The sequence below is a fragment of the Bradyrhizobium sp. 14AA genome (assembly GCF_054185205.1).
In genome coordinates, this window is the sequence record NZ_JAVAYM010000010.1 from 1 (window position 1) to 55220 (window position 55220).

Genomic DNA, 55220 nt, shown 5'->3' on the forward strand with positions numbered 1-55220 from the left:
CCTTGAAATGGGCGTGAACCACATATGGAGCCGGGGCTTTTGCCGTCCGCGTATGTGGCAACAGTACGGTGACAATTATCGAGGCGTCTGCATGGTCTACGATCGCCAAGCGCTCGATGACGCGATACCCATGGCTGGAAATCCAATGCTCGCGCTGCAAGACGCGGCGCGATGTGGATCTGGCTGTACTGCCGCATGCTTCCACTACCTTTGTCCATGACCTGAGCGGCAGGCTCCGCTGCAACAAGTGTGCTAAGGCGGGACGTCGCCCTGCCCCGACGCTGCTAAAGCTCGCGCGCCATCCCCGCCCCGCTTCTCCCGAGACATGACGATGTGCAATCTCTACTCGATGACCAAGAACGTTGATGCGATCCGTCAATTATTTGGAGCGCTGAACAGCCATGTCGGAAATCTGCCGAGCATGCCTGGCATATTTCCTGACTACCCCGCCCCTATTGTCCGCAACTCTGCAGACGGGCGCGAGATCGTGATGGCGCGATGGGGAATGCCTTCGTCGTCAAAGGCCCAGATGGACTCAACGAAAAAACGGGCCGAGAAGCTCAAGGCCAAGGGCAAGACGGTCGAGTTCAAGGAATTGCTTCGGCTGGAGCCGGACAGCGGCACCACCAATATCCGCAACACAAGCAGCAGCCACTGGAAGCGTTGGCTCGGGCCTGACAATCGCTGCCTGGTGCCACTTACGTCGTTTTCCGAGTACGACACAATCGAGGGCAAGAAGGTCGTCCCTGTGTGGTTCGCTCTTGATGAATCTCGTCCTCTCGCCGCGTTTGCCGGCATCTGGACGAACTGGACGAGCGTTCGCAAGGCCAAGGAAGGTGAGGTCAGCATCGACGTCTTCGGGTTCCTGACCTGCGAACCCAACGCCGAGGTCAAGCGCGTGCACCCGAAGGCTATGCCGGTGATCCTGACGACGACCGAGGAGTACGATGTGTGGATGCGGGCGCCGTGGGACGAAGCCAAGGCACTGCAGCGACCGCTGTCCGATGGCGCCTTGAGGATCATCGCAACCGGCGAGAAGGAAGACGCCGCGCCAGGAACGTAATGTTCTGCACAGGCGCTGCGGAACAGGTGGACAAGCCCTAGCCCTGCCGGTTGCGAATCCGTGCCGCGTGCTAACTGCTCGGAACGAGCAGGCGGGCGGAAGGATTCGTCCCGACAGGAAAGCATCTCGATGCTGATGATGAAGGAACGCCCACCGACAATACGGACGCTGAGGGCTGGGCAATCAGCGTGTTGAAGGAGGCCGGCGCCATCCGCGAATGCGAGGAGCACGGCTGGGCGCAGGACCGGGCCGACCCGCATGCCCGAGAGCGCGCTTCGATATCGCCACACACGATCCAGCCCTTGGGATCTCTCCGGGCGATGCCGTTGCGGAAGTGCGCGAGGTCTTGGAATCGATCGGCGACACCTGCCCGGAGTGCCTACCCAAATCGGCAGGTGACCGGTGACAGCCGAAGCAAGCCTTCCCAATTGGCGCGGGCCAATCGACAGTCCGGGACTAACCAAGCCGCAGCGCTTCGCTGGCAGCTTTTTTCTTGGTCGTAAAGTTACGTCAGGAGGCGTTCGCCCTAGCCCGTTCGCGCGCCTCGCGACGACGTTCGTGGCGTTCGCGACGCCGCTTGGCACGATGGGCCGGCTGCGGCAGCGGAGGCACGGGCGCCGGCGCCACCGAGACCAAAGTCGCTTGGACCGGTTCGGGCGCGGCCGGGCGGGCTTCCATAAATTCGAGCACTTCCCGCCCCTTTGACGTCAGCCTCCACCCGCCGCTAATGCGTTCGACCAGCCCTTGTGAAAAGATGTCGAGATCAGGAACCCGTGCCGCAAGGCGCTTGGTCCGGTCAGCCCAATCGCGGCCACTGGTGGCCAGGATGGCCATGTCCCGCTTGAGATCCTCCATGATGGCGAAGCCATCTGGATAGCTCACCAGGATCTTCAAGACCGTCACCTGGAAATTCACGCGGCCCGCTCCGGATCAATCACCGCCACATCGTGGGCGCGTGCGAGAGGGCGTCACGGCCGATCTGCCTCAGCCCCTCGGGACAGACCTCGCCCCTTTTTGCAGCCTCCAGGATCTTCGAGGCCACGTGCGTACGTGCTCCGATCTCGCGCTGCGAGACGTCTTCGCAGACTTCATCAAGGACAGCGCGCAAAAGCGCGGTGGTGGCTGTGTCGAACATGAGATTGCCCCCATGCTGGAAAGCCCTAGTTTATCATGGTTCTTTCGGCTTTGGGATTCAGGAATGTTAAGCTTTTCAGAGAATGCGGCAATAATTGTTGAGGCCTAGGAGGCAGAGGCGCCGTGGGCGCACGCGCCACGCGGCTATTGCTGCGATGCAGCGGGCGTGCGCTGCACGGTTCGCAGCGATGGCTTCGAGGTCTGGATCCGACTTAAGCCTATAGCCGGTTGCCTGAAGGGCGTGCGCAGGGGTGATTGCGGCAAGCACGATGCGAGCTATTGGAAGATTCGCGACGACGTCTATTTAGTGACCTGGCGCGAGATCCTGATCAATCTCGCCGCCGCCTTTCGTCTACGACATGAAAGCGTGCCGGAGTACTGGCTGTCCATTCGCTGAAGGCCGAGAGGATCGGCTGCGACGCCGTCAGTGTCGATGGCCTCATATTGCGCGGTGGCGTCGATGAAATAGATCTTGCCGCCCGGGCAACGTCGAGATCGCCCGCGAGCCAAAGGCGCGAATCGTCCTTGAACCGATACCGAAGTACGGTTGGTCTTGTCGGTGACCTGAAGACGGTCCGATCCAGCCTCACGCCATAAACCCCATGCCGGCGACACAGACCAGGCAAGTTCTCCTCGCGATCGAGTGCCATGCCGAGCCTCCGATGCGAGCAAACTCCTGACGCTGGTCGTATTCCGGGAGCACGAAAGCGGATGATCGAGCCGTTGCGATCGACGGAATAGAGATGATCGTTGCGGTCGAGGATAATGTCCTCCGGACCCTCGATGCGATCGAGCGCCATCGCCCTGCGTTCTTCAATCGATCGCTCGGCGAAGAACGTGCCACTGCCGCGCTCAATCGAGGGTGGCTTGGCGAACTCGACAAGACCGGGCTCACATAGACCTTCTGCAGGAGATTTCCCTTGTTCTTGACGAAGTCGACGTTGAAGCCGACCGCAGCCAGCAGAATGGCGCCGATCGCGGTGGTCGTCAGGCTTCCCGCAAGACGTGGGCCAGGAGCAGCGATCTCTTGACGTCGATGCCAGCATGGCGCGGCGCCGTGCGGCTCGAACCGACCGCCATGAAATGCACTCCGGATCGGATCCGCGTCAGGTAGAATGGCGAGGAAAACTCCGGTACCGAGAATATCCGAGGCGGCACTTTCCGAGGAAGCGCTGGCCAGCTCGGTCGCCAACATTCCCGTGATCTTGTTGTACGCGCCCCGCGTAATGACCAGGACGAGGTTGTCAGGGACGGCTGGGTCTTCGCATAGGCGATTAGACGTTGATTGCTCCAATCAGCGCGCCCCAGGCAAGAACAGCAACAATGGTCAGCGGCAACGGCCACTCCTGCACCTGGAGCAGGTACAGGGTCACAAATCGGTCGTCGCGAACACGGCGCCACCGACAGATCGATTCCGCCGGACAGGGTCGAAATCGCCATGGCCAGGGCCAGGCTTGCTCGGGAAGCTGCGCATCAACTGCTGCAATTGCGGGAGCGGCGCGGAGCCGCCGGATTCCAACACCTCGACGTGATCGTCTGACCGTGCCGATTGGTAGTGCAGCAGCAGCCTTGTCAGGAGAGAAACTTACAACTAGAATACGAGCGCGGCGTTAAGACACCGAACTGATTTTAGCAGGGAGGGATTGCTCATGGCCTCGCACATCAAGCCACAACCCAATTTCAATCGGCGTTGGTTCCTTGCAGGAGCCGCCGGCGGCGCACTGCTTCCCGCGGCAGCCCAGGCGGCAGGGTCGAATAAAAAGCAAAAACGCGGAATTTTCGCGGACGAGATGGGCACTGCGAAGGACGATTTAGAAGATAAGGTGGCTGATTTCTCGTACCAAAGTGATGTCCTCGCACAATGGATCGTCGATATCTGGACAGGTCCCGCCAACAATCCCCTGATCACGCCTAGTACGGGTATGATATCCATGACGCAGTACCTGGCGCGCTCGACTGCAGCAAAAGCAGCCCTTGCGGCTCGGGGAATTTATTTGGAGAAACCCATCGTCATCACGGAAGACGAGTACGATGCTGGGTTCAATTTGGCAGACGCAGGGCTCGACAGAACTGTCGGAGTCGTTTTGGTGTTGCCGAGACCCACACGTCCGACTCTTGTCGGGCCTCCGCTGCTTGAGACGGCCAAGTTGCTGATGGCTATCACGCCGAACGGAATCTAGCGGTATTGCGATCCGTTTCGGATGCGACAGGGCGGCTCTGGCTGGGCCCGAGTTTGTCGCATCCCAGCGAAACCACACGGGCGTTCACTCGAAAGTGGAGGTTCGAATGACACGGCAGGTCACGGAGTGGGTCACCATCGCGGGTGATATTTCGATCATCGCTCGCGAGTCGGGAGAGGTCTGGTTTCATGCTCCCGGCGGTACTGAGGAAAACATGGATCCCTTCTCCGCGCCGATGACAGGTGTGGGCTCAGCGGGCAGTACGATCGGGCTGCTCGACGGCGCGATCAATCTTGGATTTGCGACAATCGAAAAGAAGCTGGCGCGCCCTGACCCGACGCTCGTCGGCTATGTCGTCGCATTGGTGGGCGCATATCACACCTCCGTCGATACGCCTCGAAATCTCAGGCGCGCCGCCCGGCGCTTCAGCGAGCTGGGGAGGCCCGAGGTTGCAGACTACTTGGAAGAGCGTGCACGCGAGGAGAGCGGTCACGACCGGCTCGCGCTGAAGGATCTGCGTGCGCTAGGGGTGCCCGGCGAGCGACTCGTCGCCAACTTCATTCCAGAGGGTATCGAGCCGCTCTGCAAGCGCTTCGATGATCTCTGCGTCCAGGACTATCCAATCGGCTGCATCGGCTATTCGTACTGCCTGGAGCGTATCGCGGCGCTGAAGCAGGCGAGCGATATAGAGAGAGTGCAGGCAATCTGTCCGGTTGACATTGATGCGACCCGCTTCCTCAGAAGCCACAGCTCGCTCGGAAGCGAGGCAAACCACGTCGAGGAAACCATCAAGTTCGTAGCGTCCCTTCCCGCGAATGATCGTATCAGTATCGTTCAGGAGACGTATGAATCGGCGCTGATCCTGGCGGAGGGATATAATCACGAGCTTCTCAAATCCGAAGCGGAGATGCTCGAAGAGCTCGAGCAGGCACTTGGAGAGGCGCTCCCCCATTGTCGCAGCTTACATCCTTTGAAGGGTGAAGGGCACGACGCTCGTCGGCCAGCAGTGTGAGCGGGACAGCGCGATAGTCCATCGCCCGAGAAGTACGAGGATGGCGCCCGGTCCTGGTGGAGGAATTGCGATTCAAGGCAATCGGGACGCGCGAACCGCGCCGTGGGTAGCCGGGTAGTGCACCGGCGTATGGCGTCCTCGCGCCGCGCTGCGGTTGCGCCTCGACACCGAACAAGGAAAATTCAGTGTTAACGCTCATATAACGGTCATATAACGCTCGCTCATATAATGTCGTGTGCGGAAACTAATATTGTCCGCCAGAGAAGGTTTCCTATGTTCACGCGACAAAGGCCGCGCATGGAGGTCTGAGGCACAGCTCCTTGATGGGCCCACGGCAGTAGGCAAGGACCTCTGCAATGACGAGGACAACAACCACCGACTTCGCCGAGTGGCTGGGTAGACACGGTTTAACCCAGTACGCCAAAACCTTCGCCGAAAACCATATCGACTTCTCGGTCCTACCGGATTTGACGGAGAATGATCTCGAGAAGCTGGGAGTATCGTCTCTAGGTCACCGCAAGAAGCTGCTAACGGCCATCAAGGCATTGAGGGATGCTCGCCAGCCCATCGGCACGCCGACAGCGGTTGCAAGCGCCGCTGCGGTATCGCCTGCTCCGGACAAACATCGCGAAGCTGAATTTCGCCAGATCACAGTGATGTTCTGTGACCTGGTCGGCTCCACGCAGCTAGCGGAGAAGTTGGATCCTGAAGATCTCCAAAAACTCATCGACGCGTATCGGGTAGCGTGCAGCGCCGCAATTGCGCGCTATGGAGGTGAGGTCGCCCGCTATTTCGGCGATGGAGTTATGGCGTTTTTCGGCTGGCCTCGCGCGCACGAAGATGACGCCGTTCGCGCTGTTCACGCCAGTCTGGAAATTGTGTTCGGGATTTCGAAGATTTCAGGGCCTGCCCCCCTGAATTGTCGAGTGGGCGTTTGCTCGGGCCCTGTCATTGTCGGTGAGATTGGAGATAGTGGTAGGTGGTCGATGGACGCGGTGGGGGAGACGCCCAATATCGCCGCACGTCTACAGACCTTTGCCGCTCCCGATACGGTACTCATCTCTGAATCGACGAGGCGTCTCGTATGGGCAGCGTTTGATTTTCAGGACGTCGGGCTCCATGAAATCAAGGGCCTGAGTGAACCGCTTCACGTGTATCGCGTGCTCTCGGCCAAACATTCCGCCAGCCGCTTCGAGGCTGCGCATACGGGCTCTCTTACCCCACTCATTGGACGTTCGACCGAACTGAGCCTGCTGCTAGATAGATGGCGGAAGGTCAACGAAGGTGAAGGCCAGGTCGTATTGCTCTCGGGTATTCCCGGGGTCGGCAAATCAAGGCTACTCCACGAGTTGATATCGCATGTTCAGCAAGAGCCGCACATTCTGTTGCACCATCAATCCTCGCCCTATCATAGTCAAAGCGCATTCTATCCAGTGATCGGTCAGATCGAACAAGCGGCCCAATTGACAGCTCGCGGCGCTGAGACCGAAAAGCTTGTCAAGCTTACGAATTACCTTCCGCGATCAATCAATCATTCCAAAGAGCAGGTCTTGCTCATTGCCAGACTGTTATCAATCTCTTTGGAGAATAGCCTGGAACTATCCGGTCTTACGTCGCAGCAAATAAAGAACAGAACGATAAGCACGCTTGTCGACATGATCTTGGCGTTTTCCGTCCAGCGCCCCACGCTCTGCATCTTCGAGGATGCGCACTGGCTGGATCCATCGACGCTTGAACTGCTTGAATCGATCACTAGCGGGATCGATCACGCTCGTGTGCTACTGATCGTGTCGTGCCGACCCGAGTTTCGTCCCAATTGGATGACGCGGGCAAACGCCACCATGCACTCGCTCACTCGATTGTCGCTAACCGAAGTCAAGGCGATGATCCGAGATATCTTGAAGGGAGAAAGCATGCCCGAACCGGTGCTCGACCGGATCATTGCAAAGGCTGATGGCGTGCCGCTTTTCGTGGAAGAACTGACCAGCAGTATGATGGGTGCGCCCTTGCGAACCCGAGGCATCGCGCGCGCACCACAGCTGGCATCGCTCAGGGTTCCGGACACGCTGAGTGATGCATTGATGGAGCGGCTGGACCGCGTTGCGCCGAGCCGCAGGCTTGTACAGATTGCGGCCGTGATCGGGCGCGAGTTCTCTTATGACCTGTTGTCGGCTGCATCGCGAATGAGCGATGACGACATGCTGTCGGCGCTCTCGTCGCTCGAACAAGCCGACATCATCTACCGAGTTGGAATTTCGCCTTCCCTTCGTTTCGCCTTCAAGCACGCGCTGCTGTGTGACGCAATCTATGACTCCTTGCTTCGGAGTAAGAGGCAGCAGATACACGCGGACATCGCGGCAGTCTTGCAGCATGATTTTTCGGAGCTCGCCGAAAATCAACCCCAGATTCTGGCCTATCACCATCAAGAGGCGGGCGATCACCAATCGGCCATTCGTTGCTGGTTCGAGTCCGGGCGGCGCGCGCTCGCGCATTCCGCCAACGCCGAGGCGATTGCCAGCTTTCGAAAGGCCCTTCAGCTTCTCGACGCTTTGCCGGAAACGCCCGAGCGTATCAAGCAGGAGATCGACCTTCAATTGGCGTTGGGAATACCGCTTATCGCCGTTCAAGGGTATGCTTCCGCGGAAACCCGCGAAGCGTTTTCGCGAGCACATGTTTTATGCCTGCAACTAGGGGATGTCCCTGAGTATTTCCAGGCCCTGTTTGGGTTGTGGGGGCACTCCTGGATGGGTGGAAAGAATGACGATGCGCTCCGCTTGGCTGGTGAGTTCCTGTCACGGTCTCGAGCATTGTCCCAACCCGTGCCGCTGATGATGGCTCATAGGGTGATGGGCAGCACGTTGTTGACGATGGGGCACTTCCGATCGTCAGCGGACCACTTCATGGATTCGATCGAACTCTCAGCTGGCAAAGGAAAACAGCCCCTATCCAATCTTTATATGGTGGAACCCCAAGCGGCTTCACTTCTGCTCCTGTCCTGGGACTTGTGGTTTCTCGGTTATCCGGATCAATCACTTTCCCGCGTTTCGGACGCGCTTGCTTTGGGTCAAGACCTTGGCCACTCCTACACCGTGGCGTTCGCGCATTACATGACGTCTGTTGTGCACCTCCTGCGCGGCGAGGCCGGCCGCGCCTTCGAAAGCGCCGAAAAAAGCTTTCAAATCTCGCAGGAGCAGCGGTTTTCGCTGTACGCAATCTTGTCGAGAATTTCACGAGGCCGGGCAGCGGGCGAACTAGGCCGACTCGAACAGGCCCTGGAAGACATTCCATTGGGACTCGACGAAGCGCGACGGAGTGGCGTCGGCTTCATGCGTCCAATGATGGTCAGCTGGCTGGCGGACCTGTACGCCAGGACGGGCGAAATCCAAAACGCGCTATCGATTGTCGAAGGCATCCTGCTCGATATAAGTGAGGTGACCGGCAGGTCCTGGGAATCAGAGTTGCATCGCCAAAACGCGCAACTTCTTCTCGTGGGTAATCCATCGAAGACAAGAGAGGCTGAACTTCATCTCAAGCGATCTATCGAAGTGGCGCGTGGTCAAAGCGCCAAATCTTTGGAACTGCGCGCCGTCACAAGCCTTGCAGAGCTCTGGCGGACGGAAGGGAGGCCTGATGAGGCGCGCGCTGTTCTAGAACCAATCCTCCGTTGGTTCGACGAAGGAGCCGAAACGGCTGATCTCAGACGAGCGCGCGACGTTCAAAGGACCTTGAGCTGATCTCGTGCGACGCGATCGCCGCCGCCAGAGCTATTGCATCGGCCGCCAAAACTTATGACGTTGGAAGTTCGCCGCACTCTCCTTGGGGCCGTGGCTGACTTCCGCTATTCGCCCCGCACTGTCCGCTGCCGAGTACTGAGCGGAATAAGGTCATGGAGCTGCCGAGGGCAGCCTTTGACCCAGAGCGGAAGCGCCGCGAGCATTTTGTTGCTTCGACGTCAACGTGGTGGTCAGCTAGGAAACGGCTTGCTTGTAGAGGATGGATGATATGAGGCGGCGGGAGTTCATCACGCTTGCGGCAGCGGCGGCCACTTCCGCAACGGCTGCGCGTGCGCAACAGACGATAAGAAAGAGGCGGATCGCAATTGCAGTGCCGGGCCGTTCCGTAGAGGAGATAGGACTAATCCGTACTTCCGATCCTTCCTCGATGAACTCGCCGGTCTTGGGTTTGTGGAAGGGCAAAATCTGGTAGTTGACCGCTTTTCGACCAGAGGACAGATGGACGCATATCATGATCTGGCTCAAGCCGTGGTGAGCAGTCAGCCAGAAGTAATCTTGACGGGCGCGCGCCACCAATGACGTTGGCCCTGAAAGCCGCAACGCGGACAATTCCGATTGTGACGATCATAGGTGACCCGGTGGCCTTGGGTCTCGTACCGAGTCTGGCGCGACCCGGAGGGAATATCACGGGCGTAACCGTTGATGCAGGTATCGAGCTTCATGGGAAGCGACTATCTTCTGCTTGAGACAAAGCCCGAAGCATCAAGGTTGGCGTATCTATCATCTTCTGCGGGGTGGAAGCAGCCCCCCAAGCAGCCATGGTCAGGGAAGCCGCGCAACAATTGAAGCTCTCCATGACGCAAGTGGACTTAGGCACCAACCTAAATGAGGCGGCCTATTCCGCAGCCGCTGATTTGGTCGAGAAAGAGAGGCCAGACGTGATGATGGTATCGGATGAGCCAGAGCACCTATCTAAGAGCAAAATCCTGCTTGAGATTGCGGAGCGTGCGCGAATCCCGGCCATGTATTGGCATTGGCCGGAGGCTTGATGGCGTACTATCGCGACCTCATTGGCGCGTTTCGACACGTTGCTGATCAGAGGGGCGCAATTTTGAAAGGCCAGAGCCCAGCCGAAATTCCTTTCTATCAAACGACGAATTTCCTGCTCTCCATTAACACGAACGCCGCGAAAAAAATGGCCTTGAGCTTCCGCCCACGTCTCTCGCTCGGGCCGACGAGGTGATCGACTAACTAAAAACCCCGCCGGTCCCTAAACGCAGGGCAGCTTCTGGCCCTTCAGCGACCTCAGGTTAGTGCTGCTTTTCCGCCATTGTTCGGGCTTGAGCGGACATAGAGCGGTGAGCCGCTTAGCCGGGACACGGTCTAGTTCATCAAAGTAACTCAGAACTGAGATGACCTTGTTCGGGGGGCGGCCTTTCGCTTGGGATAATGGACGACAAAGGAACGTCTAGAATTCTGCAAAGATCGAACGTGCGCGCGGCGGGGACTTCATTGATGCCGGCCTCATAGTGTCCAATCTGTTGCTGGGAAACACCTAGCATCCTTCCGAGATCAGCCTGAGTCATCCGGACGCCGAGCCGACACTTTCGTATTCTTGCTCCCATTTGAAGGGCGAAGGTCGAGGCTGTCCTCTTCATTGATGCACCCCTAGATTCCGTGGCATGCTAATATCAAGTTACTGCCTACTTCCGAAATGCTCTCCTAGCGATCATTTGGCTCGTATCGAGCGTCGTACTTCATTCACGAGCTGACGGCGCTGCCTCCATCGGCAGCGGGCTTCTTCGATTTCCCAGAATGCCCAAACGAAACAGGCGCCCAGGCTAAGTGTAATCGGTATCAGCAAGAATGCTCGATCGCTTAGGGGCTGCATCACACAATTTCCAATGCAAATGAAATTTTGGCTGTAAGTGACCCGATCAGGGAATGTTAACAGTGGGTAGCGGGCCAGAGGGCCGGATCGCCACTTTGTTGGGGGGCTCTTCTGCGAATGCCACGAGTGCAATCAAACCGGCACAAGATAGGATGATGAAAAGGCCCAGCCGCCATCGCCCTTCCGTCCGGTCGTCGTCGGACGTGTCAAGCCGGCGCGGGCCCGTTGCTGTGCGCATCGTTAATCTCCGAATACCGTGACAATCAGAAAACCAGTCTTCCCCAGCTCCAGCTGTGCATATCGCGCCACTCAAAAACGAAAACTACCTAGATAGGTGGCTCGCTATCGTTTATGCATGCTCTGGCCAATCGCCGACCTACACACGCTTCGGAAACCTATGAATCTCGTCACCGATCTCGCCGATCCGCAAGATCAAGAAGTTTACGCACTCTGGGATCAGCTGGCCGACTTCTCCGTCGGCGACGGTGACGCCGCACTGACGCACTTGCTGTCCGCACTTGGCACCATGTTGTCGGCACGCAATGTGCTATGGGGTGTGCTCGTGCGATTGCCCTCGCCGAAGAGGGGCGATCCCTTGCTGGGCTGGCGTCCGCGGCTAGTCCGCGTACTCGACCCGATTCCGGTGGTGGCAGCTTCGGTGCAGACGCAGTACGATACGCTCTGGTCCAACAACGTTGACCTGTCTCAGATCCTATCGATGTCGGGAGATGAGCCCTTCCGCGTCCGTCTGCTGTTCGAAGCACTGCCACCGGAATGGTTCGAGGGCGAGCACTATCGCCGGCACTATCTGGACGCCGGCTTCGCCGACAGCATTTCCGTGCGAATCGCACTCAATGCCGACGTCAGGATTCGCCTGTTCGTATTTCGCGATGGGCAGTCACCGCGCTTCACGCCTCAGGACGCTCAGCGTCTGGGTTTCGCGATGCGTGCCTTGCGGTGGTTTCACCGGGAGCAACTGCTTAGTCATGGTCTGCTCATCGCCAACGCCCCCCTGACACCTGCTGAACGCAGGGTGCTCCTTGCACTGCTCGACGGGCACACGGAAAAGCACATTGCGCAGAAGCTCGACCAAAGTCCGAACACCACGCATTTCCATGTTAAGGCGATCTACGCCAAGTTCGGTGTGCGCAATCGGTCGGCGCTCAGTGCGTTATGGCTCGGCAAGTTGCGATAATGGAGAGCTGGCGTACGTCAATTACGCACCCTGTTGTGTCGGTGATATTGACCGATTGCTGACCTCAGTGGAGGCTCGATTTTGTGCTGGCATAGTACGAGTGTTGCGATGCCCAGTCTGGACGAGACGGCCGTCTCATGAGCAAGCCCAAAGCCGGTGTATACTGTGCAGAGGCGGAGCTTGATTCGTCATGTTGGATGCCATTCTCCTGCTGCTGGGAACTGGAGCGGTAGTTCTCGTTCTAATCGCGTTTTGGGGCGCGTATAGCCGACCGCGAGAGCGCTAACGGCATTGCAGCGCGGTCTGCCGCGCGATCAGTGCCGCCGCTGATCCAGCTCTTTGAGCATCGCGTGAAGAAAATGGCTTGCGCGGACGTAACTCGCTCTCCCGTCCGGTAATCGCTCTTGCGCCCGAATTGAGCACGCCACCAACGGCATCAGGACCCATTAGATCAGCGGATCTGGGCCATGTTTCAAAGCGCCTTGCCAGCATTATGCATCCCGGGAAGCCAGACCCCGGCTCGCTTGTCGGGCGCGAAAGCTCCATGAGAATGCTAAACGGCAAGCAGACAAGTAACGGACGCAGGCAATGCGCTATAGTCCCAAGGCTAAGGCCGTCCGCCGCTCCAGCTCCGCCACAGCGCCTGTCCCTTGCGGTGCCACTCCGCACCGCCGCTCTCTGACGGATAGCTCTCTCGCGTTCGTCTGGACCAATGAGCGGGCGCTTGGTGAGACCAAAGCCTAACGCATCATACAACTCTCGTCGCTGATCGCAGGAACGGCGCCGCCGCCCGTATCACGGCATCACCAAAAACTAGGTCGGGTTTGCTGTCCCTAGGGCTCCTAATCATCAACCTACAAAACTCCCATAGAAACAAACGTCGATCCCCCCTTTGAAGCAGCAACTTTACGGAGGATGAACAATGCGCATTTCGGCTTTGGTTACTATCCCGCTGCTCTCGTCTGGCCTCGCTTCCGCTGCCGCTGTCGCACAACAATCGGAGAACTCTCCCGATAACCAGCCCCAGGCGACTCCTGTCCAACCAGAGCGCACGCCACAACAGGCGGACCAGGCTCGCGAGCGCGACCGTCAGAACGCCGAAGAAACTCGCGTGAAGCGGGACTGGACGACGCAGCAGCGCGAAGAGGATCGCATGGGCATGGAGCGCATGCGTCAGCAACACATGGACGCATGATGGAAGATATGGACCATCGCACCATGGGTCGAAATCAGCGGATCCAACGCGATGATGAAGATATGGATCGTCGGTCTCGCTACCACGATGAGGACAGGCCCCGTCGTCGCGTGAAGTCTGCTTCGAGTATGACGACGGCGACGAGTTTTGTCGTTACCGCGACTGAGTGGGGCCGCCAACTGTCCGCACAATAATAGTCAGCGGCCCCGTGCCAGCCACTTGCAATTGCCCTGCCTCAAGAGCAGCAGCCACGACCAGCATTCAAGAAAGTCGGTTGCTAAAGGACCCGCCGCCAAGCTCTACGCGCGGTTAACCTGATTCGCCATGACGCAGCTGCCCACGTCAGCCACATCGGCGTTCTACCTTGCCGAGAAGCGTCCGTTCGGCGGAGCCAACTGGAAGTCAACGCCGCAGTCTTAACGGACGCGATTGACCCTGGCTGTGTGAAAACAGTGGGGCCGCTGTTATGATTCTCCCGTGATTCTTTTCGGGGGAATCGATGAGGCGCTTCGTTGAAGTGGCGGATCGTGGGCAGCGGACGCTGTTGCCCGAATGCCTCGATGATTTCATTGACGAAAGTAACCCAGTTCGCGTGATCGACGTATTTGTGGATGCGCTCAGTTTGACTGAGATGGGCTTCAAGGGTGCGGAGCCGGCGGCCACCGGTCGGCCGTCGTACCATCCCTCGGTTCTCCTTAAGCTTTACATTTACGGCTATCTGAACCGAGTGCAGTCGAGCCGGCGGCTGGAACGAGAGGCGGGACGCAATGTCGAGGTGATGTGGCTGCTGGGCCGGCTTGCTCCGGATCACAAGACGATCGCGGACTTTCGCAAGGATAACGGCCTGGCGTTGCGCAAGGTATGTGCGCGCTTTGTCGAGCTCTGCCGCGGGATGGGTCTTCTCACGACGTCCAGCGTCGCCATCGACGGGAGCAAGTTCAAGGCCGTGAACGGCGGCGCGCTCAGTTGGAGGAGAGCGTCGCGCGCTATCTGAGCCAACTTGACACGGCCGACCGACAGGAGCCGAGCAAGGCGCTTGCGGCGAAGGTGACAAGGCTTACTGAGAAGCTGACGAAGCTGAAGGGGGAAATGGGCAAGCTTGCCGCCTACGAGAAGCAGATGCTTGCATCACCGGATCAGCAAATCTCCCTGACCGATCCGGATAGCCGTTCGATGGCAACCAGTGGCCGCGGATCCGGCGTTGTCGGCTACAATGTCCAAGTCGCCGTCGATACCGACCATCACCTGATCATCGCGCATGAGGTGACGAATAGTGGCTCAGATCGGGCACAACTTGCCAATATGGCCATGCAGGCGAAGGCTGTTCTGAAGTCCGAGACGCTCGAGGCCGTTGCCGATCGCGGCTACTTCAGCAGCCCGGAGATCCTCGCCTGCCACGAGGCCGGCGTCACGGTAACTCTGCCCAAGCCGATGACTTCGGGTGCCAAGTCGGACGGACGCTTCGGCAAGCAGGACTTCGTCTATTTGCCCGAGGAAGACGCCTATCGTTGTCCGGCCGGGGAGCTGTTGCCGTATCGCTATACAAACGAAGAAGCCGACAAGATGCTGCGGCGCTACTGGACCAACGCCTGTAAGAATTGTTCGATCAAACCTCAGTGCACGCCCGGGTCAGAGCGACGGATCACGCGATGGGAGCACGAGGATCTGCTCGACGCCGTGCAGCAGCGGCTCGATGCGAACCCGCTCGCAATGCGCCTTCGTCGCGAGACTGTCGAGCATCCGTTCGGCACGATGAAGGCGCGCATGGGAGCGACGCACTTCCTGACTAAGACCCTTCCAAGGGTAGCCGCCGAGATGGCCCTCTCGGTTTTGGCCTATAATCTGACCCGAGCAATGAATATCCTTGGGATCAGGCCGCTGATCGCCGCGATCCTGGCCTGACCTCGGCTCAGTTTTTGGCCTTCAGACCGACGGCCTTGTAAGGCCGTTTTTACACGACCAAGACCCCAAGCGGACGTCAGTCCAACGCAAGATTAGGCAAAAAACGGGTGCGGAGCGTCTCCGGTCCCTTTCGCCTTCATAACTGAGATGCACTCATCGATCTGCTGATCAGAGGCATTTAGTCCGAATTCGACACGCAGCACCTCCCGGAATTCGCTCTCGGTCGCAAGCCAGCGCTTCTCGGCGTGACCTTCAGCGTCGCGGACGGTGACACGCGCATTGTACATTGTGATCCGCGTTCTGTTTGGGCCCGGCTTCGCAGCGATGATATTCCATTGATATGGCGTCTCTGGGTGGGTCGCGGTGTACCAGTTTGTGATTTCGTATTCGCCATCGTAGCGCGGGTAAGGTATCACCCGATAAATGTGCTGCCAGCCGTGCTTGAGACGTGCCTGGAGCGTCAACTCGCCGCCGACGTCGATGAATCGCATGACTTCGTGCGGCGTCTTTTGCTCGATCTGCGGCGCGAGCAAAAGCGCTGAGGTTGGCGCGAGGTTTCCGAACCCGACGTCTGCTAGGTAACTGCCCTCTGGCAACTCCACCTTCAACAGCATGTGGATCGCCGGGCGAGGCGCATCGATCGCCAGCCCGCGTACGACACGCCCTTGCAGGCTGGTGATCCTGTAGCCGAGCGACCGAAGTCCAGCCCGGAACAGCATGTTCTGCTCGAAGCAATATCCGCCGCGTCCACCACGGATCATCTTGTTCTGAAGCGTCTGGACATCGAGCTTGGGAGGGCGCCCCAGCATAATATCCAGCGTTTCGTAAGCGATTGAATGCGCGTGAGCAAAAATAAGTTGGTTTAAGGTCTCGAGCGTTGGCGTGACCGGCCCGGAATAGCCGATGCGCGCAAGCCAGGCGTTCTGATCGAATTGTCCATCGGACATCTCACTCACCCCGTCGTTTCCCGGCGCCGATATTACCAGTTATCGACCCGACAGGGAACTTTGCAGAGGCCCTGACACATCTCGGGCAGGCGGCTTAGTCCTGAAGTAACAGCTTCTGCTTCTGGCCGATTTTGTTGCAAAAGTCGGTTGAGGAAGGTCGCGAAGCGTGATTCCGTTGTGTTGACGCGAATCTCGGCGGGGTCGATCCATGATGGGCCGTCTGAAGAGTGACCAAGGTCAACTGTTCTACGAGTTTTGTCTTGGCGACGCAGTCCCCGAAGATCATCTGGTGCGGAAGATTGATGCCGCTCTCGATCTGTCCTGGCTTCGTGGTGAGCTAACATCTCACTATTCGTCAATTGGACGCCCGTCGATCGATCCGGAACTGATGATCCGGATGCTGATCGTGGGGTATGTCTTTGCGATCCGCTCTGAACGACTTATCTGCCGTGAAGTGCAGGTAAACCTCGCCTATCGCTGGTTCTGCAAGCTCGGTATCGAGGACGCTGTCCCGGATCATTCGGCGTTCTCGCGCGCCCGCAACGAGCGCTTCCGCGATGGCGGTGTTCTCCGCCGCGTGTTCGAACGGATCGTCGAGACATGCATTGCCGCGGGTTTGGTTGGTGGCGAAGGATTTGCAGTCGATGCGAGCCTGATTGCCGCCGACGCGAACAAGCAGCGCTCGATCGCAGGTCAGGACTGGCGCAGGGATCGCGATCCAGCCAGGTCCAGCCGCGCGGTGAAGGAGTATCTGGCGACCCTCAACGATACGGCGTGGGGCACCGCCAGCGATGTCGTCCCTAAGTTTATCTCGCCATCCGATCCGGCAGCGCAGTGGACAGGGCTAACAAGGGGGCGGCATTCTTCGCGTACTCCGATAACTATCTCATCGACGTGAAGTTTGGCGTCATCGTTGATGTCGAGGCCTCCCGCGCAATTCGCCAGGCTGAGGTCGGCGCGGCAAAGACCATGATCGAACGGACCGAGGAGCGCTTCGGTCTCAAGCCAGAGCGACTTATCGGGGATACCGCTTACGGAGCCGCTCCGATGCTGAACTGGCTGGTCGAGGAGAAAGGCATCGCGCCACATATTCCTGTGTTCGACAAATCGAAACGGGATGATGGCACCTTCTCGGGGAGCGACTTTCAATATGACCCGGTCGGCGACGTCTATCGCTGCCCGGGTGGTAAGCAGCTTGGGACGAGCGGTACCGTGCACGAGGGCAAGACCCTTCTGTATCGTGCAAGCAAGCTCGATTGCGATGTATGCCCGCTCAAACCGCAGTGCTGTCCAAAGGAACCAGCACGCAAGATCCCTCGCGACATCCATGAGCAAGCCCGGGACGTCGCCCGGTCGTTAGCCGGTACCGAGGGCTTCGAGGCGTCGCGACGTCAGCGCAAAAAGATCGAGATGCGTTTTGCGCACCTGAAGCGCATCCTCAAGCTCGGTCGACTCCGATTGCGTGGACCACGAGGCGCCCAGGACGAATTTGTTCTTGCTGCCATCGCCCAGAACTTGCGGCGGTTCGCGTCGTTGGTCGCTCGTCCACCACCCGCCCGGGCTCCGTGTATCGCGCAGCGTTCGAGTTGCGTAGAGAGCGTCAGGGGCCGGCAGATCAAGGCGGTCGTCCTTAGCGAAAGGTCGGACGATCATCGCCAACAGCCGACTTTTGCAACAAAATCGGCCCTTAGCCGAACCACGATAATCCCGTGGTGATGTCGGTTATCGTCGGTAGAGCAGACGTGGGCCGCGCTCGCTGCGACGGCCGCTTGTGCCCCGAAAGCGAAGTGGCGAACCCGTCTCGTTGAGGTCCGCTTCGTGGGTGGCAACGGACTAGTGTTGCTCAGGCCGAGTTCTTCGCACTTTGACCCGGAATGGACATTGGGTCGCAGCGTCTAAGGTCGATTGGCTGCCCCGCCCCAATTAGGGGATAAGGGCCGCCGGCATTGGTCCCGTTGGCAGCAGGACAAACTGCTGCTGCCCCCGTACGATCGCCAGGAGTGCCAATATGATTGCAACGACCGTCAAGAGTCTGGCCATCAAATTCTGATCAATACATACACGCTGAGGAAATCAGCACTGTGAACATGTCGACGTCAAACTCATTCTCCAAGCTCATTCCGAACCGCCCAAGCCACTTGTCCTGAGCCAGATAGGCCGATTTCTCTCGCGCCCTCGGGCATTCAAACGTGAGTTTACCGAGATTCTGGAGGTGATGGACCATTTCGTGGACCAGGATCGATTGGTCGGCTGGTGAAGTCCCAGTCCAGACATGAGGGAGCAGGATCGTTTTTGACTTGTTGCTATAAAGGGCGACGACCTGACGCTGACCTAGTCGATCGAGCTCCTCGTGGTCCGTAAAACCCTGCGAAGCGGCACCATCTCCGGCCCGCATCGTCGCGAGTTTCATCTTCGACACAAATGCGATGGCCGGACGTTCTTTAATAACAGGCAGATCGAAATTCGTAGAGAGCCAAGTCACGATTTCATCGAGCAAGCCTTCTGCAGTTCGAGTTGCGTCGGCACGCAACGGAGCCGACGGCGACACGGTAACCGGGCTGGCCTCTAATTCATCACAACAATAGGCTTTGGATGAAACTGCTAACGTTAGAGAGGCTAAGACTGCGAGCAAAAGAAATTTCTTGACCATGAAAACCTCCCCAGAGGTCGTTCGAAATAGAAACTCCCAAAAAATCAGTCAGCAATTGAACTGGAAGCATAGCATTCCCTTCAGGACACCGCTGTAGGCGGCCTCTCGCTTAGCGCTTTCTCGAATAGATCACTGATTGGTCATCGAATTCATCAGCCAGGAGCTTGCCGGCGCCGGCTATGAGTTCTCCGATTGACATCGCGTTGGCGGACGCTGCGGGACGATCGGAAGAGGACGAGTATGACTTAATGGTCACTGCGGTGGTGGCGGCAGCAAGGACAGCGACAGCCACAAATCCGGTGATCGTTCGATGCTTCGTCATGGGGAAACCTCCGTTTCCCAACCCCACAGAAGTGGGTCCCGAAAATCCCGCAAAGGTTCATCGGATACGAACTCGATAAGGGTCAGAAGGGCTGCACTTCTGGCGCAAGGCTGGTGGATGGTCCGCAGTTGGCCCACACCGACAAAAATCAGCTTTCGCCCAAACGTCGGCTGTTAGGCCGAAGGTGCTCCAAAAGGTGCGGTGCGGCAAGGCGCGCGATCCATGAAATACAGGAAGTGTTGGTCTGATCGAGCAATGAATTTGTGAATGTAGTTGCGGTGTTCTTCTCGCCGCTTACTGAAGGTGACTCGAACAGAGCGATGCGAGCGGGCAAGAAAGCTTTTGACCCCAAGCGGTCCTGCAAACGGATAGCGCATCGTCGCGTGCGCTAACGAGCCTTAGGCCTTCAGGTCCGTGATCCGCATAATCGCGACCACATTGCCGTCGTTGTGCGCCTGCTCTTTTGTTTCCTTGTTGCAGGTCCAGACAAAGTTCTTCTTGCCCGTAAAGGTATTTCCGTCTTGCTCAAGCCGAAGCTCCCCTTCGGTGATGTGGCAGACCATGGCGTTCATCATCGGAGGCCCCATGGTCTTCGATCCCGGCTGCATAATGATATCGCGCATTGTGACGGTCTTGAAACCTGGGATCAGGGACGGTGTCTCGCCTTCATATTCACGCACCACGACACCTGGCCAAGGCGTCGTGTCCTTGTAGCCTGTGGCTTGAGCGGCGGCTGGCTTGATCATTGCAGCCGAAGCCGCTGCCAACCCGATTCCCAGTGCGGATCTTCGATCGATCTTGGTCATCGCTTTTCTCCCGCATATCGAACAAGCCGCGGCAGAAGCAGCGGGCAAAGTTCGTGGTGAACGGTAGTGCGAACCGAAAAAAGAAATGGGCCTCTAAGAGTGCGTGCCTGCCGATAGCACAATTGCTCGTTCGCCCAGACGGTGATCTCGGCGCGTCCCGATTGAAGGGCGGTGACATTCTACTTCACCTGACGCATTCAGAAAATAGGCGGGATCGCGAAGACACCGCGCCCCTAAAAATGGCCGGATTGGCCCGAATGAGACATCCCGGGAGGCAGCTCAAACGTCCGCGTCCTAGGGAAAGTCGGACATCGCACGCACGACAAATGCGCTGGCATTAGATAGGCGCCACGCGGACGCGCGATTCGCCGCGCATAGACGAGCCATCAGGAAGCAAAGGCGGAAAACGTCTGGGTGAAATCCCCGGAGGCGCCTTAAAGGCGATGTCGGAGACTCCCCCAAAGCGCGGGCACAAAATTCCAGAGGGGCCGGGCGACGTGTCATCCTGCTGATCCGGCGCGGCCGACGGTGCACCGCCGTCTAATTCGGTCAGCCGCTCTACCATGCCTTGCAGTTGCATGGTAACGGGGTGAGATCGTCCGTCAGGGTTGCCGCGAAGGTTGCAGATCACTGGACTACGGGCGCGGTCGAAGAGGTATCTGCCATCGCTGCACCGTTGTCCTTGACCGTGCACCGCCTCCTTGCCGTGCACGGATATTCTGCCGTCCTCCATAACATGCGAAATGCCGCCTTGATCCCGGTTTCGCCTGAGATCGCTGCTCCGAGCTTAGGAGTTTTCCAATCGCCAACCGGGTTCCCGTGCTATCCTGCTCTCCCGCGTGGGCTTGGGAGGCAAGAAATGTCTACCTACCTGCGATTACAAACCGCTAGTTTGAAGCCGGAAATTGTTAGCCGCATCACGGCGGCTTACGAGCAGGCGCTCCATACCCTTTGTGTTAAGGACCACGACGACCCGCTCACGGAAAAGGTGGCAAGTAGGATTCTCAAGATCGCGCAAACGGAGGGCCTTGCCCCGGCGGAAATTGCGGCTTTGGCGATCAAAGAAGTCGAAATGCGTTAGGCATCGGACCTAATGCGAGTGGAACTGAAACATTCCCGACTTCGGCAGGTTGGTTATTTGGCTTCGGGGCTTCGCAATTTGCGAGGCACGCTATGACCCCTCTACCGCCGGGCGAAGCAGTTCTCACTGTTGCCGTCATGGGCCTGACCTTCCTGATCGAGGTCGCGCTTTTCGCCTCGATCGGAATGTTCTGAGAGAGCCGCGTACGGCCTTTGGCCGCGCGAGAACGCCTCTCAAGTCCGGCCATCGTTTTTCGCCGTTTCCCGCAACTATGGGACCTGCCTGCCACGGAACTTATTTTCGGGGACACAATTGTCTTGTCGTCAGCGATGGAGGATCATCGCCATGAGGATCGAATATCTCTCCGCGATTGTGATAGCTGTTCTTGCCGCTGGGACCGGGTTGGCCGTCAACTCTCTCGGCTCGCTACCTACCGAACAGCAGCCCGCGCCGGCCGCCACGCAGGTTGCGGACCGATTAGCTATGTCCGTGGATCAGTTTTTGATGCGGTCTGGTGGCTAACAGATTGGCGCCCTCCCGTGAGCGACTGGCAGCGCTGGCAACGACAGCTTTGGCGCGACATTGCGGTCGGCGTTGCAGCCGACCATGCTTGCAGCTGGTGGTAAGTCATTTCGCGCTGTAGTTGGATTTTTATTCGCGCGGCAGCGATCTTGAGTTGTTTGATGAAGTGCTGCCGAAACAAAAGGCTGCTATACTAGATTTTAGGTAACTGGCCCTGTTCTTTTTGTGCCGACAACCAAGTCAGCCAATCGCACAATTCCGACGCTCAAACGCCAAGCTGTGAAGGGCTGTCGGGAGCGATCGACGGGTTAGTTTTATCCGAAACGTCGTGGTGGAAATTCTACAGTCACCTTCAAACGACGGGGGGCAACCATGCCCGCCATATTCGACCTGCTTTATCGCGAATACTGCCGCGCCCGCCTCGCTGAAATGCGGAAACAGCTTCTGATTGTTGGACAGATTCCTGAAGGTCTTGAAGCCGATTATGATCGTGCTGATCAAGATAGAGTTGGCAGGATAGACACGCAGCACGAAATCAGTTGCGCCGCGCCGAATTGAAGCGGCCGCTAGGGCTCAACTAATGACGAAGCACTTTTCAACGCGCATTGTGAACCATGTGCTTGTAGTCGTCATATCTGTGGTAACAATCACGATTGCAGCGGCGATATCGGTGAGAGAGCCTATTGTTGCGGGCATTGCTGCTTCTATCCTGGCCCAATCAATCTTGCGGCGGAAAAGACAGGTGCGCTGCTGAGCAAACCGAAGCTCGCCCGCGCGCCAACAGGTTGCGGCCTCGATCTGCTCCTCTCCGATGGAAGGTGGTCTGGCTTTTCGAGCCGCCTGCGGCTTCGTTACCATGAATCCGACCCAGGGCCGCCGACCGCTGCACATGAGGATTAACGCGAAGGGAAAGCCGAAGCTTTGCTCGCGTTCGCTCGCGCCCTGATCACCGGCGCCTATGTCGAAGATCTTGTCTGCCTGTGAAGTAGCTTGCATCTCTTCGCTCTTGGCGCGGGCTAACGTGATGAACGGTTCTTACTCGACGGAGGCTTTAATGCTCGCAGCAGTCAAATGGAACTCCCGATATAGTGCTCGCGAATGGGTAATGAAGGTTGTGGCGTTTGTCATCGGCACTCAGAAAAGCCGGCAGAACGGCAAAAGGAAGCAAAGGCAGCCACTCTGGAAGCATTTCGACGATACTCATCGTTGGGATGCAGCCGCGGAGGAATGGGTCCCCAATCTAGACCACTGATCGTGCAGCGCACGTGCCTTTCACAGGCTTGTCCGTCGCGTTCTGCGGTGGAACCTATGTCGGGACGTGAATTTCCGGCTTCTCACAGGCCGAAGGGCCCGCGCCATAGGTCGCAAGCGTTGTCAGGTTCATGTAAGGGTTGGAGATCTAAGGGCTATTGCAGATGATCGTCCACGTGGCCGCACAAGCGATGATTGCAAACCTTCGTATGTAGACGTCGGATCGTTTTCTTCGTGCGCTGCTAGCTCTGATCGGCGATATTGCAGAGCATACGAGAGGGGCGAGGATGATCACGGCAGCGCGGGAAGCAGTCGACCTGCTAATTCAAGCCGGGGGCAGTTGGCAGTTCGATGATGCTCTAAACGGATTGCGTGATCGAGAGTGGATGGCACTGCGGTTTCTTGCGCGTGCAAACAGATTCTCGCGAACCCCTTCCGCGTTAGCCCAGTTCGTCGGCACAGCTCGTGCCACCGCTTCTCAGACAGTCAAGCGTCTCGAAGACAAGGGCTACCTTCAGCGCCGAACTTCTGATCAAGACAAGCGCTCGGTGATACTTGATATAACCCAACGAGGAGAAAAGATCCTCTTAAGCGACCCTATCACACAGCTCGTCAATGCGATTGCTGCGCTTGAACTTGGCGCAAACACCTTTCGCGATTTGCTTCACCAACTATTGGAGCAACTCGACGCACGCCGGAGTCGTCACCATGCGGATAGTTGTAGAAAGTGCATTTTTCTGACTGAGACGGCCTCGAACCGTGCGAGCAGAAGGCAGCCAGAGTATACGTGCAGATTCTTTAGGGCGACTATCGGCGAAGCCGAAATCGATCTTCTGTGCTTCAACTTCGAACGTAGAGAGAGCGGCGCCTTCTCCGCCTAAAGCCCTCCCATTTAGAATGTCCGCTGTTTGCCCTTCTGCGAAGTTGCGCCTCGTCTGACGGAGATCCGCTCATCGCGCCAGAGCGGACCAGATTTGCTCAACCTGAGTTCCTCGCATTTTGACCCATAACGGACGCCGCCTGACAAGGATGGAGCGGAAGGTCGTCGTATGGTCGCGTAGTCCTTTGCTTCCTTCCTGACGAAATTAATAAACTGCTTCACGACCGCCATCACGGCGGGAGGCAAGTTTGAGCGTGGCCATGGGTCGGTTAGACCCCTTGATCGAGCGGTAGATCACGCCTTCCATGTTCATACGTTGAAGCGAGGACGGGACAAAGGTGATGCCAAGCCCAGCGCCGACCAGACTCAGCGTCGAAGTGATGCGGGGCGCCAATTGCGTGGACGCCCCCAGATTGCCGATGCGCGGGCTGAAGCCAGCTGCCTGGCATGCGGCAATGGTGGAATCGTACATTCCCGTCCCCGGCGGTCCGTAAAGGATGAAAGTCTCACGGGACAGTCGATCGAGCGAAACCGGCGCCTCGGCTTTGGTTTGCGCCAGTACGTGGGTGCTTGGCAGCGCCACGACCATTGGTTCGTCAAGTAGCGAAGTGACGGCCAGTCCTTGTCCATTGCCCGAGGCAGCGCGAACGAAAGCTACGTCCATTTGTTCGTTCCTGACGCGATCGACGGATTCGTTGCTCAGGCATTCCTCCAAGGTCAGAGCCACCATCGGGCATGCCTCGCGAAATGCGCGAATGGCGCGCGGCACGACCGGATGAAAGGGCGTCGTAGAAGTGACCCCGACGCACAGCGCCCCTGTTCGCCTCGCGAGGCGCGCCGGGTCGAGTCGAAAGCCCGACCGAGATGCATCAACGTAGCGCGCGCCTCTTCCAGAAAAGCACGACCTGCGTCAGTCAGCTCCACGCCCCGGGCTTTGCGCAGAAAAAGCTGCACGTCGAGTTCCTGCTCGAGGGCCTTAATCTGCTGGCTCAGCGGCGGCGGGGCCGGAGGCAACATCGGTGCAGGGCAAGCTGCCAGAGCCCAGCCCGACGGTCATACGATCTTTGTAGCTTCACCCAGCTATGTCGCGAATCCCACGCTCTTCGAAACCGTTCCCTACGATGTCCAAAAGAGCTTTGATGCCGTAACCTTGGCGGCGACCGCGCCTACTTTGCTCACGGTACACCCGTCCATTCAGGCAATGTCGGTGAAGGACCTCGTAGCGCTGATCAAAGCCAGCCCGGGCAAATTCAGTTACGCTTCGCCGGGAGCAGGCACGCCGCCCCATCTGTTGGGAGAACTCTTTCGGCTTTCACTTGACCTCGACATCGTGCACGTTCCTTTCAATAGCGGCGGTGCGGCCATTGGATCGACGCTCGCGGGCCATACGCCCGTGTCGTTCGGCGCGCTCCCACCCGCCATACAGCACGTCGAGGAAAACAAGTTGCGGGCGCTCGCGCTGACGAGCAAGACTCATTCCGAGGCACTGCCGGACGTTCCCAGCATCGCGGAGGCCGGGTATCCCGACATCGCGGCGGACATCTGGACAGCCGTTCTCGTCCCGGCGGGAACGCCAAAGGAATATATCGGCCTGCTCCAGCGCGAATTTGCGAAATTGATCGCTCGAGCTGAAGTAAAAAGGATCGGCTCGCCGGTCTGGGATACCAGCCGGTAGCCAACTCTTCCGACGAATGCGCCGCGTACCTGGCGTCCGAATACCGGAAATGGGGAAAAGTCATTCGCGATGCCGGTATCAAAGCCTCATGACGATCAAGTCGACGAGAACGGCCGTGGAAGACACAGTTGCGCATCATTACGCGCGCGACGGACTGATCCAAGCGATCGAAGGCGGTCTCTCTCAGATGGGCAAAACGAGAGATACTGTCACCATCGACGATCTTTCGGCGATAGACGAATTCCATATCGGCGGTCGTAAAGCGACCGAGGAGCTGATGGCGCAGCTCAGAATTACGGCCGCGGACCATGTGCTGGATGTCGGTTCCGGCCTGGGTGGCCCAGCGCGTTTTCTCGCCGACCGTTACAGGTGCCGGGTCAGCGGCGTCGATCTGACACTGGACTACGTCGAGACCGGACGCCGACTATGCCGATGGGTAAGGCTCGATGATCGCGTCACTCTTCACCAATCCACCGCCCTTGCGATGCCATTTAAGGAATCGACCTTCAGCAAGGCATACATGTTTCATGTCGGCATGAATGTCGAAGACAAGGAACATCTCTGCCTTGAAATCGCGCGTGTTTTGCAACCGGGAGCGCTTTTCGCAGTTTATGACGTCATGCGAACGGCCGAAGGCGAATTACTGTTTCCTGTACCGTGGGCCACAACAAGCGATGCCAGCACAGTAAGCGGACCAGAGCGCTACAAGCATGCATTGGGGCGAGCCGGCTTCGAAATCGTGTCGGAACGCAACCGAAAGGACTTCGCGCTCGCCTATTTTGCCGACTTGAAAGCCCGTTCGCTTGGCGTTGCTGGATCGCTGGGCTTGCACACATTGATGGGCGATAGACGGCAAGATCAAATAGGCAACATGATTGCGTGTATCTCGAAAGGCATCATTGCCCCTTGGGAGCTGATCGCACGCAGGACTTGAGCCGTGGTCCTTTGAGTGGGATTTGGCTCTAAACCGTCGTCGGCTTCTCGCCCAGCTGAAGCAATGTCGGGTGTTCGAGCTAAACTGGAAGTCCGCCCTCCGGTCGCCACGGGCGGGTTTTGCCCCCTATCGGAAGTCGATGAGCCCAATGTGACCGTCCACCGTTGGCCGGTATCGCAGCCATTCGTCGCATCGCATGCCGGAGGCGACGAAGTCGATCTCGCCGCGCGTGGTGCCGATATCCATCAGCTCCCTGTCACTCAAGTTGGACAAGGTGACGCGCAATTTTTGGCGTTCGCGGCGCTCCTGAAAGGCATCCAAACATTTCCAGATGAAGCTGGCGACATGCGAGATCGATACGGATGTCCGTTCCAGCCACGTTGTGCCGTGCGTGATGCTCATTGCGATGTCTCCTGGGAGGTGTATTTCCAGCGGCACGAGGGTGCCGCGCGATCGGCGGGCACGCTTGACCGGCAGCTTACATTTTCCTCACCGGCGGCTTATTCTTGGGATTTCAAGCCTGGCCAAAGCGCTACCCGGTTATCGGGGGCCCTCATCCAAGGGGATTTTGCAATTGCGCTATCTCTTCGAGGAATACGCATTCGATACTGACCGGCGCGAGCTGCATCGCGGGACGCACGTCGTCTCCTTGACGCCACAGGTCTTTGACCTGCTCGAATACCTGATCCGCAACCGGGAGCGCGTCGTCGGCAAAGACGAACTCATCACCGCCATCTGGAATGGGCGCAGCGTGTCGGATGCAGCCCTGACCACCCGACTGAATGCTGCGCGCAGCGCACTTGGTGACACGGGCGAGAAGCAGCGCCTGATCAAAACATTGGCGCGTAGAGGTTTTCGATTCGTTGGCGCGGTGCAAGAGCAGAAGCCCGCAATGGCAGTTGGCTCGCTGGCGCCGAATGACGACAATGCGCAAAGGGCGTTTTCACCGCCTCGTCTTTCCATCGTCGTGTTGCCGTTCGTCAACCTCAGCGGCGATACCGAGCAAGACTACTTCGTCGATGGTGTGACCGAGAGCCTGACCACGGACCTGTCGCGCATCAGTGGCGCATTAATAATTGCACGCAACACCGCATTCACGTTCAAGGGCAAGGCCGTAGATGTAGTGAAGCTGGGACGTGAGCTGAATGTCCGCTATGTGCTTGAAGGCTCGGTGCAACGTGGCAGCAACCGTCTCCGGGTGAATGTGCAGCTAGTCGACACCGAAACAGGCAATCAGCTGTGGGCCCAGCGCTTTGAGAAACCCATCGGCGATCTGTTTAATATGCAGGACGAAATCGTGTCGACGCTCGCCAACGCTCTTGATGCCGAACTCCTTGCTGCGGAAGCGCGCCGGGCGGAGCGCTCACCCAACCCCGACGCGACTGACTTGTGTTTCCAAGGTGCCGTTTGGCTCAACATGGGTCGAACACTTGAAAACATGACGCAGGCATGCGGCTTCTACGAACGGGCGTTGGCGCTTGAACCTGGAAATGTTGAGGCGCTGGTCGGGAAAGGGTGGGCCAATTTTGCGATTGGCGCCAACTTGGTGTCCGACGATCGGGTAGAGCGTCTCGCCACGGCCGAGGCGGCCCTCGCAAAGGCGCTGTCCTTGGCACCGAACCATCCCTTGGCTCATAACGTCATAGGCCTCGTGAAAATTTTCACGAACCGCGCGGCTCAAGGCATCGCAGAATGCGAGCGGGCGCTGGCGCTGGATAGGAATTTGGCGCGCTCGCACGCGGGCATCGGGGTCGCGAAGTTTTTTCTCGGTCGGGGCGGGGAAACCGAAGCCCATATGGAGCAAGCGCTCCGTCTATCTCCCCGCGATACACTCGCCTATGTCTGGAGTATGTTTGTCGGTCTCGCCAAACTTTGGCAGGGCGCCGATGCCGAAGCGATTGTTTGGCTGCGCCGAAGCCTTGAGTTTAATCGAAATTACCCCGCTGCGCATTTTAATCTCGCGGTCGCCTTGGCGCTCGTCGGCGAGCAGGAAGAGGCACGGACTACAGCCCAGGCGGGCCTTGCGCTCAATCCTAGTTTCACTATCCGCCGGTATCGCGCTGCCACTTCAAGCAACGATCCCGGCTATCTCGCGGGCCTCGAGCGCGTCTGTGAGGCGCTTCGGTTGGTCGGAGTGCCCGAGGGCTGAGTGGTCAGCTTCTGGCCGATTTTGTTGCAAAAGTCGGTTGAGGAAGGTCGCGAAGCGTGATTCCGTTGTGTTGACGCGAATCTCGGCGGGGTCGATCCATGATGGGCCGTCTGAAGAGTGACCAAGGTCAACTGTTCTACGAGTTTTGTCTTGGCGACGCAGTCCCCGAAGATCATCTGGTGCGGAAGATTGATGCCGCTCTCGATCTGTCCTGGCTTCGTGGTGAGCTAACATCTCACTATTCGTCAATTGGACGCCCGTCGATCGATCCGGAACTGATGATCCGGATGCTGATCGTGGGGTATGTCTTTGCGATCCGCTCTGAACGACTTATCTGCCGTGAAGTGCAGGTAAACCTCGCCTATCGCTGGTTCTGCAAGCTCGGTATCGAGGACGCTGTCCCGGATCATTCGGCGTTCTCGCGCGCCCGCAACGAGCGCTTCCGCGATGGCGGTGTTCTCCGCCGCGTGTTCGAACGGATCGTCGAGACATGCATTGCCGCGGGTTTGGTTGGTGGCGAAGGATTTGCAGTCGATGCGAGCCTGATTGCCGCCGACGCGAACAAGCAGCGCTCGATCGCAGGTCAGGACTGGCGCAGGGATCGCGATCCAGCCAGGTCCAGCCGCGCGGTGAAGGAGTATCTGGCGACCCTCAACGATACGGCGTGGGGCACCGCCAGCGATGTCGTCCCTAAGTTTATCTCGCCATCCGATCCGGCAGCGCAGTGGACAGGGCTAACAAGGGGGCGGCATTCTTCGCGTACTCCGATAACTATCTCATCGACGTGAAGTTTGGCGTCATCGTTGATGTCGAGGCCTCCCGCGCAATTCGCCAGGCTGAGGTCGGCGCGGCAAAGACCATGATCGAACGGACCGAGGAGCGCTTCGGTCTCAAGCCAGAGCGACTTATCGGGGATACCGCTTACGGAGCCGCTCCGATGCTGAACTGGCTGGTCGAGGAGAAAGGCATCGCGCCACATATTCCTGTGTTCGACAAATCGAAACGGGATGATGGCACCTTCTCGGGGAGCGACTTTCAATATGACCCGGTCGGCGACGTCTATCGCTGCCCGGGTGGTAAGCAGCTTGGGACGAGCGGTACCGTGCACGAGGGCAAGACCCTTCTGTATCGTGCAAGCAAGCTCGATTGCGATGTATGCCCGCTCAAACCGCAGTGCTGTCCAAAGGAACCAGCACGCAAGATCCCTCGCGACATCCATGAGCAAGCCCGGGACGTCGCCCGGTCGTTAGCCGGTACCGAGGGCTTCGAGGCGTCGCGACGTCAGCGCAAAAAGATCGAGATGCGTTTTGCGCACCTGAAGCGCATCCTCAAGCTCGGTCGACTCCGATTGCGTGGACCACGAGGCGCCCAGGACGAATTTGTTCTTGCTGCCATCGCCCAGAACTTGCGGCGGTTCGCGTCGTTGGTCGCTCGTCCACCACCCGCCCGGGCTCCGTGTATCGCGCAGCGTTCGAGTTGCGTAGAGAGCGTCAGGGGCCGGCAGATCAAGGCGGCCGTCCTTAGCGAAAGGTCGGACGATCCATCGCCAACAGCCGACTTTTGCAACAAAATCGGCCCTTAGCCGATCTTCGGCTTGGCTGACAACGCCAAATGCCCCCGGATGGGCACCTGTTGATCTGAATCAATGGCGCGGTTTTGCGTGGATGCTTCTTTTGGAATTTCTACTTTGGCGTGCCGACCTGACCCCATTCCTCAAAACGGTTGTCTAACACAACAAAGGGTGCCTCCATGATCGCGATCGATCGACGTGTTTTGCTTGTTCTTGGCGTTGCCGTATCGACGTGCTTGGCAGCCGCCGTACCATCGCGCGCACAATCCATATCACCCGCGGAAGCGCAGCAGATCGCCACCGATGCCTATGTCTATGGCTATTCGCTGATCACGACTGAAGTGACCCGCGCTCAGATGAGCAACGTGCCAAAGGTCGAGGGGTTCACAAGCCCGACTGGTCAGTTCGTCAACGTTCCGCGCTATCCGCCTGCGGACTATCGCGGCGTCTCCGCGCCCAACGCTGACACGCTTTACTCGGTTGCTTGGGTCGATCTTGCGGAGCCGCAGGTATTCAGTCACCCAGACATGGGCGACCGTTTCTATCTCTTTGAGCTTACCGATTTGTGGATGTCGGATTCAGAGTCATCGCCGAGCAAGCGGACTGCAAGCGGAAAGGCAGCCAACTACTTGTTCACCGCGCCGGGCTGGAAAGGTGAGGTGCCGGCGGATATGAAACATTTTCCAATGGCTACGCGCTACATGGTCATTCTCGGCCGCACATATGCCGATGGCAGCGAGGTCGACTACAAGGCCGTCAACGCTTTGCAGGCACAATATAAGATTACGCCTCTTTCCGCTTGGGGAAAGCCGTATACCCCTGTGACACCGCCGGTAAATCCGAGTCCGGGTTTCAGCATGACCGACAAACCGCAGTCGGTCATTCTTGCTATGGGAACGGAGGGATACTTCAATTTATTGGCTAAACTGATGGCATCCGCGGCTCCGGCGCCTGCGACGGATGCACCGATACTCGCGAGCATGGCGAAGATTGGTATCGAGCCTGGGAAGCCGTTCGAGATGAGCAAGTTTGACCCAGCTGTTCAGCAAGCATTGAAGGACATTCCACAGACAGCACTGAAGAAGATCGAGGCAAACAAGGAAAACCTTGGTGGGATAGTCAACGGCTGGTCGATTACCAAAGGGTTAGGTACCTACGGCCCTTCCGATTACATGAAGCGAGCGGTGGTGGCGGCATTTGGCTGGCCTGCCAATCAAGAGCGTGACGCTGTCTATCCGAACACCGAAAAAGACTCGGCTGGCCAGAAGCTGAGCGGTGCGAACAAGTACACGTTGACCTTTCCAAAAGATGCAACGCCGCCCGTCAACGGTTTCTGGTCATTCACCATGTATATGATCGACCAAGGCTGGTGGTTCGTCCCAAATCCACTCAACAGGTTTACCGTGAGCATGCGGGACAATCCGAAGTTCAATGCCGACGGGTCGCTGACGCTATACTTCCAAAACGAGTCGCCGGGCGCAGAGAAAGAAGCTAACTGGCTGCCCGCACCGAAAGGCGATTTTGTCCTAATGCTGCGGATGTACTGGCCAAAAGAGACTACCCCTTCCATCATTGATGGAAGCTGGAAAGTGCCGCACGTCGTCAAGGTCAACTGAGTTAAAATAATCTCCGCCGGCGCGCGAAGCACAGCGCCGGCGGAGTTCCCTGCGCGCGAAGTCGCTACGGACGGCCGCTTCCGGCCCTTCAGCGACATCGGAAGATTGCTGCTTCTCGGCCGCTGTTGCGGCCTAAGCGGACGTCAGTGAGCCAGCCCCTTAATGAGTACACGCCCTACCTCGACCTCCAACATCTTTGGGCTTGATACAGCTAACATAAGGATTGTGTGCGTATCTTGCCTTGGAAGCGGAAGTCCGGCGCATCTACGCTTCCTTCTTCGGCGTCTGCGCCGCAAAATGCCACACGCTTCCCTCCTTGTCGGCCTATGGGGATCGACCAAAGACTCAGAGGATGAAGAGAGTCTGGATGACGAGACGATCGACGCGGATTTCTATGCGAAGTCGCTCCGCAAGGCGGTAGAACTTTGCATCGAAGAGGCACATCGCTCGACCGCCACACCCGAAGGAGAAACAAAACGAACCGAATCGCACCGGTCTCGAGCACCGCGATCTGCTGGTAGGAGAAGGGGCCGCAATTGAGGACGCCTCCGCCTGCTAGCAGTGTGGGACGATTAGATTGGAAAATGCGCGTATGCATGCAGCGTTCTACCCGATTGGACCCGTCTCCCTTCTTGAGTTGTTCCTGTAGCGGCGGCAAGTTTCAAATGCCAGCCTCGGTGCGATGACAACCGGAACATTCTAGAAGCCGGCGTAGAGCGATTGGCGGCGAATTCAAACGAGGGGCTTCTTCTCGGCGACGATGTGTACGGCTTAGACTTTTCCGTGAAACTCGGCTCCTCCAGCGGCAGGCCGCGAAAGCATGTGGATCGGCCGCCTCGTTTGCGTTGGCAACCGGCCGCCGCGCTCCAACGTTGCGATCAGTCCTAATTGCCGGCGGTGCGCCCGGAAATCGCGTTCGGCGCATCGGCACGCGGCTTCAAATGCAGCGCGGACAGTCTCGAGATCGGCGGCGCCATTAGCGCAAAGCCGACGTTCGGGCTGACCGTATGTCCCAGAAGAGCCAAATCGAGCATTACGGAATGCGCATTGTCGAACACGATCTTGAAAAGCAACCGCTGCGCTAAAAAGGGTGACTCGCTATCGTTGTCAATTCTTCTCCCAAGCCAGGAACGCCCCCGTAACAACCGAGTTAAGCCGACAAAACCCACTTGTGAGGGAGACAGCCATGGCTCGCGCAACAGCCCATCCGGATCATCAATGCATCTCAAGCGAAGACATCCAAGGAACCGAGGTTTATGGAGCAGACGGGAAGAATATCGGTGAGATTGATCACCTCATTATCGACAAGGTGTCAGGTCGCGTAGCTTATGCCGTCATGAGCTTTGGCGGGTTTGTCGGGTTGGGTCACAGCCATTACCCCATTCCTTGGGCCGCGCTGACATTTGATACGTCGCGTGGTGGTTTTCGAACCAATATCACCGAACAACAGCTGAGGGACGCACCTGAGTTCAGTGATGACTCGTGGCAGGATCGAGACTGGGAAACGCGCACCCACCAGTATTACGGAACGCCTACGTACTGGGAGGCGCGACCGGGTGGCCTATAACAGTAGGCATCTTAAAATTCCCGATCGTGAGTGCCAGTCTAGGCGGGCTGCTCCCGTTGGCTCGTTGGCTTAGAATATATGCTGACGCGTCGCGCCTGATTGGTCGCGAAGCCACAAGCCAGCGTAGCACAGCAGCTGACGCCCTATGGTCTCGTCAGCTCGCAGCTGACATTCCGCTCGGCGTTGATTGACTGTAGACAGATAGTTGCTTCATCCGCGCTTGGCTGAATAGCCCGCGGTCACCTCGTCCTTGTGGGCGGCGAAGGCTTTCAGGACTTCGGCCTTCTCGCCCTTCGGGACCTTGAAGCGGTCCAGGCTCCGTCCGAGCTCCGCGGCGACCTCATCGAACTCTGCCGGGGAGATCCGGAGGTTGCGGTGGGCCTCCTCGAGGCCGTGCGGCGTTGCGCCGGGTCTCGTCGCTGTGAACTTGAAAGGCCCACCCGAAACGTCGCAGACCCATAGCGTGCGCATGAACTTGAGGCCGGGAAGCCTTTCCAGGCTCTTGGTGTGCCATTCTCGCAGCTGCGGATTCTTGGACCTTTGGCCGACGATGGGATTCTTCACGATGGCGTCGCTGAAGTGATCCACGACCGCTGCGATGGCGAAGACGCCGCCCAGCCGCTCGTACAGGCTTTTCTCAGGCGTGGTTTGCCTGTCCTGTGCGTAGGCCTTGTTCGCACTTGCCAACGACAGCGGGATAGCAGTCATCGCCAAACCTGCGACGATGCGTCGTCGGTTGATAGACGTTGGAAGAACCCTTGTCATTGATGTCTCCTTGGGGATTGCTCGAAAGCCTCACCTTGTCCTCCGGTACCAGCGGGTGCGTCCCGCATGGTTCGGGTGCCCGATGCGTCTGATCGGCGCTCCCGTACCTCCCTCGTTGGATGGCTTTGAAGGGAAAACGTTCCCGTCAAAATCAAATTGACATCCCGCTTGCCGGCTTGCCGCCCGATCGGACTGTCAGCGATGCACCACCAGCCAAGCGATGATGTTCGGCCAGATACGCGTAAGCCTCCCGTCCTCCAAGGATTCCGAGGTGTTGCAATGCAACCCCGAAAGGTCGCGGTGCCCGTGACCAGGCGCAACTTTCGGCTCTGGCGATCAAAAAGCTGGACGTCAGCTCGATCGCCGCAAGCGGTCTGTTTACTCCGCGAAATGTCGCCTGTCCGCCCACCGCGGACCTATGATGAGGTCCGCTATGCGCCGCTATCAGCGGGCACAGCGAACCTCATACCCGCCCTAATTCAATCGCGGCCCCACCCTCCTAGCAGTCCTCCCCCGCCGTCGCCTTCTGCTGGGACGGTGCGGGCTCGGCCGCTCCGGCCGTGGCCTTCTTTGATTGTTCAGTGGGCGCGGGACGGGTTTGCTCGACCGTGCCTGCCGTCCGATCCGGTTGCCGCGCGGAGGGTGCCGGCTTGGTCGCCGTTGATTGCTCGGCAGCGGTAGGCTGGCTCTGCATCTGGCGCTGCGCGTCATCCGACGAGGTGGCGGTATGCTCTGAGGCCTTGCCCATCGAAGATGTCGGCGGATGCTGCTTGGAATCAGCTACTGTGGAACCAGTGGTTTGTCCGGTATAACCCGGGACATTCCCCGATCCTGCATCGCGGCTCGCCATGTTGCAGGGACCGGCATAGACAGAGGTGGCGCCGAAGGCGAGCAACGCACCCACGATCATAAATCTGTTAGCGATCATAGCGTTTCTCCTCAGTTAGGACTCTGGAGGATTGAACAAAAGTATTGGGCTTTCCGTTCCGGGTGTGTGAACTCAGCGCCCAAATTGACGAATGGCTGAGTTCACCCGTGCCTGTTTGGCGATTTCGTCGGTCGAGTAGGAGAGCATCGCCTAAGAACGGCGAACAGATTAAGCCACTGGGCTCACCACATTTCGCTGCCAAGCGGCGCTACCCCTTACTCGGACCGGCCTTCAACCGCCGCCCGGGTCGCACCAGCTTGCTTGGCGCACTCCATTCGGTCGCGTCATCGGCATCGGCGATCTGCGCCACAGCGGATCGAACGGCTCTCCGTGCCTCAGCCAAGAAGCCGATTTCGCCGGAACATGAAACCGGTCGGAGTGAACCTTCTGGCCACCTCGAGCGCGCGGCTCTCGCAGCTTTCCAGCGCAATTTTCTGGGAAAGCATGACGTCTCCGATTGGCAGCTCGCCCATCGGCAGGAAACACAGCCCGATTGTCGGACGGTCCTTTTCATCGATCTCGCAGACATTCGTCATGGCGCCCGGGTAGATTCTGTACTGCTTGCCCGTGTCGCCGCCGACGACCTCGAAATAGCCCTTTGCCGCGAACTGCGTCCGTTGCGCCGGCGATAGCCACTCTCGCAAGAGCCGCAGCGAGCGGCCCTCCGGAGTACTCTCGGCACCGTGTCGTATGAGGAGAGCCCGGATGGCTCTCATGCGCGAGCGTTCACCCGAGCGAGACGGCCTGAAGCCAAACATGGTACGGACCGATCACCCGCCGACCAGCCTAGGGAAGAACACAGTTTCCTCCGCGTTCGGGTCGAACGACCGGATCTGCGAGACCTGACCCGGACTCGTCCGGGCCGCCGCGGTGAAGCCGGCATTGGTGAGCTCGTAGAACCGCCGCTCCGCCCTCGCTATCTCTCGTTCGTCGGCCGGATCGAAAAGGTGACGGCTGTCGCCGGTACGGTCCATCACGATCTGGATTGCCATGATCATCCTCCTCGGATTGCTGATGGCCAAGGACCTGATCCAGTATCCGGCCGAAGTCGCGGACTTTCAAGAGAAGATGCAGTCGCAAACGTCAGGCTTGCTTGCTACAGTCCGTCTAACAGTCGCACATTTATCCCGCGCGCCCCGTTTTGAATATTTGTTGTTATTTTCATCAGCTGTAAATTTCCGGCCCGGCCTCGCATTTGCCGGCAGATCGTGCCCGTCTGCTCGACGTCGAGTGTTGCTTTATCGCGCCAAGGAGCGCGGGGCGTTCGCCGCCCGCATGGCCGGTCACGGCATCGCCACCCATCACCTGAACGACACGAAGTCGCGATGCGCAGCGAGCCTGCGCACCAGGCTCACAAAGGACGCCTGATCCGATGCTCCCCACGACATCGCAATTGGACAACGAGCGCCCCGCTCGGAGCGCCAGACGTCGCACTACTCGCCACGCTCCGCCTGCTCGCATGATCAAGTTGACCGATACGGGGCGGATCACACCTTACAAGTGGGTGCATCCGACCGAAGAGCGCTAGAGCTTTGTCTGGGCATCAAAATACCGGGCGTCATGTGGAATCTATAGCGTTAGGCCGCAGCATGAAGCAGTTGATATCCGCCCTTACGCCGACCCGGCGGCGGCCGCGCGCAAGCTCCTCAAGCTCGACGCCGCCGTCGAGCCGGTCCAGGACGGCCGCATCCACATCGAGAAGATCAACGCGCCGTTCCTCTAGCAGAAACGGCTGCAAACGCGACAGGTGCCGAATTCGGCGCTGGCCTCAAGTTTGCGATCGAGAGAGGCTCGCTCAAGCTGCACGAGAGCGACACCTATGTGAGGCTGATGCCGCTGGGCCAAGATTTGCTCAAGCAGGAAACCAGGGAACCGGCTGGTCATTGTTGTCAGCTGGCTCGCCGCCCGAGCCGCGGAGCGGCCCCGGCCCATATCAGCGTTGAACCCCTGCGAGCCGGGGCCGTTTCTCTCACTCGCTGTCTAGGCCGGTCCTTGCAGCGGCCGGTGGCAAATATCGGTGCGGAGAGCGCCTATTTACGCTCCGCCCACCACACCAGGAGCAGCGCCATGACCCAGCGTCGTCGGCATCGATCTAACGCAACGTTCCAGCTTGTGCGGGGGCAATGATGGATCATGGCCGGGTCTGACAACCAGACCGAAGCTAGAGAATCCAAACCTGCCCGGCTGGAGGAGTTGCGGCGGGTCATTGAGGAGTACGCAGCCGAGCTGCGCGCCATCATCCAGAAGCTGCGCCGCAAAATGAACTAAGGTGGCCGCTGCGGGTGGAGTTGAGGCCAAGATCCTGGGCCAGCCAGGCGTCGCGGCGAGCCCAGGCCCAACAACTTGCATCGGCGCCGGGTAGCTTGCGATTGGGCAACCGACCTACCTCGGATTTGCAGACGCAAAAAGGAAACGCCCCAGCCCGCCGGAGGCGACCTGGAGCTTAGTCGCGGCAACAGGTCTTGCGAAAAGGATGGCACGCAAGACTGATCATTGAACTGACCGAAGGGGCTCTCGTTTCTAACAGGCGACGGCCCGCACGCTGCCGAAGGTCATGAGATCTCGGACGCTCTGAAGGATTTGTCGAGGGCCAGCTTGGCCGCTCGATCGGCGTGCAGCTGGCGCTTCCGCTCCGGTCCTAAAACACCAGGCTCACCAACGAGACCGCGAGCGAGCAGCAGACCGCAATTCCAAGGTATGGCAATGCAATTGTCATCGGTCCCTCGCTGACGAAATCCCGACGCTCAAATCAAGCTGAGATTCGCATATTCGCGGCCGCGTGACTATCTCATTGTCATGCCCAGCACATTCGAGTTCTGCCTGCCGACCACGACCGTCCTGACGGCCCCCAACTGGTTCCACAAGATCAAGTATGACGGCTATCGCCTGCGCGTCGAGCGCACCGGCCGCAGCGTGCGTCTCATCACCAGGAACGGCCACAACTTGGAACGACCGCTATCCCTGGATCGTCCAGGCGCCGCTGCGCAACCGCGAGCAGCACCTCGTCATCGACTGTTGGTCAGGGCGAATACAAGATCCACGATCTCGAGAATATCGGCGATACCGATCTCTGGTTTACGACCGTGGAATTTCTCGACAGTGCCAATAAATCGCTGAAACCCAGGGTGCCATAGCAGGAAAATAATGGCGGAGATCCCGGCCATCCACTACGTCAAAAGTGACGACGTCCATATCCCGGCTATTGGCGGAGTTCACTGCGTAGCAGCCATTCCATCATGGATTTGCCGCAGTATCGGTGAGGCGTTACATACCGCCCATGGAAGCTCTAACGCAAGTTCCCCAGGCGCACGCCAAAGTCGCGCATCAGTTGTTGGCGGTGTTGCAAGGTCCTCATCAGAATGACGTTGCCAGATGCTGGAAGAACTCGGGCACCGCGTGGTCGGCGAGCCCGTCGCTGCTCAGGCGACGCCCCCTCCTCCGCAAACCGGTCTCGCACGACGAGTTGAGGATCACGATCGACAAGATATTCGAGGCGGCCTAGTACGGTCCGCGAGGCAGCTGGCGAACTGCCCGCGATGGCATCGTCACTTTTGATCGGGCTTCTTAGCGGCAAGGGCGCCGGGCGTTTCGCGTGCTCAACGCGATGACGGTCATCGACCTCACGCGGTATTTCTCGCTTCAGTGCAACGTCGGCTTCAACCGTGACCAGCCAATCCGCCGCATCCCCTCGCGGATAGCGCGCAAGACCAGCGCGAGGGTTTCAGCCCCGGTCAGCACTTCCACTTCGCCGTTCGAATGAATACGAAAGCCGACGCGCGGCTCGCTCTCAAGCAACATCGGTGACGTCGTCTTCTTTGTCATCGACCTTCACTCCCTTACTCACAATGCCCGCAGCCGCGATGCGCCCAGCAGCCCAGGCCGGATCAGCAATCTCCTCGAGGGCCGCGCGAACAGCATCCTCGACAAGTTCAAAACATTCTTCCTGCCGACGCATGGCGAGCAGGTAGGCAGTCTCGCCAGGCAAGTTGAGGAGTCGGTTGCGCATGGCCAGCAAGATTTGCTCGAGGTAGCGCCGGACAGAGTCGAGCTCCGCAACTTCGCCGGCCTCGATAGCGTCCTGGCGCTCTTCGCGGCGACGTTTCGCGGCGACAAGGCGAGTGCGCTCTTCGGTAAGCTTGTTGCCGGCCGTACCCCCACGACCAGCAGCAACTGAGCGCAAGTGCGTCAGAACTTCCCGCCGCACTTGGTCGAGATCGTAATTGCCCGACGACTGTCGCGTAATCGTGCCCTCGGCAAGATACTGATCGAATTGGGATCGCGAGCAGCAGATGTGCGCCGCCGCCTGAGCGATTGTTGCCATTTTCCTACCGACCCCTCTTTTTGTACTATACAGTACAAATATCGTGCGCGCAAGTGCGACCCGCAGTGGCCCCGGGCTCGGGAAGGACCCCGGTCACTGTCCGAAAGCCCCGGCACGACAGCAGAAAATCAACAAAGCTCTGGACTTGGCAGATGAAATCATTGACGAAGCGCCGTTCGTCGGGGCTGTAGTCTGGAACGGGGTCGCCATCGTCTCCGGGATATTCCACCAAACACTTCATCGACTTACTGTTCAAAAGCTCAACGAAGAGCTGGCGCGCAGACTGATCGATGGTGCAGTCGTCAATCGACCGCTGCAATTCGGCGGCGAGTTCGCGAGCTTGATCTTCATCCAGCCCATCCTCATTGCTCGTGAACCAATGCCGGCACATCCGGCTATCGTCCGGCGCAACGCGGTTAGCGTAGTCAGTAAGCGCAAACCACCAAAGCGGCGCCACTCGCCACCATCCGTTAGCATTTCCAACGATATCTACACCCATCTCTCTCGTTTCGGAGTTGGGACTGATTTTGCCGAGCATAACGCGTCCCATCGCCCTGCAGAGCGCAGCGGGAATCCGCCGCACTTGTTCTGTAATCAGTTCTCGTTTGGGAAAGGGGGAATGTGGGGAATGCTAGAACCCGTAACTCCGAGAATTTCTCAAAAACCAGCAAGAACCCACGTCTAAAATTCGCTCACTTTCCTGCAACGAGGCTGTAAACTTTCCCCTCTTTCCCCTCTTTCCCCTCTTTCCCCTCTTTCCCCTCTCTCCCCCTTGAGGGCGGCATCTCCCATCAGTTCGACGACGAAAACGGATCCTCATCATTGTCTCCGGACGCCCCCTGCAACCGGCAGTCTTCAGCCGCCCCACGGATCTCGATCCGATATAGATTCTGCTGATGACCAGGGACGCGGCGCAGGAAAGCGACGCGGTCTTCGATCCACGTCGGGCGGCCGGTCAAATGCTTCTGGAAGAGCTTGCCGATACCCTGCGCGGTCGCCTTATCGACCGCTTTCTGCGCCAACTCCGCCAATCCGTCCGCAAGCTCAGCGGCATCCTCGTCGGTAGCGACATTGTAGTCCGAGAGCAGCGATGCCACTGACCGCGCGGTGAACTGGTCCTCACCAAACCGCGCCCAGAGGGCGGTCAGGACGCGCGACGTCGTGCTCGCTTCCTCGTCCTGGGCCTCGCCGGCCAGGAGGAGCTTGCCGCAATCGAAGTCAATGCCGGCGAGGCCTGCCGTGTATTCAACCGGCCAACCGGCCAGCTTCCACCAGCCCTTGAAGCGCGTCTTTGCCTGTTGATCACCCGGTCGGTTCTGAATGCCGGCAACCAGAATCAAATAGAGCGCCCGAAGAACACGCGCGCGGTTCGCCTGCGTCCAGTCCACAGGATCGCTGTGCTTGAAAACACGGTTCTCCGGATCGGGCCGATCGACATTCAACGACAGGATGAACGACCGGCTTGCCATATCGCCGCGAGGCGCAATCGAGTTGCCGGTGAAGACCTGGATGGTCGACGCCGGCACGGTCTCGAACATGGAAACGCCTAGCACGCGATCCGAGATCTCGGGCGCAGTGAGCGCGGCTTCGATATGGGGACAGCTGATCGTGGATCCACGACCGATGTTATCCCAGATCAACACACCGACACCTTGACGCAGATACGAGAACAACGCTTTTTTTCGCTCCTCCGCGTTATCGGACCAGGCGGCCGCAGCAGCAGGTCGGCCGAGAATTGCCGCGACGATCATCTGAATCAACGTCGTCTTGCCGCCACCGCGCTGGCCCGCAGTGACGAAGAACGCGGGACGCTCCGGGAGCAGCGCGCGCTGCAACAGGGTTATTGCGAGAACAATGACGACACATTTGCCGGCATCATCGAGAGCCACATCAACGAGCCATTCACGCATCAGAAATTCCAGCGCCACGCGAGCCTCGTCGTCCGTCGGCTTGCCGGCAGGCAAGCACGCACGCAGGGCGGGATCGATGCGATGCACAACACCGAGAGCCCGATCGAGGCCATTTCCGTCGATCACTCGTCCGGTTGCAGTCACGAGCGGCGCCTGATTGATTCCGCGAACAACGGGCATCTCGCTGTCTGCATAGTCAAAGAACGCTTTGATGAACGGCAATGGCGTTGCCGCGAAATAGTTAGGTCCATCTTCGCAGACCTTCTCCCAGCGGAGATACTTCTCGATCAGCATCTGCAGGCTGCTCGCCGTCAACTCGGTGATCACCGGCTGGGTCGGCGCCTTCATCAGCTCATCGGGGCGAGCGGTCGCGTTTGCCGAACCGGACGTCAAAAGATGGAGAGCCCATGGCTCCTTTTCGTCGATCCGAACAGGAACACCGTTTGCGTTGCGCATCGGAGGTTCGGGGCTGTCGTCTTTTGCGAGAACATCGTCGATGAAGGTGACCGTCGGCAGCAATTCCTCATTGGCGTACGGAAGCGGACGAACGATACGGGCATCGGTCGTCGCCTTCGCAAAAAAACTTTCTCGCGCTTGGCTCTTTCGTTCAGCGAGTTCGCTCTTCATTCGCGCCTTGATTGTACGCACGCTCGCGCCAGCGGCCTTTGCCACCGACGCAGCAAAGTCGTCGAGCTCGTCCAGCTCGAGACTGGCTTGAGCGAGGATCGCCATCGCATGATCTACCATGCCGGCGGCGGGTCCGGCGGTGACGATCGCCTTTGCTGATGCCAGATCGTAACGCAGGTAATAGAACGAACGACCATGAGCAAATGAGTGGATCACAAGATCGCCGTGGCCTCCTCCCAGGACCATGGCTTTGCACCTGCCGTACGACACGCCCTCCATCGGATCGGCAAGCGTTTCATTCACGTAACGCTCTGGCGTCGCCAGCACGGCGCCGACGGTGACGCCGCCAAGGCGATCGAACTCCAACTCAATGTCCGGATAGAGCACGCCCTGGTGTCGCGCTTTAATCAAACGCAATGCGGTAGAGATCGGCGTGCCTGACCGAGCTGAGACAGCCTTGGCGAGATCTTGGTCGTGCTTGTTCGCGATCTCGGCGGCGGCTTTGCTCAAAGCTCGCTTGCTGTCAGCCTTGGCCATGCTGATCCGGTGCCGATCGTACTCGGTCAGCGCCGGCACGACGCGGCTGGTGTCAATCGCCTGGCCGTCAAAGACGCGAGGCTCTCGCTTCGAAGAGTTCTGGACGAGCGGCGGGACGATCAAGGGAGCACCCTCGAAGCACAAGCGCTCGCCAAAGCCCACCATGCGATCCACGATGCTCCGCTCGAGCAAGGTGCCCGCACGGCTGATCATGTGCCAGCCGAATCCATTCAACCAGCACCAATCGTGCAGATCGTTCAGGAAGCGCTTGATGTCGCCACCGTCAGCGACGAGCAAGTAGTGATGTTCGCCATCCGAGCCGGGGATCCAATCACCAGTGTCCGCACGAGACAGCCCCGCGCTCGTGCTGGCGCGGCTCACGCGGGCGGCAAGCGCGAGATCGGGAGCGATCGTGAGCAGGCACTCCCACATGCCGCCGTTGGAAGCGATCTTGGCCTTGACTTCCGGCGGCATGCCCTTGGAATCAAAATCGATCAGGACCCAGGACGGCACGCTCGACCGATAGTCGATGAAGTCGCGGGTCCGGGAAATGCAACCAGGGCTCTCGTTGATGCGGTCCTTCGTGACGATGTGGACGGGGGCGGCGATGCTCTTCGCCAGCGAGCCGAGCGCAATCGCTTGATTGGGACGACAAGCCACGATGATGCGCGCGAGCATAGCTGCGGTGGCGGCGAATGCGCGCGCAGCCATGCCCTTGCTCATCCAGCATTTCGAACCGTCGCTGTTCAGAGAGCCGTCGTCGTTCAACGACAGCCGCTTCGACATCAGCGACGGCTCGTCCATCTTCGTGATCAAGGTCAGTTGTGCGCCGGTCAGATCGACCTGACCGCCGACGTCGTCATCGCTCTGCGCGATGTCTTCGTCAGCTGACTGCGAAACGATGTCAGTAGTGCTCATTGTCGCTGTGCGGCTACTTGTGCAAACGCGCGTCGGTTTCGCGTTCACGGATCGCGGCCAGCTTCTCCTGGTGAGCCGCGCGATCTTCGGCAACGCGCAGCTCGACGGCGCGCTCCAACTCATCCGCAGCGTTGCGCATCGCGCGGATGATGTTGGCGAAAAACGTTTGCGACCAGCTGTCAGTGGGCGCACAGGTCAGCGCCATACGCGTGATGCGCTCAATGTCGCGACAGGCACTGTGCACGAAGCGATGCAGCGGGATCGGCGGCTTCGGCTTGCGGCCGCCGGGGATGATGGTGAAACCCATGGGGTGGAGACCTCCGCTCTTGCGGGGTCGCGACAGCCATGGCATCATCATCGTGCAACCGAGACCGAGCCAAGACTGGGATGCAACCCCAGTTTTCGAAAAACCCCGCCGCACTATTGCGGTGGGGTTTTTTCATTCTGAGGCTGAGTCGGCCTAAAGCACACGAAAAGCGGCGGTTACATTTTAGCCCGCCGTGTTGCGTTTGAGCTCCGAGGTACCGGGTTCCATTTCCCTGGCAATCGCATCGAGGTTGGCGCTGGTAGGTCGATATTTTGGTTCGATCTCAAGCCAGTCAAACAACGCATCAAAGATCTTTTTGCGCGGACGTTGCTTGCGGCTAGTGATGATCTCGTGCTTCGCCATTAAGCGAAGGAAGGGTTCGACCACCAGTTTGCGCATGTCGCGCCTTTTGTACTCGGTGCTGTTGAGCTCGAGCCATTGGTCGATAGCCGACAGGTATGTCGTTAGCGTAGCTATCAGATTTTTTGGCGGGTAATCGGGATCGGTCATCCAGGTGTGCAGCATCTGTTCATCTGCGTCCGGATTGAGCTGGGATAAAATGATCTTCTCGATTTCGTTCGTCAGGAAATCGTTTCCGACCTCCTCTGAACGCGCCAACATTCTCTCGCCGGATGCTCGTAAACGGCTAACGGCATCCCGATCTGGCTGTTTGACCAGCGCGGTACGTAAGCGCGCACCTTGGTGCCTAATATACTCAAGATCCTGTGTCACTCCATATCGTTCATACGGATCACTCATGCCCAATGCGCTCAATAGTGCATCGAACAGCTGTTCACTGCGTTCCGCCTCACTTGGAACTGGACCTTCTTTGCTCATGCGGGCTTGCAATCTAAACGCTACTCGGCAGCACGAAAATGCACCGCCGGTTTTCGTTGGCAGCAATGGTGCATCAATTTATACGCAGAGCAAGCCGCCACTTCGCACTTTGTTTTTGAAACCTCCCGCTGACGCCTACATACTGGTACATATGGTTACCGGCCAGGAAGGGGGATGAAGTAAGCGCGGCACTGCCGGCAACACTTTGAGATTGTAATGATAGCCGCAAATCAACGCGAAGCCGAAATGGAGGACCTAGCACCGGCTAATTCTCGTCCTCGCCGCATGCTCAACGAAAGGCAGGTTTTGGAAATTATCCCGGTCGGCCGCACCACGCTGTACCGGATGGAGAAGTCGGGCCGCTTCCCCAAATCGACCTACATCAGTCCGAACCGGCGCGTCTGGTACGAGGACCAGATCGTGGCGTGGCAGAACGCGGTCGATGAATTCGACCCGCACCGGGCGCGGGGCAAGGGGCGGCGCCGGCGGGCCATTTAGGACGTGAACGCCAAGGTAGGCGACGATGCCAACCGTGCATCACATCATAGCCAGCTTAGAGGACATTAGCGAAATTGGCAGCTGCGAAGTGCCGCAGGCCGCGATGACCCAGCTGTTCGCAGATTTATCACAACGAATGAACGCGTGGGACAACAAGCTCCATCTCGCATAATGTGCAAAATGGCGGCGACCGTTCACACCGTCCCATATGACATGCTTGCCGAGCTCGGACACAGCTACAACCCACCCTACTCTGCCTACTAGCACTGCTGCATTGCTGGGGCGATGAATTGCTCGGTTACGCGGGACGCCAATGCTCATGGCGCCGAGCGCGGCGAAACCGCAAAAGAGTGAGATCGGGCGCGACCGGCTGCGCATCGAGCGGGAGGAAGCCGCGCTCGTCTGGCACGCACAGGCGCACGGCGATGCCGTTGAGCACCGGCCCGACGCAACTCCGCTCTCGGTGCTCGGCATCGAATTGCGGACCGTTGCAGGATGCAAGGGTCTCCGCACCGGAATGAGCTGGTGCGGCAAAACCGGAGGCTTCTGTCGCGGCGGCTTCCGGTGCTTGGGCGGTGCGTCAGCAAGCCGCCTAGGAGACGCGACCGGACCGATGTCCAGCAAGCTCAGGCCGCTACGGCTTACGCGCCCCAGCGAAACCACCAAAGCCTCGTTATCCGCTTCCAGAGCGGCAGAGATGCAGGGGCATCCTCGCCGTCGGCAGCGTCGTCCAATTCGGTAAGCCGCTCGACCAAGCCTTCCAGTCGTGTCGGTAGCGGCGCGGCATCGTCCGCGAGAACACCGCGAAGTTGGTCGCCAATCTCGTCGCAGATTGCTTGGCGGTGCTCTGGCTCGAGGTCGGGAGATGGGGTCGGAGGCCGGTCCACCATGTCTGCCCCGGGTTTCTGGATGTGCGCAACTCCCCAGCCGCCTTCAACGCGCGAGGTCATTCCTTAGCTCCGGATTCGGCCGTACTCCTTCCGGGGTAATCTCTGTTATCTAGCCGCCACGCTATTGATCTGATTGGTCCGACCGCCCTCAGGTTCCATGGTATGATTTCTTGATGCTCGCGTAGGCGCGGGAGGCTTAGAGGGTGTCGACCTATCTACATTTGCAAACCCACGGCATGGAGTCGAAAGAGGTTAGACGCATCACTGATGCTTACGCGCGGGCGCTCAACATCCTCTGCGTCCAGGATCGTGACGATCCGCTAACGGAAATGATCGCCCAGAAGATCATCAAGATCGCCCAAAGCGGCGTCCATGATCCGGCAGAAATTGCTGCACTGGCGATCAAGGAACTCGAAATGCGATAAAGGTATCTGGTGCCCATCACCAGGAAGAGCGCACCGGCTTTATCGCGGAACGCCGTTCCATGCACTTCGTTATTCCGTAACCTGGTAACCGCATTGGAGTGTGGCCGCCAGGGTTGACGCGGCAGAGGCATAGTCGGGCGGCCCCACTGTGAGAGGCTACGATGTTTGCCAGCAATTATAGCGACAATCTAAGCGCAGCCGTTTGCTATGCGCTTGAGACAACCCGAGCCACAGCAGTTTGCCCTTTCCACTCGGATGTGATCGTCCGCGTCGGTGATGATGCGGCCGAGAGCCACGCTTTTGAACGCGCCAAGAGGATTATCAAAAGTGATGGCACTCATTGGGACGGAGATGTTCTCCGTGAAGAGTTTAAGCGCCAACTCGGCCAAGCCGCAGATGGTCAATGTCCCCGGTGCGCGGGATCGATCGATCCAAGGGTCTAACGGCTAATGGCACGGGTAGAGCGAAAATCTCCCTCGGTCAGTGTCCCATCCCCATGCGTTGTGAAATTCTTCCGGAGCGCCCCCCAGCGGAACTAATTTTCAACGAAGGCGATTGTCTTGTCGTCAGCGAGGGAGGATCATCGCCATGAGGATCGAATATCTCTCTGCTCTTGTGATAGCCGTTCTCGCCGCTGGTTCTGGGCTGGCCGTCATTTCCGCCGGCTCGCGGCCTTCCGAAAAGCAGTCCACGCCGACCATGCAAGTGGAGAACCGACTAGCTGCGTCGGTCGAGCCGTTCTTGCGCTCTGGTGGCTAACACGCTGCGTTGCAGCCCGGCGCTAATTCGCGCCGATGAACTTTTGTTCGCGAAGGAGCGCTCGCTTGGAGCGCATAAACGGCGCTCAGCGTCCGTGGATTGAAAATATGCTTTGCGAACAAACTGTTAGCTACATCATAATCTTTATCAAACCGTCAAGCTTAAGCTTTGGGACCACCGCCTCGGGAGGCAACGATGACACCCGATTGGCTTACAGTCCCTGCGACGATCCTCAGTGTTTTTGTTCTGACCATTGTCGTTTTGGTTGCCGTTGGTGCATGGTAGGCGACAGGACGGGGCCGCGCTTGTGCTTGACGACATCGAGGACCAGCGAGAAGCGGTCCCTCGGCAGATGCGGCGCTTGGATTTGGCGAACAATGGTCGGTCTCATCGCGCGCGAACCAGACCACCTCTTTCGTTTGAAGGTTCGGCTCCGGCGCGTACTCCGCAAAGCTGTTGGGCCGGGACCAAGCAGCGGGTTCTCCGGCTTGAGCCAGCCGCGCATCATGCTCGTCTACTTGGCAGTATCGAAGATGCGTGGCCGCTCACGTTCGATGAGCTGAAGCCGCTCTACACTGATCTTTGGCTCGCCGCGCCAGTTAGGCGACTGCCGCTGGTCGATCTGCCTTCTCCAGCCCGCGCATCACGATCTTGAGCAAGTCGTCGGACAATGGCCTCTGTAAGCGCCTTTGCCTCGTCCCAGGCGCGCGCATCCAGACATCTCGCTCCTCGTCTGTGGTCAGGATTACCGCGATCCCTTTGGGATGATCAGCCTGAGACGAGGGATTGATGAACAGCCGTTCATGGAACGGCGCAGTTTTCAACTCGTTGGTCAGCGTGCTTATCTGAGGAGGAATGAAAATGAAGGTGATTATTGTTGCAGTTTCTGCGCTCGCCCTCATCGGGACTGCGCCCGTTGTGTTCGCGCAAGGTGTGTCGAGCAAAACGCCAGGGCACGAAATGCAAACCAAGGGCTCTAAGAAAGGTCAGCCAGGGGCGTCGGGATATGCTCCGGGGCATCAAATGCAAGCCATGGGCTCTAAGAAGGGTCATCCCGGTGCCTCAGGCTATGCTCCCGGTCAAACCACTGGAGCGAACACGAAGCGTAGCTACTAACGTCAACTGCAGGACCAGTAACAGGAGCCGCCGGTGTTGCAATCGGCGGCTTTCTGCTGCTCATGCTATTAAGATTGCACATCACGCGCGGAAGCTATCCAGAATAGTCGCAATCGCCAGGAGCGAGGCCGAAGCATTTGTTTACTTCTTGAGAATGCCAACGTCGGTGTTTCCCAAGTTCTTTATGGCCCGTTCAGCGGCGGGCGTATCCACCGCGTTGTCGTGGGAGGCTGGAGCCGGACTAACGGAGGAAGCATCCACGTCACCCGTCGCTGCGTGGCTGAGCGCATTGCCCACGTTGGGACGGGAGGAGCCCGCAGTACCGCTTACGGTATGCCCGGTCGATAGGGTGCCGCCCGCATAAACTGTGGAGCCGGTGGCCGCGCTTCCACTCGCCGCGGAGCCGCCACTGCTCGATCCACCCGCACTCTGGCCGAACGCGAGCGAAGCTCCGCCAACGAGTAAGATCAAGATAGCGGCGAAGTGGTTCACAGAGCGGTCCTCTACGTGAATAACCGCTCAATGAGTTGCACGTCCGAAGGTTCCATAGGCCTACCGCTCCCCCCGCCACCACGTTGATGGCGAATTGTCTGCCGAAATCCTCGTCGTCCGGAGCGCTACCAGCTGGCTCCGCTTGTACATGTAGCCCCGCACCTGAGAGCAATCCTTGCACCTCATGTACCGCCACGATGTCGAGCGCAACGGCCTAACTGGTATCGCAACCGAGACGCCGGACTTCGAGATAACCGTCGCCTGCATTGAGGGCATCGCCGAGCGTCGGCGATGGCTGCGCCGGACCCTTGAAGGCGAGCATGCGGGGTCCATGCCTCGCAGGCAAGCCGGTCGGCTTGCTTGCGTGCTTCCGCCGCCTGCTCCGTAGCCGCCTGACCGAGCCGCCGTAAATGGTCTCACGTGATTTGGTGCCCATGCCAGCAGGGAGGATCGCCGGACCGCGCGGGACGGGCAAGCCGCTACAGACTGCGGCGGACAACGTGCCGGGCACAAACGGAGGCCATGTAACGCCCCAGGGAGGCTCCAGAGCGCGCGGCCACGAGACCAGCACTTGATCGTTCGAGCATCGCGAACGCGCACCAGGAGCTCCTATTCGGTTTCTGGTCCTTTGGGACCGGCCCTCCGAAAGGCCTGTTCGCGGGCGAAACATTCGCCCAGCTCATGTGCTTTATCGCCGCTATCCCTTCCTAGGAAGTGCGGATGTGACATTCGAAGGGAGCGAGCGGGATTTGCGCCTGAGATCGAAACGGTGTCACCTCTTCCGCGAAGACAGTTAACGTCCTGGCCTGATTGAGGAGTGTTCCGATGCGCCTTCCAGTCCGTGCAATTCTCGTGAGCGGCGCACTCTGCGCCGCCACATCCGTGCAAGCGCAGACCTACGATCCCGCCTACCCGGTTTGCCTTCAAGTTTATACGGGCGGCTTCATGGATTACTATTTCGAGTGCGCCTACACCAATATGGCCCAGTGTCAGGCCTCCGCATCGGGCCGCGCGGCATCATGCGTGGTCAATCCGTACTATGCCGGGAAAGGCGGAAAGCCCGCAGTGCGTCACAAGCGAACGCATCATCAGTGACGACGTAATGCCGTCTGCTCCCGGTGAGCGCCGCCTGCCGCCATGTGACGCAGATCCAAACCCATGGCTGTGACGGATTTGCCCAAGATCGTGACGCGGGTCGATGACGATGCCGCGCTCGATGCGCGATGACGCGACGCGCCAGCGTGGACGGAGCACGATCGCGCTCCAAAGAGAAGGGAGCTGGACCGTCGAAAGTGCCCCCCTCCGCGCGGCCTTGCCGGGTTCCCCAAAGATCGCCCGCTTCGCGGGGTACGCGCGATCGCGCCATGTGAGGATTTGCATTTTTTGATTTCGCGCTTTCGTTTTTGTACCGGCTCGCACAGAAATGCCGTGCGCGGAATGGCTTACGCAAGCCGTGATCTTCACGGTTGGAACGCGGGGACCGACATAAGGTTTGCTTTTTTGCGCATCATCGCGCTGCGCTGACGGACGCGCGCTGCATTGGAGGCGCCGCATGAAAGTCATCGTTGATGAAACCGGCGAGGTCATCGCCATAGCAACAGATGATCATATTCTGCTCGGGGGCCACCATCGCCTGGCGGTGGCGGGCAGCATGGGCAAAAAATTGTTCTGGCGAGATACCGGCGAACCTGTGAAGCTTGATCTCTTCTTCAAGCACCATCCGCATGGAAATTCCCGCCGTTCAGCGTGAGCCGTTCGCCCTACTATCCTTTGAGTGGTCATCCGGCATATCAGCGCGTGCAGGATCGGTTCTGAGCCCGCATCCGATTTGGCGGTCTAGGGGAACCGCCAAAGGGCCACTAGACGCCGCAGAAGCTTCCAGACTGGCCGGGATGCAGACGCGTCCCCGCCGTTAGGAGCGATGGAGGGCGCGCCGCCCTCCAACTCGGCAAGCCGCTCGACCAAACCTTCCAGTCGCAACGGTAGCGGCTCGGCATCGTCCGCGAGGGCACCACGAAGCCGCTCGCCAATCTCCTTGCGGATCGCCCGGCATTGCTCTGGGTCAGGGGTGAAGTGGGTTGCAGGGACCTCGACCATGGCGGCCACCCTTGGCTTGGGCTTCGTTGCCCAGCAACTTCCGCGCTGCTGCGCTCACAACGCGCATCGGACCTGCTCAGGTCCGGCGAGACCACGATTTTTTATCATAGGTAAATCTGCGTGGGCGTTGCGACACAATCCGCGTCCGCACAATTCGGTAAAACAGACTGATCTTTCTTCTAGGAACCTACTCGGTTCGGTCCTATTGTCATTTGCATCACCGGCCGAGGCACTGCCCGTAGGCGTCGATGGCTGAGAGACCGATTGCGCTCCCGCCTGCACAAAGAGGGGATCGCATGCTGGCACACAGCGATATCAGCACTATCAGAGCTGGCTCTTTCGAGATGACGTAAATCTGCGCGCGTATGCGTGAGACAGTGGCAAACTCGCGGGAAATACTAAAGACGCCAGCGCCCGACACCTTCCTTGGTCGCCGGCATTACGCGATGCTTTCGCTGCCTGAGCGAGACGAGGATGATATGGCGGCCGTTGCCATCTTGCTCATTGCGAAGGTCGAGGAGCAGTGACATGGCTATTTACCGGCTACTACAAAACTCTGGCATGAGGCCGGAAGAGATTAGCTCGATCACCGCAGCTTACGAGCAAGCGCTCCATACCCTTTGCGTCAGGGATCGTGACGACCCGCTAACGGAAATGATCGCCAAGAAGATCATCAAGATCGCGCAAACCGATGTCCGTGACCCCGCAGAGATATCGGCTCTGGCGATCAAAGAACTAGAAATGCGGTAAGCGGATCGCCCGCAAGTAAGCCCTGCCGAAGGATCACCGCGTTTTTCGCTTGCGTGTTTGTTTGCGGCTGAGCCGTTTGGCGTTGGCCGCCACCTTCCTTCGATACTGCGCGACAATCTTGTCTCCGGATGCTCCAGCCATCAGGCTTTTACCGGCCTTCGCTGCCGCAAAGATTTTCTCATTCACCATGAGTTCGGCTTCACGTTGAGCGGCTTTGCCGCCGCGCATCAGCTTCGCCATCCGCAGGCCGATCACGCGGTTGCTTTCCAGCCCGAGCATCATCCAGTTCCACATGCTGCGATATTCCTAGCAAGGCGAATAACTGCGGATCACATCAACGACCACGGCGTGCGCGATGTCCAATCAAAGCCGCGTGGCTTGCTACGACGGGCAGCAACCTACATCAATCCGCTGGCGCCATGGCTAGTGCAAGGGTTCCTTCACCTTGATCCAGGGATACATCCGAATGGGCGATAGCCGGAAATCGCTTCGCGCTGAAGAATAAGACCGCCGCTGCTGGGGGCCAAACGGAGATGTCCGATGGGTGTGGCAGGTTGGCGCTTTGCGCATACGAAGAAACCCCTCCGCGTCCGGGCGGTCGTCATCTGCGTGCTGGAAGAGTTGCCGTTTGTCTGCCCGGTGGTGGTCGCAATCGGCTCCCTGATCATGATCGGCATCACGCTCTGCAAGGATTCGCCGCAGTGAGGGGATCTTACCGCCAAGTGCTTATGACAGCAGGTAGACATCGACCAGCAGATGGTTCTTGTATTCGGTCAGCGCCACGCTGCCGGGCGCGGCAGCTCCTCAGTGTGCGATACGGTACGAAATTTAGATGAGATTGCGAAAATGCTAATACGTTTAGGGCGGGCCGTCGCGCGGTCCCCGCGCATGCAGCAAACTCAGAAGGACCCGGACAACTTGCGGGCGGACCGCCATCCTTGGGCCTTCCGCCGCTCATGTCTGCTGGTGCAGTAAGAGCGGACTTCGATTTGGACCGCGTGGAAGTCCGAAAGTGACCCAGGTTGTGTAAAAACACGGCTCCGCATCACCTCCATGCAACGTAGGTCGACCATCGGCGTCGCTATTGATTCCGCTGCCGCGCCTCACGCTCGCATGGCTGCCAGCAATGGCTCGACGCCGAGGATATTCAGTACACGCGTGAGATTGTAGCTGAGTACGTTCAGCGCCATTTCGGTCGCGACATTGGGCAGCCGCTTCATCAGAAAGTGCGTCGCCCCCATCCGCATCTTCAGTGTGGCAAACGGATGCTCGACGGTTTCGCGGCGCACACGCATGGCTTGCGGGTTCCGATCGAGCCGCGTCTGTGCGGCTTCGACGACGTGTTCGTGTTCCCAGCGTCTGATGCGGCGCTCGTTGGATGTTGTGCACTGATCTTTGAACGGGCATGAGCGACACGCCTTCGTCAAGTAGATCCGCATTTTCTGGCCATCTTCGTCAGCGGTGAAGTGGTGTGCCAGCTTCTCGCCCGCCGGGCAGCGATAGACATCGTCCTTGGCCAAATAGACAAAATCAGGTTTCCCAAAGCGGCCTGCCGATTTGGCACCCGAGGTTTGCGGCTTTGGCAGCGTGACCGCGACGCCGGCCTGTTCGCAGGCCAGGATTTCCTCACCTTTAAAGTAACCCCGATCCGCAACGACGTCTAAAGTATCGCTGCGCAGCGCGGCTTTCGCCGCCTGCGCCATCGTCGCCAGTTGCGTTCTATCGGAACCGATGTTGGTAACGTCATGGGCGACAACCAGATGGTTCGTGGTTTCGACCGCACTTTGTACGTTGTAGGCGACCATGCCGGAGCCTCGCCCGCTCGTTGCCATCGAGCGGCAATCAGGATCGGTCAGCGATATTTGCCTGTCGGGTGAGGCGAGCAATGTCTCTTCAATCGCAGCCAGCCGCTTCACTTCTTCTTCAAGCTTCACCAGCTTTTCCCTGAGCCGCGTCTTGGTCAGAAGCACCGCTTCAGAAGGCGTTTCGCCTGCGGCAGTCTGGCGGTCGGCGGTATCGAGTTGGCTCATGTAGCGTGCCACGCTCTCTTCGATCTGCTTCTGGCGGCGCTGGATCTTGCCTTGCGTGAAGTTGTTGTCGCGACTGTTGACGGCTTTGAACTTGCTGCCGTCAATGGCAATGCTGGTGCTCGCCAACAGGCCGATCTTGCGGCACAACTCAACGAATTGCGCGCAAACCTTCTTGATCGCGGGACCGTTGTCCTTGCGGAAATCGGCGATGGTTTTGTGATCCGGCGCGAGCCGTCCGGTCAGCCACATCACCTCAAGATTGCGACCTGCCTCGCGCTCCAGCCGCCGGCTCGATTGGACCCGGTTGAGATAGCCGTAAATGTAGAGCTTGAGCATCGGGGAAGGATGGTATGCTGGCCGACCAGTCGCGGCAGGATCAACGCCATCGAACCCGAGGTCGCGGAGTTCCAACGCATCGACGAACACATCGACCGCACGAACAGGATTGTTCTCGCCGACCCAATCATCGAGGCATTCCGGCAGCAACGTCGTCTGGTGGCGATCGACCCCTTGAACGAAACCCCGCATCACTTCCCCCGCCGATTCAGCACGAGAATTATAGCATCGACAGGGTTTTCACACAGCCTGGACCCTTTTCGGAAGTCATCTGGTCGATGCGCGCGCAACTCCCATCACTTTTCTGGCGCAAAATTCTGGTTGGTCAGTGGAGACGCGATTGGACGCTGAATGCGTATAAACGGCTTGCTGGCTCCCGCGTGGCAGCTATTGCAGCCGCTGGTAAGCTCGTCGAAGGCGGCCGTAAATTTGGTGCTGCTCTTTGCTTTAACCGCCTTTTCAAGTTGCTCTATCCGTGGATCGATGATGGTCTTGATCATCTCAGCGACAGGGATGCCGTCAGATGTTGGAAAAAGCCTCGCGGCGTCCTCTAGGCCTTCCTTGATCTCGTCGATCTCATAAGCAGCGAGGTCCCAGTTATTTTGTTTGCCAGCAAACCATAGCTTGGCGTGGCGAAGCTGCGTAGCTGTCATGAATTCGCCAAGGCCCGGTTGGTAGGGCTCTTTTGCTGGCTGCGCGGTTGCGAACATTACCGAAGCAGCAAGCGCAATGGTGGCAGTGCCTATCCACTTCATCGTGGTCTCCCGAGATAAGAAAGCACATTCATCCTTGGCCACTGACGCTGCGAGCCCTCACTTTGATTGATGTGCGATGATGACCGCTTCTGACCGATTGTTGAAAAAGGGCGGCAATATTTCACTGTAATAGCTTGGTCGCGAGGAGGCCGAACTGCTCTATTGCCTCTATGCGAACCTCGCGGTGGGCATCGGGATGAGCTTGGCCAACTTTCGAAGGTTCTGAGCGGTGGCCGCGAGGATGAACTCGTCGCGCGCGCCGTTGGGGCCTCGTAAGCGCAAACGGTCGAGCTTGAGAATCCGCTTGAGGTGGGCGAACAACATCTCGATTTTCTTGCGGAGCCGGCGCGAGGTGCCTCCCTCCCACGATCTCGCGATCTGGCGCGCCATGTCGCGAGCGCCTTCGTAGATTGAGCGCGGCACCCTCCGTGAGGCCTGCTTGGGGCAACACCGAGCCTTCAATGCGCATCGATCACAATCGCGCTTGCTGGCGAGGTAGAGCATGGTGGCGCCGTCATTCACCAACGTCCCGGTCGTGGTAAGAACTTTGCCACCAGGGCAACGATAGATGTCGCCAGCATGGTCATAGGTGAAGTCGTCGCGCGAGAAGATCCCGTCTGTGCGTGCCGACTTGTCGAAGACTGTA

Annotated in this window: 58 protein-coding genes and 7 pseudogenes (1 of these 65 running past the window's edge); 33 read left to right on the forward strand and 32 right to left on the reverse strand. The window is 58.7% G+C overall.

Features of this window, described 5'->3' with window-relative positions:
• The first annotated feature begins 7 nt into the window (after positions 1-7).
• The 4 genes and pseudogenes from RAD15_RS19065 to RAD15_RS19080 all read left to right on the forward strand — a co-directional run bounded on the left by RAD15_RS19065 (position 8) and on the right by RAD15_RS19080 (position 1469).
• Positions 8-220, forward strand: a complete 213-nt coding sequence (locus RAD15_RS19065; protein WP_458179926.1) for a DUF2971 domain-containing protein — start codon at positions 8-10, stop codon at positions 218-220.
• Positions 126-329 (forward strand): annotated as a pseudogene (locus RAD15_RS19070) (hypothetical protein); the annotation flags it as partial. The gene RAD15_RS19065 and the pseudogene RAD15_RS19070, both read left to right, overlap by 95 nt.
• A 2-nt stretch (positions 330-331) precedes the next feature.
• The gene (locus RAD15_RS19075) at positions 332-1063 is read left to right on the forward strand and encodes an SOS response-associated peptidase (protein WP_458179677.1); all 732 of its coding nucleotides are present in this window, start codon (positions 332-334) and stop codon (positions 1061-1063) included.
• 129 nt (positions 1064-1192) lie between these two features.
• A pseudogene (locus RAD15_RS19080) lies at positions 1193-1469 on the forward strand (hypothetical protein).
• 104 nt (positions 1470-1573) lie between these two features.
• On the opposite strand, the gene RAD15_RS19085 reads toward RAD15_RS19080, so the two are convergent.
• Both RAD15_RS19085 and RAD15_RS19090 read right to left on the reverse strand, forming a co-directional pair.
• Positions 1574-1978, reverse strand: a complete 405-nt coding sequence (locus RAD15_RS19085) for a hypothetical protein (RefSeq protein WP_458179678.1) — start codon at positions 1976-1978, stop codon at positions 1574-1576.
• Positions 1979-1997: 19 nt separating this feature from the next.
• Positions 1998-2198 carry a hypothetical protein gene (locus RAD15_RS19090; protein ID WP_458179679.1) on the reverse strand — a complete coding sequence of 67 codons (201 nt, stop codon included), beginning with the start codon at positions 2196-2198 and terminating at the stop codon, positions 1998-2000.
• Between the two features lie 165 nt (positions 2199-2363).
• Between RAD15_RS19090 and RAD15_RS19095 the strand changes: the two genes are divergently transcribed.
• The gene (locus RAD15_RS19095; RefSeq protein WP_458179680.1) at positions 2364-2594 is read left to right on the forward strand and encodes a MoaF C-terminal domain-containing protein; all 231 of its coding nucleotides are present in this window, start codon (positions 2364-2366) and stop codon (positions 2592-2594) included.
• Here the strand turns inward: RAD15_RS19095 and RAD15_RS19100 are convergent.
• Positions 2527-3243, reverse strand: a complete 717-nt coding sequence (locus RAD15_RS19100) for a hypothetical protein (protein ID WP_458179681.1) — start codon at positions 3241-3243, stop codon at positions 2527-2529. The two genes, RAD15_RS19095 and RAD15_RS19100, sit on opposite strands and share 68 nt — an antisense overlap.
• 603 nt (positions 3244-3846) lie before the next feature.
• On the opposite strand from RAD15_RS19100, the gene RAD15_RS19105 reads away from it, so the two are divergent.
• From RAD15_RS19105 to RAD15_RS19115, 3 genes are all read left to right on the forward strand, one after another.
• Positions 3847-4377 carry a hypothetical protein gene (locus tag RAD15_RS19105; protein ID WP_458179682.1) on the forward strand — a complete coding sequence of 177 codons (531 nt, stop codon included), beginning with the start codon at positions 3847-3849 and terminating at the stop codon, positions 4375-4377.
• 106 nt (positions 4378-4483) lie between these two features.
• Complete coding sequence (locus RAD15_RS19110) at positions 4484-5389, forward strand: hypothetical protein (protein ID WP_458179683.1); 906 nt, start codon at positions 4484-4486, stop codon at positions 5387-5389.
• A gap of 356 nt (positions 5390-5745) precedes the next feature.
• Complete coding sequence (locus tag RAD15_RS19115; RefSeq protein ID WP_458179684.1) at positions 5746-9123, forward strand: adenylate/guanylate cyclase domain-containing protein; 3378 nt, start codon at positions 5746-5748, stop codon at positions 9121-9123.
• A 234-nt stretch (positions 9124-9357) separates the two neighbouring features.
• Here the strand turns inward: RAD15_RS19115 and RAD15_RS19120 are convergent, their stop codons facing one another.
• Complete coding sequence (locus tag RAD15_RS19120; RefSeq protein WP_458179685.1) at positions 9358-9699, reverse strand: hypothetical protein; 342 nt, start codon at positions 9697-9699, stop codon at positions 9358-9360.
• Between RAD15_RS19120 and RAD15_RS19125 the strand changes: the two genes are divergently transcribed.
• The 3 genes from RAD15_RS19125 to RAD15_RS19135 all read left to right on the forward strand — a co-directional run bounded on the left by RAD15_RS19125 (position 9699) and on the right by RAD15_RS19135 (position 10366).
• Positions 9699-9869: an ABC transporter substrate binding protein gene (locus tag RAD15_RS19125; RefSeq protein ID WP_458179686.1), complete on the forward strand. Its 171-nt coding sequence runs from the start codon at positions 9699-9701 to the stop codon at positions 9867-9869. The genes RAD15_RS19120 and RAD15_RS19125 overlap by 1 nt on opposite strands.
• A gap of 72 nt (positions 9870-9941) precedes the next feature.
• A complete protein-coding gene (locus RAD15_RS19130) occupies positions 9942-10172 on the forward strand; it encodes a hypothetical protein (RefSeq protein WP_458179687.1) in 231 nt (76 codons plus the stop codon).
• Positions 10172-10366: a hypothetical protein gene (locus RAD15_RS19135; RefSeq protein WP_458179688.1), complete on the forward strand. Its 195-nt coding sequence runs from the start codon at positions 10172-10174 to the stop codon at positions 10364-10366. Before RAD15_RS19130 ends, RAD15_RS19135 begins: the two co-directional genes overlap by 1 nt.
• Positions 10367-10514: 148 nt before the next feature.
• Here the strand turns inward: RAD15_RS19135 and RAD15_RS19140 are convergent, their stop codons facing one another.
• Positions 10515-10781, reverse strand: a complete 267-nt coding sequence (locus tag RAD15_RS19140) for a helix-turn-helix domain-containing protein (protein ID WP_458179689.1) — start codon at positions 10779-10781, stop codon at positions 10515-10517.
• Between the two features lie 630 nt (positions 10782-11411).
• Between RAD15_RS19140 and RAD15_RS19145 the strand changes: the two genes are divergently transcribed.
• From RAD15_RS19145 to RAD15_RS19155, 3 genes and pseudogenes are all read left to right on the forward strand, one after another.
• The gene (locus RAD15_RS19145) at positions 11412-12209 is read left to right on the forward strand and encodes a helix-turn-helix transcriptional regulator (protein WP_458179690.1); all 798 of its coding nucleotides are present in this window, start codon (positions 11412-11414) and stop codon (positions 12207-12209) included.
• Positions 12210-13131: 922 nt separating this feature from the next.
• The gene (locus RAD15_RS19150; RefSeq protein WP_458179691.1) at positions 13132-13404 is read left to right on the forward strand and encodes a hypothetical protein; all 273 of its coding nucleotides are present in this window, start codon (positions 13132-13134) and stop codon (positions 13402-13404) included.
• Positions 13405-13903: 499 nt separating this feature from the next.
• Positions 13904-15306, forward strand: a pseudogene (locus RAD15_RS19155) (IS1182 family transposase).
• Between the two features lie 92 nt (positions 15307-15398).
• Here the strand turns inward: RAD15_RS19155 and RAD15_RS19160 are convergent.
• Positions 15399-16253, reverse strand: a complete 855-nt coding sequence (locus RAD15_RS19160; protein ID WP_458179927.1) for an arylamine N-acetyltransferase family protein — start codon at positions 16251-16253, stop codon at positions 15399-15401.
• Positions 16254-16461: 208 nt separating this feature from the next.
• Here RAD15_RS19160 and RAD15_RS19165 point away from each other — a divergent pair.
• Positions 16462-17810, forward strand: a pseudogene (locus tag RAD15_RS19165) (transposase); the annotation flags it as partial.
• Positions 17811-18303: 493 nt separating this feature from the next.
• Here RAD15_RS19165 and RAD15_RS19170 read toward each other — a convergent pair.
• The 3 genes from RAD15_RS19170 to RAD15_RS19180 form a co-directional block, all read right to left on the reverse strand.
• Positions 18304-18903, reverse strand: a complete 600-nt coding sequence (locus RAD15_RS19170) for a DUF6647 family protein (protein WP_458179692.1) — start codon at positions 18901-18903, stop codon at positions 18304-18306.
• Between the two features lie 109 nt (positions 18904-19012).
• Entirely contained in the window at positions 19013-19225 is a 213-nt protein-coding gene (locus RAD15_RS19175) for a hypothetical protein (protein ID WP_458179693.1), read from the reverse strand.
• 398 nt (positions 19226-19623) lie between these two features.
• Positions 19624-20031 (reverse strand): hypothetical protein, encoded by a 408-nt coding sequence (locus RAD15_RS19180; protein ID WP_458179694.1) that lies wholly within the window; start codon positions 20029-20031, stop codon positions 19624-19626.
• An 859-nt stretch (positions 20032-20890) separates the two neighbouring features.
• Between RAD15_RS19180 and RAD15_RS19185 the strand changes: the two genes are divergently transcribed.
• Positions 20891-21112, forward strand: a complete 222-nt coding sequence (locus RAD15_RS19185) for a hypothetical protein (RefSeq protein WP_458179695.1) — start codon at positions 20891-20893, stop codon at positions 21110-21112.
• A gap of 894 nt (positions 21113-22006) precedes the next feature.
• Positions 22007-22192, forward strand: coding sequence for a hypothetical protein (locus RAD15_RS19190; RefSeq protein ID WP_458179696.1), 186 nt, complete (start codon positions 22007-22009; stop codon positions 22190-22192).
• Between the two features lie 15 nt (positions 22193-22207).
• On the opposite strand, the gene RAD15_RS19195 is transcribed toward RAD15_RS19190, so the two are convergent.
• Complete coding sequence (locus RAD15_RS19195) at positions 22208-22630, reverse strand: hypothetical protein (protein ID WP_458179697.1); 423 nt, start codon at positions 22628-22630, stop codon at positions 22208-22210.
• 542 nt (positions 22631-23172) lie between these two features.
• Here RAD15_RS19195 and RAD15_RS19200 point away from each other — a divergent pair.
• The gene (locus tag RAD15_RS19200) at positions 23173-23766 is read left to right on the forward strand and encodes a MarR family transcriptional regulator (protein ID WP_458179698.1); all 594 of its coding nucleotides are present in this window, start codon (positions 23173-23175) and stop codon (positions 23764-23766) included.
• Positions 23767-23970: 204 nt separating this feature from the next.
• Here RAD15_RS19200 and RAD15_RS19205 read toward each other — a convergent pair whose 3' ends face one another.
• Both RAD15_RS19205 and RAD15_RS19210 read right to left on the reverse strand, forming a co-directional pair.
• Positions 23971-24576, reverse strand: coding sequence for a LysR substrate-binding domain-containing protein (locus tag RAD15_RS19205; RefSeq protein WP_458179928.1), 606 nt, complete (start codon positions 24574-24576; stop codon positions 23971-23973).
• Positions 24483-24782, reverse strand: a complete 300-nt coding sequence (locus tag RAD15_RS19210; protein ID WP_458179699.1) for a LysR family transcriptional regulator — start codon at positions 24780-24782, stop codon at positions 24483-24485. Before RAD15_RS19210 ends, RAD15_RS19205 begins: the two co-directional genes overlap by 94 nt.
• Between RAD15_RS19210 and RAD15_RS19215 the strand changes: the two genes are divergently transcribed.
• Entirely contained in the window at positions 24700-25440 is a 741-nt protein-coding gene (locus tag RAD15_RS19215; RefSeq protein WP_458179700.1) for a Bug family tripartite tricarboxylate transporter substrate binding protein, read from the forward strand. The genes RAD15_RS19210 and RAD15_RS19215 overlap by 83 nt on opposite strands.
• A gap of 115 nt (positions 25441-25555) precedes the next feature.
• A complete protein-coding gene (locus RAD15_RS19220) occupies positions 25556-26374 on the forward strand; it encodes a class I SAM-dependent methyltransferase (protein WP_458179701.1) in 819 nt (272 codons plus the stop codon).
• A 126-nt stretch (positions 26375-26500) separates the two neighbouring features.
• On the opposite strand, the gene RAD15_RS19225 is transcribed toward RAD15_RS19220, so the two are convergent.
• Entirely contained in the window at positions 26501-26776 is a 276-nt protein-coding gene (locus RAD15_RS19225; RefSeq protein WP_458179702.1) for a DUF1127 domain-containing protein, read from the reverse strand.
• A 172-nt stretch (positions 26777-26948) separates the two neighbouring features.
• Between RAD15_RS19225 and RAD15_RS19230 the strand changes: the two genes are divergently transcribed.
• The 3 genes and pseudogenes from RAD15_RS19230 (at position 26949) to RAD15_RS19240 (ending at position 31709) form a co-directional block, all read left to right on the forward strand.
• Positions 26949-28523, forward strand: a complete 1575-nt coding sequence (locus tag RAD15_RS19230) for a winged helix-turn-helix domain-containing protein (RefSeq protein ID WP_458179929.1) — start codon at positions 26949-26951, stop codon at positions 28521-28523.
• Between the two features lie 98 nt (positions 28524-28621).
• Positions 28622-29970 (forward strand): annotated as a pseudogene (locus RAD15_RS19235) (transposase); the annotation flags it as partial.
• Positions 29971-30272: 302 nt separating this feature from the next.
• Positions 30273-31709, forward strand: a complete 1437-nt coding sequence (locus RAD15_RS19240; RefSeq protein ID WP_458179703.1) for a DUF1254 domain-containing protein — start codon at positions 30273-30275, stop codon at positions 31707-31709.
• A gap of 884 nt (positions 31710-32593) precedes the next feature.
• Here the strand turns inward: RAD15_RS19240 and RAD15_RS19245 are convergent.
• The gene (locus RAD15_RS19245; RefSeq protein WP_458179704.1) at positions 32594-32908 is read right to left on the reverse strand and encodes a hypothetical protein; all 315 of its coding nucleotides are present in this window, start codon (positions 32906-32908) and stop codon (positions 32594-32596) included.
• On the opposite strand from RAD15_RS19245, the gene RAD15_RS19250 reads away from it, so the two are divergent.
• A complete protein-coding gene (locus RAD15_RS19250; RefSeq protein ID WP_458179705.1) occupies positions 32896-33276 on the forward strand; it encodes a PRC-barrel domain-containing protein in 381 nt (126 codons plus the stop codon). The genes RAD15_RS19245 and RAD15_RS19250 overlap by 13 nt on opposite strands.
• A 210-nt stretch (positions 33277-33486) precedes the next feature.
• On the opposite strand, the gene RAD15_RS19255 is transcribed toward RAD15_RS19250, so the two are convergent.
• The 4 genes from RAD15_RS19255 to RAD15_RS19270 all read right to left on the reverse strand — a co-directional run bounded on the left by RAD15_RS19255 (position 33487) and on the right by RAD15_RS19270 (position 35961).
• Complete coding sequence (locus tag RAD15_RS19255) at positions 33487-33984, reverse strand: group I truncated hemoglobin (RefSeq protein ID WP_458179706.1); 498 nt, start codon at positions 33982-33984, stop codon at positions 33487-33489.
• Between the two features lie 556 nt (positions 33985-34540).
• Positions 34541-34969, reverse strand: coding sequence for a hypothetical protein (locus RAD15_RS19260; RefSeq protein WP_458179707.1), 429 nt, complete (start codon positions 34967-34969; stop codon positions 34541-34543).
• 335 nt (positions 34970-35304) lie between these two features.
• Positions 35305-35685 (reverse strand): hypothetical protein, encoded by a 381-nt coding sequence (locus RAD15_RS19265; RefSeq protein WP_458179708.1) that lies wholly within the window; start codon positions 35683-35685, stop codon positions 35305-35307.
• Between the two features lie 54 nt (positions 35686-35739).
• Positions 35740-35961, reverse strand: coding sequence for a hypothetical protein (locus RAD15_RS19270; RefSeq protein ID WP_458179709.1), 222 nt, complete (start codon positions 35959-35961; stop codon positions 35740-35742).
• Here RAD15_RS19270 and RAD15_RS19275 point away from each other — a divergent pair.
• Positions 35960-36337 carry a hypothetical protein gene (locus RAD15_RS19275; protein ID WP_458179710.1) on the forward strand — a complete coding sequence of 126 codons (378 nt, stop codon included), beginning with the start codon at positions 35960-35962 and terminating at the stop codon, positions 36335-36337. The two genes, RAD15_RS19270 and RAD15_RS19275, sit on opposite strands and share 2 nt — an antisense overlap.
• Before the next feature lie 765 nt (positions 36338-37102).
• On the forward strand, positions 37103-37237 hold the full coding sequence (locus tag RAD15_RS19280) for a hypothetical protein (protein WP_458179712.1): 135 nt from the start codon (positions 37103-37105) through the stop codon (positions 37235-37237).
• Between the two features lie 737 nt (positions 37238-37974).
• On the opposite strand, the gene RAD15_RS19285 is transcribed toward RAD15_RS19280, so the two are convergent.
• The 7 genes from RAD15_RS19285 to RAD15_RS19315 all read right to left on the reverse strand — a co-directional run bounded on the left by RAD15_RS19285 (position 37975) and on the right by RAD15_RS19315 (position 44426).
• Entirely contained in the window at positions 37975-38133 is a 159-nt protein-coding gene (locus RAD15_RS19285) for a hypothetical protein (RefSeq protein WP_458179713.1), read from the reverse strand.
• Positions 38134-38608: 475 nt separating this feature from the next.
• Positions 38609-38791, reverse strand: a complete 183-nt coding sequence (locus RAD15_RS19290; RefSeq protein ID WP_458179714.1) for a hypothetical protein — start codon at positions 38789-38791, stop codon at positions 38609-38611.
• The gene (locus tag RAD15_RS19295; RefSeq protein WP_458179716.1) at positions 38757-39290 is read right to left on the reverse strand and encodes a hypothetical protein; all 534 of its coding nucleotides are present in this window, start codon (positions 39288-39290) and stop codon (positions 38757-38759) included. The genes RAD15_RS19290 and RAD15_RS19295 overlap by 35 nt, the downstream gene beginning before the upstream one ends.
• 25 nt (positions 39291-39315) lie before the next feature.
• Complete coding sequence (locus tag RAD15_RS19300) at positions 39316-39828, reverse strand: hypothetical protein (protein WP_458179717.1); 513 nt, start codon at positions 39826-39828, stop codon at positions 39316-39318.
• 253 nt (positions 39829-40081) lie between these two features.
• On the reverse strand, positions 40082-43282 hold the full coding sequence (locus RAD15_RS19305) for a hypothetical protein (protein WP_458179718.1): 3201 nt from the start codon (positions 43280-43282) through the stop codon (positions 40082-40084).
• Between the two features lie 13 nt (positions 43283-43295).
• Complete coding sequence (locus RAD15_RS19310) at positions 43296-43589, reverse strand: hypothetical protein (RefSeq protein WP_458179719.1); 294 nt, start codon at positions 43587-43589, stop codon at positions 43296-43298.
• 183 nt (positions 43590-43772) lie between these two features.
• Positions 43773-44426 carry a hypothetical protein gene (locus tag RAD15_RS19315; protein WP_458179720.1) on the reverse strand — a complete coding sequence of 218 codons (654 nt, stop codon included), beginning with the start codon at positions 44424-44426 and terminating at the stop codon, positions 43773-43775.
• Between the two features lie 285 nt (positions 44427-44711).
• Between RAD15_RS19315 and RAD15_RS19320 the strand changes: the two genes are divergently transcribed.
• The gene (locus RAD15_RS19320) at positions 44712-44924 is read left to right on the forward strand and encodes a helix-turn-helix transcriptional regulator (protein ID WP_458179930.1); all 213 of its coding nucleotides are present in this window, start codon (positions 44712-44714) and stop codon (positions 44922-44924) included.
• 641 nt (positions 44925-45565) lie between these two features.
• Here the strand turns inward: RAD15_RS19320 and RAD15_RS19325 are convergent.
• Positions 45566-45874 carry a hypothetical protein gene (locus RAD15_RS19325; protein WP_458179721.1) on the reverse strand — a complete coding sequence of 103 codons (309 nt, stop codon included), beginning with the start codon at positions 45872-45874 and terminating at the stop codon, positions 45566-45568.
• Between the two features lie 143 nt (positions 45875-46017).
• Here RAD15_RS19325 and RAD15_RS19330 point away from each other — a divergent pair, with 143 nt between their 5' ends.
• Complete coding sequence (locus RAD15_RS19330) at positions 46018-46239, forward strand: hypothetical protein (RefSeq protein ID WP_458179722.1); 222 nt, start codon at positions 46018-46020, stop codon at positions 46237-46239.
• Between the two features lie 588 nt (positions 46240-46827).
• Positions 46828-46998: a hypothetical protein gene (locus tag RAD15_RS19335; protein WP_458179723.1), complete on the forward strand. Its 171-nt coding sequence runs from the start codon at positions 46828-46830 to the stop codon at positions 46996-46998.
• A gap of 599 nt (positions 46999-47597) precedes the next feature.
• On the opposite strand, the gene RAD15_RS19340 is transcribed toward RAD15_RS19335, so the two are convergent.
• Both RAD15_RS19340 and RAD15_RS19345 read right to left on the reverse strand, forming a co-directional pair.
• Entirely contained in the window at positions 47598-47900 is a 303-nt protein-coding gene (locus RAD15_RS19340) for a hypothetical protein (RefSeq protein ID WP_458179724.1), read from the reverse strand.
• Between the two features lie 766 nt (positions 47901-48666).
• Positions 48667-49042, reverse strand: a pseudogene (locus RAD15_RS19345) (hypothetical protein).
• 389 nt (positions 49043-49431) lie between these two features.
• On the opposite strand from RAD15_RS19345, the gene RAD15_RS19350 reads away from it, so the two are divergent.
• The 3 genes from RAD15_RS19350 (at position 49432) to RAD15_RS19360 (ending at position 51453) form a co-directional block, all read left to right on the forward strand.
• Positions 49432-49701, forward strand: a complete 270-nt coding sequence (locus tag RAD15_RS19350; RefSeq protein WP_458179725.1) for a DUF3551 domain-containing protein — start codon at positions 49432-49434, stop codon at positions 49699-49701.
• Between the two features lie 457 nt (positions 49702-50158).
• Positions 50159-50356, forward strand: coding sequence for a hypothetical protein (locus RAD15_RS19355; protein ID WP_458179726.1), 198 nt, complete (start codon positions 50159-50161; stop codon positions 50354-50356).
• An 875-nt stretch (positions 50357-51231) separates the two neighbouring features.
• On the forward strand, positions 51232-51453 hold the full coding sequence (locus RAD15_RS19360) for a hypothetical protein (RefSeq protein ID WP_458179727.1): 222 nt from the start codon (positions 51232-51234) through the stop codon (positions 51451-51453).
• 33 nt (positions 51454-51486) lie between these two features.
• Here the strand turns inward: RAD15_RS19360 and RAD15_RS19365 are convergent, their stop codons facing one another.
• Entirely contained in the window at positions 51487-51747 is a 261-nt protein-coding gene (locus RAD15_RS19365) for a hypothetical protein (RefSeq protein ID WP_458179728.1), read from the reverse strand.
• Positions 51748-51993: 246 nt separating this feature from the next.
• Here RAD15_RS19365 and RAD15_RS19370 point away from each other — a divergent pair, with 246 nt between their 5' ends.
• Positions 51994-52158 carry a hypothetical protein gene (locus tag RAD15_RS19370; protein ID WP_458179729.1) on the forward strand — a complete coding sequence of 55 codons (165 nt, stop codon included), beginning with the start codon at positions 51994-51996 and terminating at the stop codon, positions 52156-52158.
• A 398-nt stretch (positions 52159-52556) separates the two neighbouring features.
• Here RAD15_RS19370 and RAD15_RS19375 read toward each other — a convergent pair whose 3' ends face one another.
• The 3 genes and pseudogenes from RAD15_RS19375 to RAD15_RS19385 all read right to left on the reverse strand — a co-directional run.
• Positions 52557-54011, reverse strand: coding sequence for an IS1182 family transposase (locus RAD15_RS19375; protein ID WP_458179730.1), 1455 nt, complete (start codon positions 54009-54011; stop codon positions 52557-52559).
• A 104-nt stretch (positions 54012-54115) separates the two neighbouring features.
• A complete protein-coding gene (locus tag RAD15_RS19380) occupies positions 54116-54574 on the reverse strand; it encodes a hypothetical protein (RefSeq protein ID WP_458179731.1) in 459 nt (152 codons plus the stop codon).
• Between the two features lie 168 nt (positions 54575-54742).
• Positions 54743-55220 (reverse strand): annotated as a pseudogene (locus RAD15_RS19385) (IS1182 family transposase) (it continues 868 nt past the right edge of the window).

Bases quoted from the DNA above. Each gene is read 5' to 3' on its own strand.
- RAD15_RS19065 (WP_458179926.1), top strand. From the start codon at position 8: ATGGGCGTGAACCACATATGGAGCCGGGGCTTTTGCCGTCCGCGTATG.
- RAD15_RS19075 (WP_458179677.1), top strand. From the start codon at position 332: ATGTGCAATCTCTACTCGATGACCAAGAACGTTGATGCGATCCGTCAA.
- RAD15_RS19090 (WP_458179679.1), bottom strand. From the start codon at position 2,198: ATGTTCGACACAGCCACCACCGCGCTTTTGCGCGCTGTCCTTGATGAA.
- RAD15_RS19100 (WP_458179681.1), bottom strand. From the start codon at position 3,243: ATGCTGGCATCGACGTCAAGAGATCGCTGCTCCTGGCCCACGTCTTGC.
- RAD15_RS19105 (WP_458179682.1), top strand. From the start codon at position 3,847: ATGGCCTCGCACATCAAGCCACAACCCAATTTCAATCGGCGTTGGTTC.
- RAD15_RS19110 (WP_458179683.1), top strand. From the start codon at position 4,484: ATGACACGGCAGGTCACGGAGTGGGTCACCATCGCGGGTGATATTTCG.
- RAD15_RS19115 (WP_458179684.1), top strand. From the start codon at position 5,746: ATGACGAGGACAACAACCACCGACTTCGCCGAGTGGCTGGGTAGACAC.
- RAD15_RS19125 (WP_458179686.1), top strand. From the start codon at position 9,699: ATGACGTTGGCCCTGAAAGCCGCAACGCGGACAATTCCGATTGTGACG.
- RAD15_RS19130 (WP_458179687.1), top strand. From the start codon at position 9,942: ATGGTCAGGGAAGCCGCGCAACAATTGAAGCTCTCCATGACGCAAGTG.
- RAD15_RS19135 (WP_458179688.1), top strand. From the start codon at position 10,172: ATGGCGTACTATCGCGACCTCATTGGCGCGTTTCGACACGTTGCTGAT.
- RAD15_RS19140 (WP_458179689.1), bottom strand. From the start codon at position 10,781: ATGAAGAGGACAGCCTCGACCTTCGCCCTTCAAATGGGAGCAAGAATA.
- RAD15_RS19145 (WP_458179690.1), top strand. From the start codon at position 11,412: ATGAATCTCGTCACCGATCTCGCCGATCCGCAAGATCAAGAAGTTTAC.
- RAD15_RS19150 (WP_458179691.1), top strand. From the start codon at position 13,132: ATGCGCATTTCGGCTTTGGTTACTATCCCGCTGCTCTCGTCTGGCCTC.
- RAD15_RS19160 (WP_458179927.1), bottom strand. From the start codon at position 16,253: ATGTCCGATGGACAATTCGATCAGAACGCCTGGCTTGCGCGCATCGGC.
- RAD15_RS19170 (WP_458179692.1), bottom strand. From the start codon at position 18,903: ATGGTCAAGAAATTTCTTTTGCTCGCAGTCTTAGCCTCTCTAACGTTA.
- RAD15_RS19175 (WP_458179693.1), bottom strand. From the start codon at position 19,225: ATGACGAAGCATCGAACGATCACCGGATTTGTGGCTGTCGCTGTCCTT.
- RAD15_RS19180 (WP_458179694.1), bottom strand. From the start codon at position 20,031: ATGACCAAGATCGATCGAAGATCCGCACTGGGAATCGGGTTGGCAGCG.
- RAD15_RS19185 (WP_458179695.1), top strand. From the start codon at position 20,891: ATGTCTACCTACCTGCGATTACAAACCGCTAGTTTGAAGCCGGAAATT.
- RAD15_RS19190 (WP_458179696.1), top strand. From the start codon at position 22,007: ATGCCCGCCATATTCGACCTGCTTTATCGCGAATACTGCCGCGCCCGC.
- RAD15_RS19195 (WP_458179697.1), bottom strand. From the start codon at position 22,630: ATGCAAGCTACTTCACAGGCAGACAAGATCTTCGACATAGGCGCCGGT.
- RAD15_RS19200 (WP_458179698.1), top strand. From the start codon at position 23,173: ATGATCACGGCAGCGCGGGAAGCAGTCGACCTGCTAATTCAAGCCGGG.
- RAD15_RS19210 (WP_458179699.1), bottom strand. From the start codon at position 24,782: ATGTTGCCTCCGGCCCCGCCGCCGCTGAGCCAGCAGATTAAGGCCCTC.
- RAD15_RS19225 (WP_458179702.1), bottom strand. From the start codon at position 26,776: ATGAGCATCACGCACGGCACAACGTGGCTGGAACGGACATCCGTATCG.
- RAD15_RS19240 (WP_458179703.1), top strand. From the start codon at position 30,273: ATGATCGCGATCGATCGACGTGTTTTGCTTGTTCTTGGCGTTGCCGTA.
- RAD15_RS19250 (WP_458179705.1), top strand. From the start codon at position 32,896: ATGGCTCGCGCAACAGCCCATCCGGATCATCAATGCATCTCAAGCGAA.
- RAD15_RS19255 (WP_458179706.1), bottom strand. From the start codon at position 33,984: ATGACTGCTATCCCGCTGTCGTTGGCAAGTGCGAACAAGGCCTACGCA.
- RAD15_RS19260 (WP_458179707.1), bottom strand. From the start codon at position 34,969: ATGATCGCTAACAGATTTATGATCGTGGGTGCGTTGCTCGCCTTCGGC.
- RAD15_RS19265 (WP_458179708.1), bottom strand. From the start codon at position 35,685: ATGAGAGCCATCCGGGCTCTCCTCATACGACACGGTGCCGAGAGTACT.
- RAD15_RS19275 (WP_458179710.1), top strand. From the start codon at position 35,960: ATGATCATCCTCCTCGGATTGCTGATGGCCAAGGACCTGATCCAGTAT.
- RAD15_RS19270 (WP_458179709.1), bottom strand. From the start codon at position 35,961: ATGGCAATCCAGATCGTGATGGACCGTACCGGCGACAGCCGTCACCTT.
- RAD15_RS19280 (WP_458179712.1), top strand. From the start codon at position 37,103: ATGGCCGGGTCTGACAACCAGACCGAAGCTAGAGAATCCAAACCTGCC.
- RAD15_RS19285 (WP_458179713.1), bottom strand. From the start codon at position 38,133: ATGGCCGGGATCTCCGCCATTATTTTCCTGCTATGGCACCCTGGGTTT.
- RAD15_RS19290 (WP_458179714.1), bottom strand. From the start codon at position 38,791: ATGACAAAGAAGACGACGTCACCGATGTTGCTTGAGAGCGAGCCGCGC.
- RAD15_RS19295 (WP_458179716.1), bottom strand. From the start codon at position 39,290: ATGGCAACAATCGCTCAGGCGGCGGCGCACATCTGCTGCTCGCGATCC.
- RAD15_RS19300 (WP_458179717.1), bottom strand. From the start codon at position 39,828: ATGCTCGGCAAAATCAGTCCCAACTCCGAAACGAGAGAGATGGGTGTA.
- RAD15_RS19305 (WP_458179718.1), bottom strand. From the start codon at position 43,282: ATGAGCACTACTGACATCGTTTCGCAGTCAGCTGACGAAGACATCGCG.
- RAD15_RS19310 (WP_458179719.1), bottom strand. From the start codon at position 43,589: ATGGGTTTCACCATCATCCCCGGCGGCCGCAAGCCGAAGCCGCCGATC.
- RAD15_RS19315 (WP_458179720.1), bottom strand. From the start codon at position 44,426: ATGAGCAAAGAAGGTCCAGTTCCAAGTGAGGCGGAACGCAGTGAACAG.
- RAD15_RS19320 (WP_458179930.1), top strand. From the start codon at position 44,712: ATGCTCAACGAAAGGCAGGTTTTGGAAATTATCCCGGTCGGCCGCACC.
- RAD15_RS19325 (WP_458179721.1), bottom strand. From the start codon at position 45,874: ATGACCTCGCGCGTTGAAGGCGGCTGGGGAGTTGCGCACATCCAGAAA.
- RAD15_RS19335 (WP_458179723.1), top strand. From the start codon at position 46,828: ATGAGGATCGAATATCTCTCTGCTCTTGTGATAGCCGTTCTCGCCGCT.
- RAD15_RS19340 (WP_458179724.1), bottom strand. From the start codon at position 47,900: ATGAGGGCGAGCGCAGAAACTGCAACAATAATCACCTTCATTTTCATT.
- RAD15_RS19350 (WP_458179725.1), top strand. From the start codon at position 49,432: ATGCGCCTTCCAGTCCGTGCAATTCTCGTGAGCGGCGCACTCTGCGCC.
- RAD15_RS19355 (WP_458179726.1), top strand. From the start codon at position 50,159: ATGAAAGTCATCGTTGATGAAACCGGCGAGGTCATCGCCATAGCAACA.
- RAD15_RS19360 (WP_458179727.1), top strand. From the start codon at position 51,232: ATGGCTATTTACCGGCTACTACAAAACTCTGGCATGAGGCCGGAAGAG.
- RAD15_RS19365 (WP_458179728.1), bottom strand. From the start codon at position 51,747: ATGTGGAACTGGATGATGCTCGGGCTGGAAAGCAACCGCGTGATCGGC.
- RAD15_RS19370 (WP_458179729.1), top strand. From the start codon at position 51,994: ATGGGTGTGGCAGGTTGGCGCTTTGCGCATACGAAGAAACCCCTCCGC.
- RAD15_RS19375 (WP_458179730.1), bottom strand. From the start codon at position 54,011: ATGCGGGGTTTCGTTCAAGGGGTCGATCGCCACCAGACGACGTTGCTG.
- RAD15_RS19380 (WP_458179731.1), bottom strand. From the start codon at position 54,574: ATGAAGTGGATAGGCACTGCCACCATTGCGCTTGCTGCTTCGGTAATG.